This is a genomic window from Pseudomonas cedrina subsp. cedrina (genome assembly GCF_001983175.1).
Classification (GTDB): domain Bacteria; phylum Pseudomonadota; class Gammaproteobacteria; order Pseudomonadales; family Pseudomonadaceae; genus Aquipseudomonas; species Aquipseudomonas cedrina.
On record NZ_MNPW01000005.1, the window covers coordinates 115344 to 173014 of the forward strand.

52 protein-coding genes (2 of these 52 cut by a window edge) are annotated in these 57671 nt (G+C 60.3%); 15 read left to right on the top strand and 37 right to left on the bottom strand.

Going from position 1 to position 57671, the window contains the following annotated elements:
- The 11 genes from BLL36_RS11565 to BLL36_RS11615 form a co-directional block, all read right to left on the bottom strand.
- On the bottom strand, window positions 1-220 hold the beginning of the coding sequence (locus tag BLL36_RS11565) for a methionine ABC transporter permease (RefSeq protein ID WP_076951560.1). The gene continues 425 nt to the left of window position 1, outside the view; the window shows 220 of its 645 coding nt (coding positions 1-220); its start codon is at window positions 218-220; its stop codon lies beyond the left edge, outside the window.
- Window positions 210-1325, bottom strand: a complete 1116-nt coding sequence (locus tag BLL36_RS11570; protein WP_076951561.1) for a methionine ABC transporter ATP-binding protein — start codon at window positions 1323-1325, stop codon at window positions 210-212. Before BLL36_RS11570 ends, BLL36_RS11565 begins: the two co-directional genes overlap by 11 nt.
- Window positions 1322-2137: a MetQ/NlpA family ABC transporter substrate-binding protein gene (locus BLL36_RS11575; protein WP_076951562.1), complete on the bottom strand. Its 816-nt coding sequence runs from the start codon at window positions 2135-2137 to the stop codon at window positions 1322-1324. Before BLL36_RS11575 ends, BLL36_RS11570 begins: the two co-directional genes overlap by 4 nt.
- 140 nt (window positions 2138-2277) lie before the next feature.
- Window positions 2278-3630, bottom strand: coding sequence for an LLM class flavin-dependent oxidoreductase (locus BLL36_RS11580; RefSeq protein ID WP_076951563.1), 1353 nt, complete (start codon window positions 3628-3630; stop codon window positions 2278-2280).
- Entirely contained in the window at window positions 3630-4823 is a 1194-nt protein-coding gene (locus BLL36_RS11585) for an SfnB family sulfur acquisition oxidoreductase (protein ID WP_076951564.1), read from the bottom strand. Before BLL36_RS11585 ends, BLL36_RS11580 begins: the two co-directional genes overlap by 1 nt.
- Before the next feature lie 39 nt (window positions 4824-4862).
- Window positions 4863-6104 (bottom strand): SfnB family sulfur acquisition oxidoreductase, encoded by a 1242-nt coding sequence (locus BLL36_RS11590; protein ID WP_076951565.1) that lies wholly within the window; start codon window positions 6102-6104, stop codon window positions 4863-4865.
- 187 nt (window positions 6105-6291) lie between these two features.
- Window positions 6292-7056, bottom strand: coding sequence for a hypothetical protein (locus BLL36_RS11595; protein ID WP_076951566.1), 765 nt, complete (start codon window positions 7054-7056; stop codon window positions 6292-6294).
- 547 nt (window positions 7057-7603) lie between these two features.
- Window positions 7604-8350, bottom strand: coding sequence for an L-cystine ABC transporter ATP-binding protein TcyN (gene tcyN / locus BLL36_RS11600; protein ID WP_076951567.1), 747 nt, complete (start codon window positions 8348-8350; stop codon window positions 7604-7606).
- Between the two features lie 3 nt (window positions 8351-8353).
- On the bottom strand, window positions 8354-9019 hold the full coding sequence (tcyL, locus tag BLL36_RS11605) for a cystine ABC transporter permease (RefSeq protein ID WP_076951568.1): 666 nt from the start codon (window positions 9017-9019) through the stop codon (window positions 8354-8356).
- Window positions 9019-9813, bottom strand: coding sequence for a cystine ABC transporter substrate-binding protein (gene tcyJ / locus BLL36_RS11610; RefSeq protein ID WP_076951569.1), 795 nt, complete (start codon window positions 9811-9813; stop codon window positions 9019-9021). The genes tcyL and tcyJ overlap by 1 nt, the downstream gene beginning before the upstream one ends.
- 280 nt (window positions 9814-10093) lie before the next feature.
- Complete coding sequence (locus BLL36_RS11615; protein WP_076951570.1) at window positions 10094-11089, bottom strand: D-cysteine desulfhydrase; 996 nt, start codon at window positions 11087-11089, stop codon at window positions 10094-10096.
- Window positions 11090-11254: 165 nt separating this feature from the next.
- Between BLL36_RS11615 and epsC the strand changes: the two genes are divergently transcribed.
- Complete coding sequence (epsC, locus tag BLL36_RS11620; protein ID WP_076951571.1) at window positions 11255-12178, top strand: serine O-acetyltransferase EpsC; 924 nt, start codon at window positions 11255-11257, stop codon at window positions 12176-12178.
- 5 nt (window positions 12179-12183) lie between these two features.
- On the opposite strand, the gene BLL36_RS11625 is transcribed toward epsC, so the two are convergent.
- Complete coding sequence (locus BLL36_RS11625; protein WP_076951572.1) at window positions 12184-17292, bottom strand: dermonecrotic toxin domain-containing protein; 5109 nt, start codon at window positions 17290-17292, stop codon at window positions 12184-12186.
- 370 nt (window positions 17293-17662) lie between these two features.
- Between BLL36_RS11625 and betT the strand changes: the two genes are divergently transcribed.
- Entirely contained in the window at window positions 17663-19624 is a 1962-nt protein-coding gene (gene betT, locus BLL36_RS11630) for a choline transporter BetT (protein WP_165448091.1), read from the top strand.
- A gap of 67 nt (window positions 19625-19691) precedes the next feature.
- On the opposite strand, the gene BLL36_RS11635 is transcribed toward betT, so the two are convergent.
- From BLL36_RS11635 to BLL36_RS11645, 3 genes are read right to left on the bottom strand one after another with little or no spacing between them, the layout of a single operon-like run.
- Window positions 19692-20147, bottom strand: a complete 456-nt coding sequence (locus BLL36_RS11635) for a DoxX family protein (protein ID WP_076951574.1) — start codon at window positions 20145-20147, stop codon at window positions 19692-19694.
- A 54-nt stretch (window positions 20148-20201) separates the two neighbouring features.
- Complete coding sequence (locus BLL36_RS11640) at window positions 20202-20723, bottom strand: DUF1097 domain-containing protein (protein WP_076951575.1); 522 nt, start codon at window positions 20721-20723, stop codon at window positions 20202-20204.
- Between the two features lie 32 nt (window positions 20724-20755).
- Window positions 20756-21487, bottom strand: coding sequence for an SDR family oxidoreductase (locus BLL36_RS11645; RefSeq protein ID WP_076951576.1), 732 nt, complete (start codon window positions 21485-21487; stop codon window positions 20756-20758).
- A 119-nt stretch (window positions 21488-21606) separates the two neighbouring features.
- Between BLL36_RS11645 and BLL36_RS11650 the strand changes: the two genes are divergently transcribed.
- A complete protein-coding gene (locus BLL36_RS11650; RefSeq protein WP_076951577.1) occupies window positions 21607-22497 on the top strand; it encodes a LysR family transcriptional regulator in 891 nt (296 codons plus the stop codon).
- Window positions 22498-22621: 124 nt separating this feature from the next.
- Entirely contained in the window at window positions 22622-23659 is a 1038-nt protein-coding gene (gene mgrA / locus BLL36_RS11655) for an L-glyceraldehyde 3-phosphate reductase (RefSeq protein ID WP_076951578.1), read from the top strand.
- A 53-nt stretch (window positions 23660-23712) separates the two neighbouring features.
- Here the strand turns inward: mgrA and BLL36_RS11660 are convergent, their stop codons facing one another.
- The 9 genes from BLL36_RS11660 to BLL36_RS11700 form a co-directional block, all read right to left on the bottom strand.
- A complete protein-coding gene (locus BLL36_RS11660) occupies window positions 23713-25008 on the bottom strand; it encodes an ImmA/IrrE family metallo-endopeptidase (protein ID WP_083735282.1) in 1296 nt (431 codons plus the stop codon).
- Entirely contained in the window at window positions 24920-25585 is a 666-nt protein-coding gene (locus BLL36_RS30465) for a hypothetical protein (RefSeq protein WP_130925912.1), read from the bottom strand. The genes BLL36_RS11660 and BLL36_RS30465 overlap by 89 nt, the downstream gene beginning before the upstream one ends.
- Window positions 25586-25719: 134 nt before the next feature.
- Window positions 25720-26556, bottom strand: coding sequence for a taurine dioxygenase (tauD, locus tag BLL36_RS11670; RefSeq protein WP_076951580.1), 837 nt, complete (start codon window positions 26554-26556; stop codon window positions 25720-25722).
- Between the two features lie 11 nt (window positions 26557-26567).
- On the bottom strand, window positions 26568-27404 hold the full coding sequence (gene tauC / locus BLL36_RS11675) for a taurine ABC transporter permease TauC (RefSeq protein ID WP_076951581.1): 837 nt from the start codon (window positions 27402-27404) through the stop codon (window positions 26568-26570).
- Window positions 27401-28180 carry a taurine ABC transporter ATP-binding subunit gene (gene tauB / locus BLL36_RS11680; protein WP_076951582.1) on the bottom strand — a complete coding sequence of 260 codons (780 nt, stop codon included), beginning with the start codon at window positions 28178-28180 and terminating at the stop codon, window positions 27401-27403. Before tauB ends, tauC begins: the two co-directional genes overlap by 4 nt.
- 16 nt (window positions 28181-28196) lie before the next feature.
- The gene (tauA, locus tag BLL36_RS11685) at window positions 28197-29174 is read right to left on the bottom strand and encodes a taurine ABC transporter substrate-binding protein (RefSeq protein WP_076951583.1); all 978 of its coding nucleotides are present in this window, start codon (window positions 29172-29174) and stop codon (window positions 28197-28199) included.
- A 449-nt stretch (window positions 29175-29623) separates the two neighbouring features.
- Entirely contained in the window at window positions 29624-31207 is a 1584-nt protein-coding gene (gshA, locus tag BLL36_RS11690) for a glutamate--cysteine ligase (protein WP_076951584.1), read from the bottom strand.
- A gap of 214 nt (window positions 31208-31421) precedes the next feature.
- Entirely contained in the window at window positions 31422-31805 is a 384-nt protein-coding gene (locus tag BLL36_RS11695) for a PaaI family thioesterase (protein WP_076951585.1), read from the bottom strand.
- The gene (locus tag BLL36_RS11700; RefSeq protein ID WP_076951586.1) at window positions 31805-34141 is read right to left on the bottom strand and encodes a Tex family protein; all 2337 of its coding nucleotides are present in this window, start codon (window positions 34139-34141) and stop codon (window positions 31805-31807) included. The genes BLL36_RS11695 and BLL36_RS11700 overlap by 1 nt, the downstream gene beginning before the upstream one ends.
- A gap of 357 nt (window positions 34142-34498) precedes the next feature.
- Between BLL36_RS11700 and ompR the strand changes: the two genes are divergently transcribed.
- Together ompR and BLL36_RS11710 are read left to right on the top strand one after the other, a co-directional pair.
- On the top strand, window positions 34499-35239 hold the full coding sequence (ompR, locus tag BLL36_RS11705) for an osmolarity response regulator transcription factor OmpR (protein ID WP_010214095.1): 741 nt from the start codon (window positions 34499-34501) through the stop codon (window positions 35237-35239).
- Window positions 35240-35353: 114 nt separating this feature from the next.
- Window positions 35354-36667, top strand: coding sequence for an ATP-binding protein (locus tag BLL36_RS11710; protein WP_076951587.1), 1314 nt, complete (start codon window positions 35354-35356; stop codon window positions 36665-36667).
- Between the two features lie 123 nt (window positions 36668-36790).
- Here BLL36_RS11710 and rimK read toward each other — a convergent pair whose 3' ends face one another.
- Genes rimK through rimA form a run of 3 tightly spaced genes read right to left on the bottom strand, consistent with a single transcriptional unit; the run spans window position 36791 to window position 38968 of the window.
- The gene (gene rimK / locus BLL36_RS11715; protein WP_003171022.1) at window positions 36791-37696 is read right to left on the bottom strand and encodes a 30S ribosomal protein S6--L-glutamate ligase; all 906 of its coding nucleotides are present in this window, start codon (window positions 37694-37696) and stop codon (window positions 36791-36793) included.
- Window positions 37693-38175 (bottom strand): retropepsin-like aspartic endopeptidase RimB, encoded by a 483-nt coding sequence (rimB, locus tag BLL36_RS11720; protein ID WP_032884940.1) that lies wholly within the window; start codon window positions 38173-38175, stop codon window positions 37693-37695. The genes rimK and rimB overlap by 4 nt, the downstream gene beginning before the upstream one ends.
- A 13-nt stretch (window positions 38176-38188) precedes the next feature.
- Window positions 38189-38968, bottom strand: coding sequence for a S6 modification regulatory phosphodiesterase RimA (rimA, locus tag BLL36_RS11725; RefSeq protein ID WP_076951588.1), 780 nt, complete (start codon window positions 38966-38968; stop codon window positions 38189-38191).
- A gap of 117 nt (window positions 38969-39085) precedes the next feature.
- On the opposite strand from rimA, the gene BLL36_RS11730 reads away from it, so the two are divergent.
- The gene (locus tag BLL36_RS11730; RefSeq protein WP_076951589.1) at window positions 39086-39493 is read left to right on the top strand and encodes an RNA-binding S4 domain-containing protein; all 408 of its coding nucleotides are present in this window, start codon (window positions 39086-39088) and stop codon (window positions 39491-39493) included.
- Window positions 39494-39645: 152 nt separating this feature from the next.
- Here BLL36_RS11730 and BLL36_RS11735 read toward each other — a convergent pair whose 3' ends face one another.
- On the bottom strand, window positions 39646-40449 hold the full coding sequence (locus BLL36_RS11735) for a phosphatase PAP2 family protein (protein WP_076951590.1): 804 nt from the start codon (window positions 40447-40449) through the stop codon (window positions 39646-39648).
- A gap of 103 nt (window positions 40450-40552) precedes the next feature.
- On the opposite strand from BLL36_RS11735, the gene hslO reads away from it, so the two are divergent.
- Window positions 40553-41455 (top strand): Hsp33 family molecular chaperone HslO, encoded by a 903-nt coding sequence (hslO, locus tag BLL36_RS11740; RefSeq protein WP_076951591.1) that lies wholly within the window; start codon window positions 40553-40555, stop codon window positions 41453-41455.
- Window positions 41456-41635: 180 nt separating this feature from the next.
- Window positions 41636-43177 carry a phosphoenolpyruvate carboxykinase gene (locus BLL36_RS11745; protein WP_076951592.1) on the top strand — a complete coding sequence of 514 codons (1542 nt, stop codon included), beginning with the start codon at window positions 41636-41638 and terminating at the stop codon, window positions 43175-43177.
- A gap of 57 nt (window positions 43178-43234) precedes the next feature.
- On the opposite strand, the gene BLL36_RS11750 is transcribed toward BLL36_RS11745, so the two are convergent.
- The 3 genes from BLL36_RS11750 to BLL36_RS11760 form a co-directional block, all read right to left on the bottom strand.
- Window positions 43235-44098 carry a DMT family transporter gene (locus tag BLL36_RS11750; RefSeq protein ID WP_231998942.1) on the bottom strand — a complete coding sequence of 288 codons (864 nt, stop codon included), beginning with the start codon at window positions 44096-44098 and terminating at the stop codon, window positions 43235-43237.
- A gap of 173 nt (window positions 44099-44271) precedes the next feature.
- The gene (locus BLL36_RS11755) at window positions 44272-44628 is read right to left on the bottom strand and encodes a DUF1493 family protein (RefSeq protein ID WP_076951594.1); all 357 of its coding nucleotides are present in this window, start codon (window positions 44626-44628) and stop codon (window positions 44272-44274) included.
- Between the two features lie 312 nt (window positions 44629-44940).
- Window positions 44941-45261 carry a hypothetical protein gene (locus tag BLL36_RS11760; RefSeq protein ID WP_076951595.1) on the bottom strand — a complete coding sequence of 107 codons (321 nt, stop codon included), beginning with the start codon at window positions 45259-45261 and terminating at the stop codon, window positions 44941-44943.
- Window positions 45262-45677: 416 nt separating this feature from the next.
- On the opposite strand from BLL36_RS11760, the gene BLL36_RS11765 reads away from it, so the two are divergent.
- Entirely contained in the window at window positions 45678-46853 is a 1176-nt protein-coding gene (locus BLL36_RS11765) for a tetratricopeptide repeat protein (RefSeq protein WP_076951596.1), read from the top strand.
- 64 nt (window positions 46854-46917) lie between these two features.
- Here the strand turns inward: BLL36_RS11765 and BLL36_RS11770 are convergent, their stop codons facing one another.
- Entirely contained in the window at window positions 46918-47967 is a 1050-nt protein-coding gene (locus BLL36_RS11770) for a S8 family peptidase (protein ID WP_076951597.1), read from the bottom strand.
- Between the two features lie 163 nt (window positions 47968-48130).
- Here BLL36_RS11770 and BLL36_RS11775 point away from each other — a divergent pair, with 163 nt between their 5' ends.
- Both BLL36_RS11775 and BLL36_RS11780 read left to right on the top strand, forming a co-directional pair.
- Window positions 48131-50068 carry a RecQ family ATP-dependent DNA helicase gene (locus BLL36_RS11775; RefSeq protein WP_076951598.1) on the top strand — a complete coding sequence of 646 codons (1938 nt, stop codon included), beginning with the start codon at window positions 48131-48133 and terminating at the stop codon, window positions 50066-50068.
- A 23-nt stretch (window positions 50069-50091) separates the two neighbouring features.
- The gene (locus BLL36_RS11780; RefSeq protein WP_076951599.1) at window positions 50092-50523 is read left to right on the top strand and encodes an acyl-CoA thioesterase; all 432 of its coding nucleotides are present in this window, start codon (window positions 50092-50094) and stop codon (window positions 50521-50523) included.
- 142 nt (window positions 50524-50665) lie between these two features.
- Here BLL36_RS11780 and BLL36_RS11785 read toward each other — a convergent pair whose 3' ends face one another.
- The 4 genes from BLL36_RS11785 to BLL36_RS11800 all read right to left on the bottom strand — a co-directional run bounded on the left by BLL36_RS11785 (window position 50666) and on the right by BLL36_RS11800 (window position 55519).
- Window positions 50666-51145, bottom strand: a complete 480-nt coding sequence (locus BLL36_RS11785) for a glycine zipper domain-containing protein (RefSeq protein ID WP_076951600.1) — start codon at window positions 51143-51145, stop codon at window positions 50666-50668.
- 204 nt (window positions 51146-51349) lie between these two features.
- On the bottom strand, window positions 51350-53698 hold the full coding sequence (locus BLL36_RS11790) for an FdhF/YdeP family oxidoreductase (RefSeq protein WP_076951601.1): 2349 nt from the start codon (window positions 53696-53698) through the stop codon (window positions 51350-51352).
- Window positions 53695-54534 carry a formate dehydrogenase accessory sulfurtransferase FdhD gene (gene fdhD / locus BLL36_RS11795; RefSeq protein WP_076951602.1) on the bottom strand — a complete coding sequence of 280 codons (840 nt, stop codon included), beginning with the start codon at window positions 54532-54534 and terminating at the stop codon, window positions 53695-53697. Before fdhD ends, BLL36_RS11790 begins: the two co-directional genes overlap by 4 nt.
- Before the next feature lie 97 nt (window positions 54535-54631).
- Window positions 54632-55519 carry a LysR family transcriptional regulator gene (locus BLL36_RS11800; protein WP_076951603.1) on the bottom strand — a complete coding sequence of 296 codons (888 nt, stop codon included), beginning with the start codon at window positions 55517-55519 and terminating at the stop codon, window positions 54632-54634.
- Between the two features lie 132 nt (window positions 55520-55651).
- Between BLL36_RS11800 and lysM the strand changes: the two genes are divergently transcribed.
- On the top strand, window positions 55652-56092 hold the full coding sequence (gene lysM, locus BLL36_RS11805; protein WP_076951604.1) for a peptidoglycan-binding protein LysM: 441 nt from the start codon (window positions 55652-55654) through the stop codon (window positions 56090-56092).
- A gap of 139 nt (window positions 56093-56231) precedes the next feature.
- Here lysM and yrfG read toward each other — a convergent pair whose 3' ends face one another.
- Window positions 56232-56894: a GMP/IMP nucleotidase gene (gene yrfG, locus BLL36_RS11810; RefSeq protein WP_076951605.1), complete on the bottom strand. Its 663-nt coding sequence runs from the start codon at window positions 56892-56894 to the stop codon at window positions 56232-56234.
- 87 nt (window positions 56895-56981) lie between these two features.
- Here yrfG and nudE point away from each other — a divergent pair, with 87 nt between their 5' ends.
- Entirely contained in the window at window positions 56982-57548 is a 567-nt protein-coding gene (gene nudE, locus BLL36_RS11815; protein WP_076951606.1) for an ADP compounds hydrolase NudE, read from the top strand.
- A protein-coding gene (cysQ, locus tag BLL36_RS11820; RefSeq protein WP_076951607.1) for a 3'(2'),5'-bisphosphate nucleotidase CysQ crosses the window boundary here: on the top strand, window positions 57545-57671 show its 5' end (the start). Its footprint extends 710 nt past the window's final position; the window shows 127 of its 837 coding nt (coding positions 1-127); it begins with the start codon at window positions 57545-57547; the stop codon falls past the right edge of the window. The genes nudE and cysQ overlap by 4 nt, the downstream gene beginning before the upstream one ends.

Consider the following 57671-nt stretch of genomic DNA (forward strand, 5'->3'; position numbering starts at 1 on the left):
GGATCAGTGCCACCATCAGGATCAGGAACGGAATCGAGCGGAACAGATTGACGAACGCGCCCAGCACACGGTTCAACGCCGGTGCCTGGTAAATGCCGCCCTTGTCGCTGGTGACCAGGAACACTGCCAGCGGAATTCCCACCAGCAACGCGATCAGCGACGACACGCCGACCATCAACAACGTGTCGATGGCGCCCTGCACTAAACGATCAAACCACATAGCCCAGCACCTCCGCCTGTTGCGCCCAGTTGCCGGCACGGCTGCGCAGTTCTTCGGCGCCGTGGGGCGAGCCACTCACCGCCAGCAGCAGTTGTCCCAGGGCATGCCCCTGGATGCGTTCCACGCCGCCTTGGAGCAAGCGCACGCGGCCGCCGAGCGCACTGAACAGTGCCGCCAGGTCCGGCTCTTCGGTATCGCTGCCGGTAAATTGCAGGCGCAACACCACTGCCGCCTCGGGCGACAACGGTGTGGGCTGCAACCGGCTTTGCAGCTCATCGGGCAGCCCGTGTTGCAACGGTGCCAGCAGGGTTTTGCTGACCACGTGCCGGGGGTTGCCAAACACCTGCCACACCGGGCCTTGCTCGACGATGCACCCGTGTTCCAGCACTACCACGCGGTCGCAGATTTCGCGAATCACCGCCATCTCGTGGGTGATCAGCACGATGGTCAGGCCCAGGCGTTTGTTGATCTCGCGCAGCAGGCCGAGGATCGACTGCGTGGTCTCCGGGTCCAGCGCCGAAGTGGCCTCGTCGCACAGCAGAATCTGTGGGTCGTGCACCAGCGAACGCGCGATACCCACGCGTTGTTTCTGGCCGCCGGAAAGCTGCGCCGGGTAGGCCTTGTGCTTGTCTTGCAGCCCGACCAGTTCCAGCAGTTCACGCACCTTTTGCTCACGCTGCGGTTTGGGCACGCCGGCGACCTTGAGCGGCAACTCGACGTTCTGCCACACGGTCTTGGCCGACATCAGGTTGAAGTGCTGGAAGATCATGCCGATGCGCCGTCGCAGCGCCACCAGGTGGTCCTCGTCGTACTCGCCGATGTCCACCTGATCGATCAGCACCCGGCCGCTGCTGGGCTGTTCCAGGCGGTTGATGGTGCGGATCAGCGACGACTTGCCGGCGCCGCTGCGGCCAATGATGCCGAACACTTCGCCGCGCTGGATCGCCAGGTCGATACCTTGCAGGGCGTGCACGCGGCCGTCGTAGGTCTTGCCCAGGTTGATAAAGCGCACATGGGCGCGGTTCAAGTCAGGGTGCAGCTCAGTCTGGTCGGCGCCCCTGGGCGGTGAGCCCACGTCGCGCACTTGGGCATTGGTGGCGCTCATTGTTTAGCTTCCCAGCCGACTTGGTAGAGCTTGCCGAGGGATTTATCCAGTGCGGCGCGCACCACGGGCGAGTGCTGGTAGATATCGACGAACTTGATCACCCGTGGGTCGGTTTTACTTTTCGGCTGGATCACGAACTGAATCACGTATTCCGGGTGATCGAGGCCGTCGAACAGCAGCGCGGACTCGGCGTCGAAGGTCTTGGACAGGCGGATATACGCCGGGTAGCCCTGCACCAGGTCGGCATCGTCATAGGCGCGCACCAGCTGCACGGCCTCCACTTGCAGGATCTTGATCTTCTTCGGGTTGCTGACGATGTCTTCTTCGGTGGCCTTGTAGCCCACGCCCGGCTTGAGCGTGATCAGCCCGGCCTTGGCCAGCAACTGCAGGCCGCGACCGCTGTTGATCGGGTCATTGGCGATTGCTGCGCTGGCGCCCTGGGGCAGGTCATCGATGCGCTTGTACCGCTTGGAATACAAGCCCACGTTGTTGATGATGCCTGGCGCGTACGGCACCAGGTCAAAGCCGGCGGCGGCCTTGGCGTTTTCCAGGAACGGGATGTGCTGGAAGTAGTTCACGTCGATATCACCGGCGGCCAGGCTGACGTTGGGCGCGATCCAGTCGGAGAACTCCACCAGTTCGACCTTCAGGCCTTGTTTGCCGGCCTCTTCCACGGCGGCTTCCAAAGGGATGGCGAAGGCGGCGGTGGTGCCGATTTTTAGCGGCGCATCGGCGGCGAATACCGCCGAGCTGAACAACCCGAAGGCCAGGGCCAGTGCTTTGACTGGGTGAGTGAGCAGTGTTTTTTTCATAAGAGATTTCCAGTCATAAGGTGTCGGCATGAACAATGAGTTCAACTGTGGGAGCTGGCTTGCCTGCGATGGCGGTGGGTCAGCAATACAAATGTTTCTGGCAGACCGCTATCGCAGGCAAGCCAGCTCCCACATTTTGATCAGTGTCGGTAGGTAGAGCCTGTGTGCTGTTCGGGCAGGCGTGCGGAGCCATGAAAGACCTTTTCGCGCAACGTGCCCTGTGCATATTCAGTCTTGTAGGAACCACGCTTCTGCAGCTCCGGCACCACCAGCTCAATGAAATCCACATAACTCTCCGGCGTCACGATCCGCGTCAGATTGAAACCATCCAGCCTCGTTTCGCTGATCCACGCTTCCAGCTCATCGGCCACCTGCTCGGGCGAGCCGACCAGGGTGATGTAGCGCCCGCCCAAAGCGTGTTGCTCAAGCAATTTGCGCCGGGTCCAGTCGTTGTTCTGCAGGTTCCGGGTGGCCGACTGGATAGCGTTGCTTTTCACGTACTGGATCGGTTCGTCCAGTTCGTACTGGGCAAAATCGATCGCCGTGGACGCCGAAAAATGTGCCACGCCGGCTTCCGCGCTGGCGTAACTCAGGTACTCGGCATGCTTGGCCCAGGCCAGTGCTTCGGTGGCGCCAACGATCACGTTGAGGCCCATGAACACCTTGATGTCATCCGGATTGCGCCCGGCCTCGACCGCACTGGCGCGCACCTTGTCGACTTGCACCTTGGTCGCGGCCTTGTTCTGCCCGCTGATGAACACACATTCGGCGTGGCGTCCGGCGAACAGCAGGCCACGGTCCGAACTTCCGGCCTGGAACAGCACCGGCGTACGCTGCGGCGATGGCTCGCACAGGTGATAACCCTCCACCTGATAGAACTCGCCACGGTGCTCGACCTTGTGCACCTTGCCCGGCTGCGCGTAGACCCGCGCCTGCGGATCGTTGAGCACCGCGTCGTCTTCCCAGCTGCCTTCCCAGAGTTTGTAGAGCACCTCCAGGTATTCGTCGGCCTGGTCGTAGCGGCGGTCATGCTCGACCTGTTCGGTGAGGCCCATGGCTTTGGCGGCGCTGTCGAGGTAGCCGGTGACGATGTTCCAACCCACCCGGCCACGGCTCAGATGGTCCAGCGTGGACATGCGCCGGGCAAACAGATACGGCGGCTCATAGGTGAGGTTTGCGGTGAGGCCGAAGCCGAGGTGCCGGGTAACGGCGGCCATGGCCGAGACCAGCAGCAACGGGTCGTTGACCGGCAGTTGGATCGATTCTTTGAGCGGCACGTCGATGGAGTTTTGATAGACGTCATACACGCCGACGATGTCGGCGATGAATAGCCCATCGAACAGCCCGCGTTCAAGGGTTTGCGCCAAGTCGGTCCAGTACTCCAAAGTCTTGTACTGGGTGGAGGTGTCCCGTGGATGAGTCCACAGGCCATGGTTGATATGCCCAATGCAATTCATGTTGAAAGCGTTAAGCAGGATTTTCTTTTTGCCCATCAGATCGTCCCCCGCAGCGGCGGGTTTGCATCGTTGAGGTAGTAATTGCCCACCGCGTGATACTTCCAGCGCACCGGGTCGTGCAGCGTATGCACGCGGGCGTTGCGCCAGTGGCGGTCCAGCCCATGCTCGGCCAGGGTCGCCTGGCTGCCGGCGAGTTCAAACAGGGTGCTGCCGGCGGCCAGGGAAATCTCGGTGCTCAGGGCGCGCACTTCTGCCACGGCGATTGAGGCGGCGGCGACGCTTTCGGCGTTGCTGTCGGCCTGGGCACGGTCGAGGAAGACACCGGCGCGCTCAAGCAAGGCTTCGGCGGCGTGCAGGCGGATGCTCAGGTGGCCGAAGCTTTTCAGGGTGAGCGGGTCTTCGCTGGCCTTGTCGCTGCCGGCATCGATCCACGGGCGGGTCCTGGTGCGCACGAAATGCAGCGCATCTTCGAAGGCGGCGCGGGCGATACCGGTGTCGATGGCGGCGTGAAGGATCTGCGCCAGCGGGCCGACGGTGGTCGGGCGTTCGAAGGCGCTCTGGAACGGGATCACGTCCTGCGGCGCGACCCACACGTTGTCGAATACCACCGAGCCGCTGCCGGTAGTGCGCTGGCCGAAGCCGCTCCAATCGTCAATGACCGCCAGGCCTTGGCTGTCGCGCGGGACGAAGGCCAACTGCTGTACGCCGTGTTCATCCACCACTGAAGTGGGGATGCGCTGGGCATAGAGCGCGCCGGTCGAGTAGAACTTGCGGCCATTGATACGCAAGCCGTCACCGTCGCGGGTGAGGGACGTCACGCGGTCATGGGCGGTCTTGGTGCCCAGTTCAGCCAGGGCGTTGCCGAAGCGTTGGCCGGCCAGGACTTCGGCGTAGAGGCGCGCTTGCTGCGCCGGGTTGCCGTTCAGGCGCAGCACTTCAAGGGCGTAGAAATGGTTCTGCGGAATCTGTCCCAGGGACGCATCGGCCTGGGCGATCAGCGCGATGACCTTGGCCAGGGTGACATTGGACACGCCAGCGCCACCGTAGGCTTTCGGCACGCTGATGCCCCACAGGCCGGAGCGCGAGAACGCGTCCAGCTCGGGGAGGGGCAGGCGGCGCTCGCGGTCGCGCTGGGCGCTGTCGCGGCGAAAGTCTTCGGCCAGGTCGCTGGCGACAATCAGGGCCTGTTCGTCACTGGTGATAACCGCGACGGGGTGAGAAAGGGGCATGCGTGTTTCTCCATAAGCGCTTGGGCGTGTGCTGGTCGGTCAGATCCAGGAATGGCGAGCCGGCAACGTGCCGTTCAAGCGATAGGCGCCCACAGCGTGATATTTCCAGCGCACCGGGTCGTGCAGGGTGTGTACCCGCGCGTTGCGCCAATGCCGGTCGAGGTTGAACTCGGCAAGGGTCGCGCGGCTGCCGGCCAGTTCCAGCAGCTTTTCGCTGGCCAGCAGCGCCACTTCGGTGGTCAACACCTTGGCCTCGGCCACCGCGATCGATGCGCGGGCCGCGGACTGCGCAGTGATCGGCGCGGCGCTGACCTGGTCCAGCACGTGGCCGGCCTTGCGCAGCAGGGCTTCGGCGGCGTGCAGTTCGATCTTGAGTTTGCCGATGTCGGCGATCACATACAGGTCATCACTGGCCCGCTCGACCTTGGCGTCGATCCAAGGGCGCGAACGTTCACGCACAAAAGCGATGGTGTCATCGAGTGCCCCGCGCGCGATGCCGGCGTCGATAGCCGCCTGAATCAGTTGCGAGACAGCGCCCTGGAGGGTCGGGCTTTCGCCGATGCGCCAGTTGTCGACGACCAGCTCGGCGTCCACCGCCACCTGGTCCAGCAGCACCGTGCCGCTGGCAGTGGTGCGTTGGCCGAAGCCCGACCAATCATCCACGATGCGCAGCCCTTCGGTGCCACGGCGCACGAACGCCATGACTTGCTTGCCGTCGTCGTTCAGTGCCTTGATTGCCACCCAATGGGCAAACAGCGCGCCGGTGGAGTAGAACTTATGGCCGCTGATGACGTAACCGTCGCCCTGGGCGGTGATGCGCGCCTTGAGTTCCAGGGTGTTGCGCGTGCCGCGTTCCGGGCCGCCATTGCCGATGCGCCAGCCGTCGAGCACGCTCTGGAACAGCTGCTTTTTCTGACGCTCGGTGCCCGCGCCCTGCACCAAATGCAGGATGCCGAAGTGGTTCTGCGGGATCTGCCCGAGGGCCGGGTCTGCCGCGCTGATGATTGCGAACACGTCGGCCAGGGTCACGAAAGACACCTGCGGGCCGCCGTACTCGCGGGGAATGGAAATGCTGCCCAGTCCACTGCGGGTGAACTGCTCGATCTGCGCCCACGGCAACTCGCGATCCCTGTCGCGCCTGGCGGCTTGCAGGCGCGCGGCCTGGGCCAGCTCATGGGCAGCGTTAAGCGCCTGCGCATCGTTGCGCAGCACAGCGGCCGGCAACAGCAGGGGGGCTACGTCCCGTTCACGCTGGGGGGGTGTTAGAGCCAAGTTAGACATCAGCGCCGCTCCTTGGCTGCACGTAATGCCCTGGCGTTGTGCACCGGGGTAATCCTGACCATACCGACCTCGCATTCAATGAAATAAAAACAGAAGATTCAGAGATGTCCGGTGGTCCGGTGCATATACCCTAAGCGTGTTAAATATTTAAATAAACTAACTTTTGGGAATATGCATAGAAGGGCTGTCACCCTGGTTCGCACGGTGATCCCGATGGGCGCGGCTGGTAGATCAGTGCAGCCCCCGCTGCGCGGCACTGGGCTTGGGCGGCGATGCGCAAGGTACGGGTGGGCGCCCAGCGGGAATTGTTGCCGACGCGGTCGAGAATGCAGTAGGTCACCTCCAGTCGGCAGTCGTCGCCGGCTTCGATGATCACCGTCGAAGGCACCCACAGGTGCATCGCTCGGCCGACGTTCTGGGCCTGGACCTTCGGCAGATCCAGGCGCACATCGCCCCAGCGCAAGGTAATTGCATCGCCGCGGGTCATGTTCAGGTAGGGCTCGATGGTTAAGGGAATACCGCGCCGTACCTGGCGGGCGTTAACGCCGTAGCGGCGGATAGTCTCGGGCAGGCTCACGGGAGCAAGATTCTGGTTTTCGTCGCAGTACAGGGGCGAGGGCTCACCGCCCGGGTAGAGGGTTTTTACCTGTACTCGCGTCACAGCTGAGCGGGCAGGGGCGTGACCGACTTGCATGACCTGGTAATGCACCTGGGTCGAGCCATCCAGCACGAAACTTTCCGGCACGCGCAGGTGGGTAAACGCGCCGACCTTGCACGCGGTTACCCGTCGGGAAGCGGCAAAACAGTTGTTCCAGAACAGCTCGATCAGGTCGCCTTCATCCATGCCGGGATACGGCGCGATGTCGACCTGCAAATGGGTGGCGGCCAGGGCGTTGATGCCATTGCCAATGGCCTGGGGCAGCGTCGGGGCGGTGAGCAGGGGGCGCGTCATAAATAATCTCCTTGATGCAGCCAGCAGCAATCGTTCCGGACCTTTGGGCGCGGGTGCGCGGGGGGACCGAAATGAACGATTCAATGAGTAGCCGGGATAGGATCCAATCCTCTGGACGCTAGATAAGAGGGTTGGCCGAGGGGCGTCAATGGAGGCAAAGGGCTAAACGGCGGGTTTGGAGATATTCAGAAGGGTCTGACTGACATGGGGATTTTCAGGCGCATGCGCAGGGATGTTTTACAGAATGGAGCGAGGACTTCCTGTAGGAACGCGTTTGTGTGGGAGTTTGGTTGCTTGCGCCGCAGTGTTGCTAGCGCAGCATCCATGTCAACACAACTCCCGAAGGCTGACTAATCTCTCTGTAGTGAGCGGGCTTGTCCCGCGCTGGGCTGCGAAGCGGCCCCAAACCAGGCGAATTGGGTTTTCTGAAACTGCGCGGTGTCTTTATTGGGGCGGCTTCGCCACCCAGCGCGGGACAAGCCCGCTCACTACAAAGATGTGTGGATATCCAGGGCTATCGCCGGCAAGCTCGCTCCTACAGGGGGCCTCAGTGGGCGAGGAATTTGCTCAGGAACTGCCTTGTGCGTTCTTCCTTGGGGTTGGCGAACAGCGCCTTGGCTTCGCCTTGTTCGACGATCACGCCCTTGTCGAAGAAGATCACCCGGTTGGCAACATCGCGCGCAAAGCTCATCTCGTGAGTGACGATGACCATGGTGCGGTTTTCTTCAGCCAGGCTGCGGATGGTCGCCAGCACTTCGCCTACCAGTTCCGGATCGAGCGCCGAGGTGGGTTCGTCGAACAGGATCACCTCCGGCTCCATGGCCAACGCGCGCGCAATCGCCACGCGCTGTTGCTGGCCGCCGGACAGGCGCCGTGGGTAGGCGTCTTCCTTGCCTTCCAGGCCCACCCTGGCGAGCAACTTGCGCCCCAGGGCAACAGCGGCGTCGCGCGGCATCTTCTTGACCACGGTGGGGCCTTCGATGACGTTTTCCAGCGCGGTGCGGTGGGGGAACAGGTTGAAGCTCTGGAACACGAAACCCACGTGCTGTCGCAAGCGCCGTACCAGGTTTTGCTGCTGGTTGGCGGGCTTGCTGGTGTCGATCTCGATATCGCCTACCTTGATGCGGCCGCTGGTGGGCTGTTCGAGGAAATTCAGGCAGCGCAGAAAGGTGGTCTTGCCGGAACCGCTGGGACCGATGATGGCGATGACTTCGCCCGCCTTGACCTCAAGGTCGATGCCGTTGAGCACCACCTGATCCTTGAATTGCTTGGTCAGTTTTTCAACCACGATCATGCTTCAAGACTCCAGGTCATGCCGGTTGACCCGGTCTTCCAGACGATTTTGCAAATGCGCCAGGAGGCTCGCCAGGATCCAGTAGATCAGGGCGGCGGACAGGTACATGGTGAAGATTTCGAAGGTTCGCGCAGACACCAGTTGTGCCTGGCGGAACAGCTCGGGCACCTGGATGGTGGCGGCCAGCGCCGTGTCCTTGACCAGCGAGATAAAGCTGTTGCCCAGCGGCGGCAGGGCCGTGCGCATGGCCTGCGGCAGGATGGCCCGGCGCAGGGTTTGCGCACGGGTCATGCCGATGCTGGCTGCCGCTTCCCATTGGCCGCGCTCGATCGAAGCGATGGCGGCGCGCAGGATTTCACAGGCGTAGGCGGCCATGTTCAGCGAAAAGCCGATCATGGCCGCCGGAATCGGATCCAGCTCGACGCCCACCTGCGGCAAGCCGTAATAGATCAGAAACAGCTGTACCAGCAAGGGCGTGCCGCGAAAGAACGACACGTAGACCCTGGCGAGCCAACTCACCAGCTTGAAGCGCGACAAGCGCATCAAGGCCAGGCCGAAGCCCAGCAGCAAGCCGAAAAACATCCCGCCCAGGCTGAGGATCACCGTGTAGTACGCGCCCTTGAGCAGAAAGGGCGCGGAGTCCAGCGCGAGTTGGAAACCTGCTTCCATTATTGAGTGACGTCAGCGTTGAAGTACTTCTCGGACAGCTTCTTCAGGGTGCCGTCGGCGCGCAGTTTGTCCAGGGCCTTGTTCACCGCATCGAGCAGTTCAGGCTCACCTTTGCGCAGGGCGATACCGGATTCCTGGCGGGAGAACGCATCGCCCGCAGCGGCGGTGTCAGGCGCTTTCTTGGCGTATTCCAGCGCGGCCAGACGGTCGATCAGGATGGCGTCGATGCGGCCGATGCGCAGGTCCTGGAACTTGGTCGGGTCGTCGTTGTAAGTCTTGATGATGGCTTTAGGCTGGTTGTCCTTGAGCCACTGTTCGTAGTTGGTGCCAAGGCCCACCCCGACTTTCTTGCCGGCCAGGTCGTCGGCGGTCTTGATGTTGTCGACGTTCTTCTTCAGCACCAGCGCTTGAATACCGGAGACGGTGTAAGGCTTGGAGAAATCGTATTTCTTCTTGCGCTCGTCGGAGATGGTCACCTGGTTGACCACGGCGTCCAGGCGCTTGGATTCCAGGGCGGCGAGGATGCCGTCCCATGGCGTGGCTTGCAGCTTGACCTTGACCCCCAGCTCCTTGGCCAGGGCTTCGGACAGCTCCACTTCGAAGCCTGTGAGCTTGCCGCTTTCATCGACGAAACTGAACGGCGGGTAGGTGCCTTCCAGGCCGATCTTGATCTCGCCCGCTTTCTTGATGTTGCCCAGTTGCTCGCCGGCGATTGCCTGACCCACCAGGCCAGCCCCGAGTGCCAGGCCCAAAGTGCCAACCAGCAACGTACGACGCAATACGGAAATAGTCATGAAGAGCCCCTGTGTTTTTATGTTGAGCGAAGCAGGTGACGCGATAGTCGTATCCTGCCTTAAAGCGCGTAGCGCGTCTTCGCCTACGGCGCGACTATAAAGCCGGTTTCTAAGACTTGAAAATAATATAAATCCAAATTTATATTCTATTTTTGAATATGTATTCATTTTTATGTGGGAGCTGGCTTGCCTGCGATAGCGGCCGATCAGTCAACATCTGCTTAACTTCAGACCGCTATCGCAGGCAAGCCAGCTCCCACATTTTTTAATCCGTGTTCAGTTAGCTGAACATGGAGTCATAAGCAAACAACGCCGGGGCACCACCGGTATGCAGGAAAATGATCGGCCCGTCTTCAAACCGGTTACGCCCGATACCGTCCAGCAAGCCGGCCATGGCCTTGCCCGTGTAGACCGGGTCCAGCAGCAGGCCTTCCTGGCTCGCCAATAACTTGACCGCCGAAAGGGTGCCGGCGTTCGGTTCGCCGTACCTCGGGCCGAAATATTCGTCCCACAGGATCACCTTGAAAGCTTCGGGAACCCGCACACCCAGCAACTCGGCGGTGCGCTCGGCCAGGCCCTGTACTTTCGGGCGCTGGGCTTCGTCGGTGCGGGAGACGGTCACGCCGATCACGGGCAGGTCCGGCAGCGCTTCGCTCAAGGCCAGGGCGAGGCCACTGTGAGTCCCCGCGCTGCCGGACGCCAGCACCACGGCGGCAAACTTGAGGCCGCTGTCTTCGATCTGTCCCGCCAGTTCCAGCCCGGCGCGTACGTAGCCCAGGGCGCCAAGGGCGTTGGAGCCGCCGATAGGCACAAGGTAGGGCTTCTTGCCGTTGCTGCGCAGGCGATCGGCAAGGGCCTTGAGTTGGTCGTCGGCGTTGTCGAGGTTCTCGACCAATTCCACCTTGGCGTCAAACAGGTCCAGCAGCAGGCGGTTGCCGTTGCCCAGGTAGTTGGGGTCTTCGGTGCCGGTGGGGTTTTCCAGCAGGGCGACGCAGCCCAGGCCGAGCTTGGCGGCCAGTGCGGCGGTCTGGCGCACGTGATTGGACTGCAGGGCGCCGGCGGTCACCAGGGTGTCCGCGCCCTGGGCGATGGCGTCGGCGGCGAGGTATTCGAGTTTGCGCAGCTTGTTGCCGCCCATCGCCAGCGGCGTGGTGTCGTCGCGCTTGACGTAGACGTCCCTGCCCAACCAGGCCGACAGCCGCTCGAGTTTTTCCAGGGCAGTGGCGCCGCCCAGCAGATCCAGGCGGTTAAAACGTTCGAGCTGTTGTTTGATCATGGCTGCGCACGGTTGAGGAATACAGGGCGACTATAGGCAGGCACTTTTCATCGGGCAACCGTCAATCGCTTATTCCAGCGAGTTCTTGCGGTCACACCATTGGTTCTTAAGGGCGGCCGGGGTGCATGCCGTAAAGTGATGGGCATTTCGTCAGGAGTGAATACCGTGAGTGAACGTTCCAGCCATTGGCAATTGCAGACCATCGTCAGCCAGCTGCGCGGCGCCCGGGACCAGTGGCGAACACGCAATGGCCGCTTGAGTGGCGAGCATGGCGGCCGCGAGTTGCCGTCCCGCGAGGCCGTGGCGCAGATTCTCGAAGCGCTGTGCGGTGCGCTGTTCCCCATGCGCCTGGGGCCGGTTGACTTGCGTGAGGAAAGTGAAGATTTCTACGTGGGCCACACCCTCGACGTCGCCTTGAATGCCTTGCTGGCCCAGGCCCGCCTGGAGCTGCGTTACGCCGCGCGCCAGGGCGCCAAGGATGACAGCGAAGTCGACGCGCTGGCCATCCGGCTGATCCAGGATTTCGCCCTGGCCCTGCCGTCCCTGCGCACTGTGTTGGACACCGACGTACTCGCCGCCTATCACGGCGACCCGGCGGCGCGCAGCGTGGACGAAGTGCTGCTTTGCTACCCGGGCATCCTGGCGGTGATTCACCACCGCCTGGCCCATCACCTGTATCGCGCGGGCTTGCCGCTGCTGGCGCGGATCAGCGCCGAAATCGCTCACTCCGCCACCGGCATCGACATCCACCCCGGCGCGCAGATCGGCCCGAGCTTTTTCATCGACCACGGGACCGGCGTGGTGATCGGCGAAACCGCGATCATCGGCGAGCGCGTGCGCATCTACCAGGCGGTGACCCTGGGCGCCAAGCGGTTCCCGGCGGATGAAGACGGGCAACTGCAAAAGGGCCATCCACGCCATCCAATTGTCGAGGATGATGTGGTGATCTATGCCGGCGCCACGATTCTGGGGCGCATCACCATCGGCAAAGGTTCAACCATCGGCGGTAACGTCTGGCTGACCCGCAGCGTGCCGGCGGGGGCGAATATCACCCAGGCGAACGTGCAGCTTGAGGATGGGGCGCGGTGAGCGTTTCAGTCATCAAGCCTGCCCAGTGAAAGGCGGGTTTGTTCGCGCAACCATTCGTTGCGCCGGGCCGCCAGGTCGTTGTAGACCTGCTCGTACAGCGTGTTGGACATGACTTGGTCGGGGACGACCCGGTCTTCTATTTGCAGCTGCTCCACGATGCTGCTCAACGCTTGGCGCTTTTCGGCTTTTTGCTCTTCATTGAGATCCTGGGCTTGGGCAAACGCTTTTTGCTCGCTGTCCAGATCGCCGAAAAGCGTCAGCTGTTGCCCGATGTTTTCTTCATTCGCCGCGTAATCCTGCGCGTAGTGCTCCTTGAGGAAGGCCTCCCAGTAGGGTTCCTTCAGCATCCGGTCGACCAGCCCGTCGCCTTCACTCAGGGTCTGCACGGCCGTGAGCGCGTGAGTGATGCTGGATTGCGGCACATTGGCGGTGTGGCGGTACACCATGTTGTCGCTGATCCAGGGTAATTCGAGCTGTCGGGACAGGCGCGTCTGGTAGGCCAGGTAGACGCCGACTTCGTCGACAGTGCCGGGTTCGCCATCGACCACCTCACTGGTCAGTCGCAAACCTTGCCCGCCTTGGTGGAGAGGTTTGAGGCGGTCGGCGATGTCCGCGCGAATGACGTGGTTCAACAGCTTGAGCCTGGCGCTGCCCCTGGCCAGCCTGACGAGCCCTTCTTCGCGTTCGGCGGGGGTTTTGCTGTAGAGCTCAACCCCACGGGCTGCCACCTTGATCCCCATTTCGGTGAAAATCTGGCTGCCTGCATCCGCGCATAATCCTGGATAGCTGGACATTCGGAACAGCGTCTCGCGCAGCTCAGGGTCGTCGTGCATGCTCGACAGCATGTACCGCACATGGGCGGTCAAAGTGGGCGTGTTATGTGCGTAGCGCAGCTCATCTTCCGGGTCTTCAAAAAACTCGGGAGATTCCAGCTTCTTGATGACTTCGAAAAAGCCTTGTGAGCCGCGCTCCTCTTCCAGGTCGTTCCAGATAGATTCGAATTTGAGCTTGTTGTAATCGTCCAGCTCGTCCACCCAGAAGTCGACGTCACCTTGAGGTTCGTAGGTGCGATGAGGGTCATACCCGACAGAGCGTCTATGCTCCTCCCAGAGCGTTTTGGCTTCAGCGCTCAGGGTCGAATAGTCCAGCCGAGTTGTGGCGATGATAAAAGACTCGTCGCCAGCGGTGGCGACGTCCGGAATCGTGGTAATAGGGTTGCCCTGAAGCCGCAGCAGAAACAGCGCGTCTCGCTCCTGCGCGAACAAGCCGGTCGGCCATTCGCTGACGCCTGTGCGTCTGAGATCAAGCTCCATCAAGTCGGGCATTCTGCTGATATCCGGCACTTGGCCCAGCGGGTTATTGGAAAGGTACAAACCTCGTAGAGATGTGAGATCGCGCAACTGCGCGACGCTACCGGGGTCGAGGGTAAGCTGGTTTTTGCTCAGGTCGAGGGTGGTCAGCGAGCGCATCCGCGCAATGGCCGCGGGCAGCCGGTCCAGGCTGTTGTCTGACAGGTCCAGCACGAGCAGATCGGGAAAATGCCGCAAGAATTCGGCGTGGTTCGTAGAAAAATGACAGTCGTTGAGTATGAGGCGTTTGACCAGCCTGAAATCGTCCGGCAACAACGGGACATTATCGGGCCAGGGGGTTTCGCTGAGGTCCAGTGAAACCAGTTTGTCTCGTGGGAAGTTCGGGTCATGCAATTGCGTGTAGCCCTCGCGCCAGGCGTCTTTTAACTGCGAGGCAAACCGGGCTCTTGAGCGTCGGGTGACGGCTTCCAGTCGGCTGCCCGCCGGCCCTTGGGTGGGGGACTGGATGTAAGCGTCCAACGCAGCCTCAAGGGCTTTCCCCTCGTGCTCCATTTGCTCCAGTTTAGCGACGCCTTCAGCGCTTTCTGCGAGTTGGGCAAGCTGTTTTACCCCTTGTTCGGACATCTCCGGCAGCCACTGCTTGATACGTCCTTGCACGGTCACTGGCCTGGCCTGTACCTCTACGCCGCGCATCGTGCTGGAGTTGCCGCCCCCGAGCAATTTGAGCGTTTCGCGCTCCGCCCGTGCGCGGATCGGCGGCTGCGTCAGCGTTAAACGCCGCTCGACGGGGGAGGTGGTGGTCTTGACCAGCCATGACCGCAGGTGGTCACCGTCGACGAAGCGCGTGTCGGCGGGCATAGCCTGGAACACCGCGCTGTAAAAATCAGTGGCACCGTGGATCAATTTGTCTTGTGCATCGAACACCCGGTACTGGCCTTTTCGATTGCGCACCAGGATGCGAACGTGTCCTGCGTCCTCTGCGCCGACCTGGCTTCGCAGCTCGCCGGTGGTTGTTCTTTCACGGATTTGAATGCGCAGGTTCGCCAGCCCATCGGAGTGAATCCTGAGGGTATTGAGCACCAGGTTTTCGGTTTGCGCCGTCGGTGCATCGGCTTGCAGGATCTGCTCGAACATCCGTGAACTGCAGGTTTCGAAATCCAGTTCGCGCGCCTGGTTTTTAATGTCCAGCGGCACCCGGTTCTGTTCCTCCATCACACGCAGGTGGCGGCGACGGGCATGGCTGACCAGCCGTTGGGTAACGCTCAGCGGCAACTCGGGGTATTGGCTGCGAAGCAATTGGATATGCGGGTCGCTGCTGGTTTCCTGGCGGGCATAGAGCTCCTGGGCGAGCGTTTCGCTCATGGTGTCGACATAGGCAGCCAGTTGCTCGCGCAGGGCCTGTGCCCGTTCCTCCTCGGGGATTACCTCGCCAAGCACGGCAGCGAGTTGTTGTTCATCCAGGAGCGCAACCACTTTTTCCGCCAACTTGCCCGACATCACCTCGGTGATACTGACGGACAAGACATTTTCACCTTGCGCTGTCGCATCGCCATAGCGACGCGGTACGCCTGACATATCCGCGTGCGGGTAAACCAGCAGGGCTTTGTCCCGAGGCCAGCCTTCAAGCTCGGTGACCATTTGTTCGAACCAGTCGGCGGACGGGTCCAGCGCCCGTCCCTGGCGGATGTTGTCCACGCTCAGGCTGACCTGCCGCTCGTTGTTAAAGCGCTTGAGGGTGTCGGCCAGCAACGGCGGGGTGGGCTCATTGTGGACGTACATATGGCGTAGCGCGCCGAAGTCGACGCCGCTGATAAGGCGAATCTGCTCCAGTTCGCCGGCGCTCAGGCCGTGGGTCTGCGGCCCCAGGCGCCTGAGCAGGCGCGTGTTGCTCCAGGCCCGCGGCTGTTCACCCTCGAACACACAGGCGCCGCTGCCGTTAAGCGCTACGGGTGGCCGGTAAGCGCTGGCGCGCCTGGGGTTAGTGAGGTGGTAAGTTTCAGTGATGGGGTCCTGCAGGACTTCATAACGATGGTTTTCCACATGGACGATTTGTTTGCCCTGATGGTGATACAAGCCATTTTCGCCAGGTACCAGATCGCCCGGCAGGTGCATATTGCGATGCTGGTAAGGCGTCAGGTCAGGGTTCCATAAGCGTGTTTCGCCGGAGGGCATTTGCACGGGGCGCAGCCGCTCGACAAAGGCCGACACTTTCACCTTGGCGACTTCGCCGATCCTGGCACCCGCATGAAACAACGCCAGTTGCATCACGTTTTGCGCGACCGACAGCAGGTGTTCCCAGCCCTCGCGCTGGCGCCCCTCGGCCCAGTCGACGATCCCTTCGAACACGTCGTCGAGCATCTGGTAGGCGGTATAGGCCAGCATCAATTCGCCCAGGAACGGCACGAATGGGGTGATCACCAAAAGCGCGGCGTTGAAGAGGTCCGAGAGCATTTTTTCCAGGTTGTCCCACCATGCCCAGCGGGCCATGCGGTCGGCGTAGGCCGTTGAAATGGCGATTTCCCTGGCGTCGTTGACTATTTTGTTCAGCTTGGCCTGGTAGAGGTAGTGCCAGAGATCATTGTGCAGCGGGTCGCTGACACGGTTTTGTGTGTCATCGCGCAGGGGCAGGGTGCGAAACCGCAGGTTTGGCGCCTCCACCGGATCCGGCCGCCAGTTCGGGCGGCTGTCACCGCGCTCCCGCGCATGCCAGCGAACGGTCGACAGCAGATTATTGAGTTCGTGGAAAAAGCGGCCGCGTTGTTCGTGGGCCACGAACTGGCTGAAGAACTGTTGATAACTGATGCTGGAAGAACCAGCCGTGGAGGTGCGATCACGTAGCTGGCCGGTCAGCTCTTTGACGAAATCCCGAGATGAAGCGTATTCCTTGAGCGGGTGAGCGGGATCATCGGGAACGTGCACCACTATCCTGCCGATACCTGCATCTGTGCGTGTCGGCGCGACCACCAGGATGCCCGTCAAGCGTGTATCCAGCAGGTCCAAGGTGTACAGATCAACCTGTTGCCCGCCCAGGCTCAGGGGGCCGTCTCTTTGGAGCAGGTTCTGGATGAGTGTGTACGCGTCTTGCGAAATGTCTTTTCTGGCAAGCGCCATATGCGCTGCGCTGTTGAGGCCGGCCTTGAGGTTATCGATGATGCTGGCGCGCAATTGGCGGGCGAGCGCATCGTTATCAAACCCGAGTTGCGTTGTGATGTGGCGCAGGTATCTGGCGCCAATATCCAGCTCCCGACAGATCGCTTTAAAGGCGTTGGCAGTCAACGGCTGCCCGGTCGACCGGTGGGTAAAGCTGATTGAATCGCGCCGCCCCTGAGCGTCTTCCTGCGACAGGAACGCGAAATCGACAAAGGTTTCCGAGGCCGAGAAGTTATGCAGCGCCGCCTCCAGCAGCGTTGTCGTCCGGGTGGTGACGCCGGGCAGTTGATTGATTGCCCACCAAGGCAGTTTGGCCGGCGCATACAGACGGATCGACGTGTGCAGCACGTCAATCGGGCCGTAATCGCTCAGGGCTTGTTTGAGCAGCGGTTCAGCGAACGCTTTGATATCGCTCAGTTGCGCGAGCTTTTTATCCACGGCATTTTGCGCTGACCAATGGCTGCCCAGCGCCTTCTTGAAAGGCAGACGCTGTGCCGCAGCCGGTGCGTTGCGATGGATTGCGGCGATATCGGGTTGGTGTTGCATCAATGCAGTCCAGCGTTGCGGGGAGGTATCGAGCAGCCAGCCAGGCAGTTGCTGTTTTATGAGGTCAAAATGAAACGGTTTGGGTTCGGTGATCGGGGTTGCGGGCATAGAGGAATGACCTTCGAAGGTATCAGGATCATTCGAGTGTGTTGGGGTTGGCGCGCTCGGAGGCGGCGCATATTGCTTGGCTCGGTTTGATCTGTACGTAGTGTGGGCACTGAACGTTTTGTCATCCTCATCCGTCATACCAATCCTTGAGCTAGTGTAGGAATTGTCTACCACTCAGCCCTGCGATTAGTCCCCAAGCGCCTGTCCATGTTTAAATTGAATGCTCGTTCAAGTTAAACCCGGTGGTTCGCTGCCCGCTCACAACAGGAGGCTTACCTTTGCTGAGTCCGTTATTTACAGCCACATCCCATACTCCCGGGGTGCATCGTCCATGAGTGCATCGTCCACCCCATCCAGCGGCCTGGTGCGCATGAATGCGCCGGTGTTCTACTTTGCCGCCACCTTCATCCTGCTCTTCGGCATCACGGTCATCGCTATCCCGCAACAGGCGGGCGCCTGGCTGCTGGCCGCGCAAAACTGGGCGGCCAATACGGTCGGCTGGTACTACATGCTGGCGATGACGCTGTATCTGGTCTTCGTGGTGGTCACCGCGCTATCGGGCTACGGCAAGATAAAACTCGGTGCCGACCACGACGAGCCCGAATTCAGCTACCTGTCCTGGGCCGGCATGCTGTTCGCCGCGGGCATCAGCATTACGCTGTTCTTCTTCTGTGTGTCCGAGCCGCTGACGCATCTGGTGCAACCGCCCCAGGGCGCGCCGATGAACGCCGATGCCGCGCGCCAGGCCATGCAGATCCTGTTTCTGCACTGGGGCTTGCACGGCTGGGGGGTGTTTGCGTTCGTGGGCATGGCCCTGGCGTACTTCGCCTACCGGCACAACCTGCCGCTGGCGCTGCGTTCGGCGCTATACCCGCTGATCGGCAAGCGCATCAATGGCCCCATCGGTTACGCGGTGGATGGCTTCGGCATTATTGCCACGGTGTTCGGCCTCGGCGCCGACATGGGCTTTGGCGTACTGCACCTCAACGCCGGTCTCGACTACCTGTTTGGCATTGCCCATACCCAGTGGATCCAGGTCGGCTTGATCACCCTGATGATGGGCGCGGCGATCCTGGTCGCCGTGGCCGGCGTCGACAAAGGCGTGCGGGTGATGTCCGACATCAACATGCTGCTGGCCTGTGCGCTGCTGCTCTTCGTCTTGTTCGCCGGGCCCACCCAGCACTTGCTCAACACCTTGATCCAGAACATCGGCGACTACCTGGGCGCCTTGCCGACCAAGAGTTTCGACGTGTACGCCTACGACAAGCCCAGCGACTGGCTGGGCGGTTGGACAGTGTTCTACTGGGCCTGGTGGATTGCATGGTCGCCGTTCGTGGGCCTGTTCATCGCGCGTATTTCCCGTGGCCGTACCATCCGCGAATTCGTGTTCGGCGTGCTGCTGATCCCGTTGGGTTTCACCCTGGCGTGGATGTCGATCTTCGGCAACAGCGCCATCGACCAGGTGCTCAACCACGGCATGACCGCGCTCGGTCAGTCGGCGATCGATGATCCGTCGATGAGCCTCTACCTGCTGCTGGAAACCTACCCGTGGAGCAAAACCGTGATCGCGGTCACGGTATTTATCAGCTTTGTGTTCTTCGTCACCTCGGCTGACTCGGGCACGGTGGTGCTGTCGACGCTGTCGTCCAAGGGCGGCAACGCCGACGAAGACGGGCCGAAATGGCTGCGGGTGTTCTGGGGCGCGATGACGGCGCTGGTCACCAGTGCCTTGCTGTTCGCCGGCAGTATCGATTCGCTCAAATCGGCGGTGGTGCTGACGTCGTTGCCGTTCTCGATGATTTTGCTGCTGATGATGTGGGGGCTGCACAAGGCCTTCTACCTCGAGTCGCAGAAGCAGATCGCCCAACTGCACTCGCTGGCGCCGATCTCGGCATCACGCAAGGGGCGCGGCGGTTGGCGTCAGCGCTTGAGCCAGGCGGTGCATTTTCCGTCGCGCGATGAGGTGTATCGCTTCCTTGAGTCGACGGTGCGCCCGGCGATCGAAGAAGTGACGGCGGTGTTCGTCGAGAAGGGCCTGAGCGTGGTCACCCAGCCCGACCCGTCCAACGACAGCGTCAGCCTGGAAATCGGCCACGGCGAAGAGCATCCCTTCATCTACCAGGTGCAAATGCGCGGTTACTTCACGCCGTCGTTCGCACGGGGCGGCATGGGCTCCAAGGAAATCAACAACCGTCGCTACTATCGAGCGGAAGTGCACCTGAGCGAAGGCAGCCAGGACTACGACCTGGTGGGCTACACCAAGGAGCAGATCATCAACGACATCCTCGACCAGTACGAGCGGCATTTGCAGTTCCTGCATTTGGTTCGCTGAGTGCCGGGGACCATCGGGTGGGACACCAGAGGCTGCCTGGCAGCGGTCACTGGTGTGGTGTGCATGCTCAGAGTTCCTTGCTCAGAGCGTTGTCCAAGGAATAGCGGCCCGCGCCGTGAAACGCCAGGTACAACGATAGCAGTGCCATGAGCACCGGATACTCGATACCCCGGTCGATCCACGGCCAGGTAGGGCCCAGCAAATAGGCGATGGTCAGCATCTGCACCGTCATCATTGCCGCGACCAGCCGCGTGCCCAGGCCCAGGATCAGCAGCAACCCACCGACCGCTTCGAGCAAGGCCACCAGCAGGCCGATCAGGTCTGGCTGCGGCAGGTGCAGTCGGTTTTCGATCAGGTAGATCGACGCAGCCATCGGATCTGCCATCGAACCGTGGGCATCGCCCAGTAACTTGGGCAGGCCATGGGTCAGCATGATGACACCGAAGCCTGCGCGCAGCAGTGCGTAGGCCAAGGGCTCGGCGAAGCGGTAAAGTGGGGCGAGGGCTGGGATGAGCAACGTCATGTTGAGCCTCTGTGTTTCAAAGAGTGATGGGATTGAGCAATTCGCAGCCCTGCCTCAAGGGTGGGTTTGGGCGTTGCGTGTGAAGCGTTGCTGGACGGCGTGTGAGAACCAGCCCGCAAAAGCGCCGAGGCTGCTGGCGCCGCCTAGTTGCGCAAAGCTTTCCAGCGATGGCTCAAGGTGAGCGGCGAAGTAGGTGATCAGGCCGAGGAAATAGCTGACGAGGTTGTTCATCACCGGCACGGCGCGTAGCGAAACCACGACCATTGCCACAATGAATACCGTGGTCGGCAGCGCCCATACACCAAGGGCGGGGCTCAAGGCGGCAATGCTCTGGGCGGCCACCATGCCGAAGACAATACCCAACAGCACACAGCCGAGGTTGATCAGGCCGTCGCGCAGGGTCAGGCCACGGCTGAAGAACGCAACCCAGCCGACGAACATCGCCCACACCGGCAACATCAACAGACCGCTGGTGCCTGCTGCCATGGCCGCCGTAACGGCAGCGATGGCGGTGACCAGGGTAAACATCCACATGGATTGGCTGCGAGGGTGGGCAGCGCGGGATTGTGGGTTCATGAACGCAACTCCTTCGGATGATCAGGTATGAATTAAACGAGGCCGCCATTGGCCCGCAGTATTTGCCCATTCACCCAGCTACCGGCCGGGCTCACCAAAAACGACACCACACGGGCGATGTCTTCCGGCTGGCCAAGGCGTTCCAGCGGCGCCATCTTGGCCAAGCCCTGCACCTGCTCTTCGCTCTTGCCGTGCAGGAACAGCTCAGTGGCGACTGGCCCTGGCGCTACGGCGTTGACGGTGATGCGGCGGCCGCGCATTTCCTTGGCGAACACTTGGGTCAGAGATTCCACGGCGGCCTTGCTGGCGATATACACCGCGTAGCCTTGGAAGTTAAGGCCGACCGTACTGCTGGAAAAGTTGACGATGCGCCCGCCGTCATTCAGGCGGGTGGCGGCTTCGCGCAGGGCGTTGAAAGTGCCACGGGTATGGATGTCGAAGTTCTGGTTGTAGAGTTCATCGCTGTGCTGGGCCAGAGGCAGCACCTTGAGGATGCCGGCGTTGTTGATCAACACGTCGACCTTGCCCAATTGCGTTTCGGTTTGGTCAAACAGGCGCTTGATATCGTCAGCCTTGGACACGTCGCCTTGAATCGCTATGGCCTGGTGGCCCGCTTGACGCAACTCGACCACCAGCCTGGAGGCTTCGGTGGCGCTGCTGGCGTAATTAATGGCCACGGCGTAACCGTCGGCGGCCAATTGTTTGGCGACCACGGCGCCGATACCACGGGAGGCGCCGGTAATAATCGCGACCTGAGTTGTCATGTTCGGATTCCTGGAAGAGGGTGCGAAAGCACATTCACATGTTTACGCTGGCTGATAAATGCCTGAGAGTTGCCTTGACTGTTCAATAATCGCCAACAATCAGCATCAGGGAGTGACGTGTGGACCAAGTCAAAGCGATGAAGGTGTTTGTGCGTATCTACGAGCGCTCAAGCTTCACACTTGCAGCCGATGACTTGAATTTGCCGCGCGCGACCCTGACCCACACCCTCAACCAATTCGAAGCCTGGCTAGGCACGCGCCTGCTTGAACGCAGCACCCGCCGGGTGCGCCCAACGCTGGATGGCGAAGCCTATTACCAACGCTGCGTGCAATTGCTGGCTGAACTGGAAGAGGCGGAACTGGCCTTTCGGTCCGTAGCGCCTCAAGGCCGTCTACGCGTGGACCTGCACGGAACGCTGGCCAAGTACTTTGTGATCCCGGCGCTGCCGCAGTTCATGGAGCGTTACCCGCAGATCGAGCTGTCCATCAGCGAAGCCGATCGCTTTGTCGACCTGATCACCGAGGGCGTCGATTGCGTGTTGCGTGCTGGCACCCTGACGGACTCGGCGTTGATCGGTCGGCGCGTGGCGACCCTGCGCCAAGTCACCTGTGCGAGTCCTGCGTACCTGCGTAAATACGGTGAGCCGAAGGGCCTGGCCGAGTTGGGCGGGCACCGTGCGGTGAACTACGTTTCGCGCACCACGGCCAAGCTGTTTCCGTTCGAATTCATGGTCGACGGCCAGTTGCAGGAAGTGAGCATCGAGGGAGCGTTATCGGTGTTTGGCGCCGAGATTTATTCCGCCAGCGCGGTAGCCGGGTTGGGGATTATCCAGTGCCCGCACTACCGCATGGCTGAGCTGATCGAGCGGGGCGTGATGCGTGAAATTCTCACCGACACCCCGCCGCCGCCGATGCCTGTGTCGGTGCTTTACCCGCACAACCGGCATACGTCACCGAGGGTGCGGGTGTTCGTCGACTGGCTTGCTGAAATATTCGAAAATGCTCGTTAAGCCAATTAATGTGGCAGTAAATTGCTGTAAAACAGACAGGCAGACTTAAGCGATTCAGCTGGTTAAAAGGCCGCGGAATAACCTTATTCCTGCGCTTATTTGCCTACGTCCAAGAGAGGATTCGATGACTTACATTGCTGCCGAAAACCGCTATGAATCTATCCCGTATCGCCGCGTAGGCCGCAGTGGGCTGGTGCTGCCGGCACTGTCCCTGGGCCTGTGGCACAACTTTGGCGACAGCACCCCGATCGACACCCAGCGCGCGCTGTTGCGCACCGCGTTTGACCTTGGGATCAACCACTTCGACCTGGCCAACAACTACGGCCCGCCCTACGGCAGCGCCGAAATCAACTTTGGCCGTTTGCTGCGCGAAGACTTCAAGCAGTACCGCGACGAACTGATCATCTCCAGCAAGGCCGGTTGGGACATGTGGCCCGGTCCGTACGGCCAGGGCGGCGGCTCGCGCAAATATGTACTGGCGAGCCTCGACCAGAGCCTGCAACGCCTGGGCGTCGACTATGTGGATATCTTCTACTCCCACCGTTTTGACGCCGACACCCCACTGGAAGAAACCGCCAGCGCCCTGGCCACCGCCGTGCAACAGGGCAAGGCCTTGTACATCGGCATCTCGTCCTACTCCGGCGTGAAAACCCGTGAAATGGCGGCGCTGCTCAAAGAGTGGAAAGTGCCGTTGCTGATCCACCAGCCGGCCTACAACCTGCTCAACCGCTGGGTGGAAAAAGACCTGCTCGACACCACTGAAGAACTCGGCGCCGGGGTGATTGCTTTCACACCGCTGGCCCAAGGGCTGCTGACCGACAAATACCTCAATGGCGTGCCGGCTGATGCGCGCGTGAATCGCCCAGGTGGTGGTTCGTTGCAGGCCAAGCACCTGTCCGAGGCCAACATCGCCCACGTGCGTGCCCTGAATGAAATCGCCCAGCGCCGTGGCCAGAGCCTCGCGCAACTCGCCCTGGCGTGGACGCTGCGTGATCCCCGGGTGACCAGCGCGCTGATCGGCGCGAGCCGGCCGGAGCAGATTATCGAGAACGTCGGCGCGTTGAAGAACTTGAGCTTCAGCATGGAAGAACTGGCGGAGATCGATCGGTTTGCGCAGGAAGGCGGGATTAACCTGTGGGAAAAGCCCTCCACCGCCGAATAGCATAATGGCCAATCCCGTCTGGTAGGTGGGATTGGCTTGGCAGGCATCAGTAATTACTTTCTGGGGAAATCTAAAATTTTAGAGTTCGTTGAATGAATTCGTGACGTACGTGGGACGTTAGTGCGAAGTCTGATATCGACAACTTGAGCGTTACTCCCGTTAAAAAAATAGCCTTTCTCAACCCCACATAACTCTTCAAGTTTTTCTCTCGGTATACCAAGAATCCCTTGCAAAGAGCTTTTGGAGAGTATTGAATTTTCTACCAGCATACGCAAGCTTCGAGATAATATCTTTGGTCGCTCAAACTCGAATGTATCGTCCAATGGTTCTTTTTTTACCCATCCTCTAGCCGATCGACCTTTCCAGAGACGTGTGGCTGAATTGCTGTCAACAATCTCTAGGTCTTGGCAGCGTTTGATCATCGCAGCAATTGAGACTTTCCATCTGTTTTTTAAAGCCAGAAATCCATCAAGGGTTGGCCACTTTATTTCGAGGGGAAAAGATTCAGATGGCATGAGAAATGCACTTGCGAAACGATGGGCTTGTGCTTCCAGCAAGTGATAGTCGGTTTTCGCCTGATCTAGGTTCACATGTCGGTGTAAGACCAAGTGGCCCAGCTCATGGGCCGCGTCAAATCGATTTCTAATAGGACTAGCTTTGTCCTCGGCGATAAGAACATAGGGTCTGTCATCTACCCCCGACCACCGTGAGACTCCATCCATCTTCAGGTAGCCGAGATGACATTTGGCGGTCACTACGCCGGCATTTTCCAGCGTTTGTAACATATCTGTTATGGGGCCATAACCAATTCCCCACATTTTGCGGCATTCATCAGCCAGTTGCTCAATTTCCTCGTCGCTGAGAAGTCTTATGTCACCAGAATAGGCTGGAATGCGGACTGCGGGGAATTCTAGACTCTCCTGCAGTTTATAAGAGATTTCTTCAAGCCAATCCAGTCTTGCGTTAGCTACATCCCAGGATACTTTAGAGGTGGAAACCTGTGATCTGAAAAAACTAGGGGCGGAACCACTTGAGTTAATAGGCGCTTCCAGTAGCCAATGTTCAGATACATCAAAAAAAGTACATAGTTTTTGAAAGCTTGGTGCTGTTGGGAATGCACTACCTTTTTCCCACTTTGAAATATTTCCCGACGAGCAGCCGATAAGTTCTGCCAAGTGCTCTTGTGTGAGCCCAGATGCAGACCTTAGTTGTTTTAGACGTTCAGGCTGAAAGCCCAGTATTCCGGATCTCATTTTTATCTCACAACTCTTCGCCATAAAAGTCTTCAAGACCTTCATCGCGACGCATTTGTTTGCGAATGACTGGCCATGCCAAGTCGACACTCTCATCGAGTTCGCTTTCGTACCCGATCAGGAATTTATTTAGGCTACACCACACGTGATAGTCAACGCAGCTGTTGAAATAAGGTACTGCAAGGATGATGTCTAAAGGTGCATCTTGATTCATATGCCGAGGTGGAGAAAGGGGGATAATGATTGCATTGAGCGTATGGTCGGCTGAAATGTTGATTCGGCTGGCTTCGCCTAGCTGGAGCTGAGGCGACATTAAAAAGCTGTTCAGCTTTGAATTATTTAGACGATATTTAGCTGGGCGGAGTGTTTTTTTCCAGGGTTTGACAGCAGCGGTCAGCCTCACATCGGCTGTTGTCATCAAGGTGTAAAACTCACCTTCCGGATTTGTTGAAACAACCTGCGAAGACCACGCTTGCTGAAGCCCTGCAAGTCCATCTTGAATATAGGTATAGCGATCTTGTGCGCGTTTTCGGTCTTTGGGGATATGAACAATATCGTTCCCCGCTTCGAAAGCTTTTCGAAACGCAACAGGAACGATATTTTTGATTTCTTCGAAATGGCTGCGTGGAACCCTTCGACGCAGATAGTTGAGAATTTCTTCTTGTGTGTTCATGATGCCTTCCGAGGTTTTTCCTAAAGCAGACTTTAGACTGTTTTTCCTTCTTTTTGAATGTGTGAATGACCAGTGGGCCGGTTTTTTACATTTCGAGTCCGGCTAGGCGTATGGGTACATGACTAAGCGGCTCTCTAGAAGGGCACATCCCCCAAAATCGTCGCCCGATGCATCACCCGCCGCTGCGGCCGGTAGTCATCAACTGCGTAATGCTGGGTCACGCGGTTGTCCCAGAACGCCACATCATTTTCCTGCCAGCGCCAACGAATGGTGAACTCCGGGCGCGTCGCGTGGGCGAACAGCAGTTTGAGAATCGCCTCGCTTTCCGCCGGTTCCAGTTCGTTGATCCGAGTGGTGAAGCCGTCACTGACAAACAGCGATTTACGCCCGCTTACAGGATGTGTGCGCACCACCGGGTGTGACAGCGGTGGGTTCTTCTTGCGCGCCTCTTCCCAGCGCGCCAGGTCTTCGGTGCTGGTGCCGAAGCGCTCAAGCGGGAAGGATTTGGTGAAGTCATGGGTAGCGGTCAGTCCGTCGAGCAACCGCTTCAACGGCTCGGACAACGCTTCATACGCCGCAATCCCGCTGGCCCACAGCGTATCGCCACCAAACGCCGGCAGCAGCTTGGCACTGAGTACCGCACCGAGCGCCGGGGTGGGCAGGAAGGTCACGTCGGTGTGCCACACGGCGTTGTCACGCACGTCGGTGACGGCCGTATCGAGGATCAGCACTTCGGGCTGTTCCGGCACGTTGGGGTAGATCGGGTGAATGTGCAGGTCGCCGAAGTTCGCCGCAAACCGCGCCTGTTGCCGCGGGTTGATCGGCTGGTCGCGGAAGAACAGCACCGAGTGCCTGAGCAATGCCTGTTCGATGGCGTCGCGCTGTTCGGGGGCCAGCGGCTGGGTGATGTCGACGCCGCTGATCTGGGCGCCCAAGGCAATGCTTAATGGCGTAACGGTCAGGCTGTTCATGCGGTTCTCACTTAATGTGCCTGGCCATGCCATGGCACCAGTTTGCGCTGCAGGGCACGCAGGCCCATTTCCATGGCGAAGGCGATCAGGGCGATGACCAGGATCCCCAGCACCACCACATCGGTGACCAGGAACTGAGCCGCCGACTGCACCATGAAACCCAGGCCACTGGTGGCCGCAATCAATTCAGCGGCGACCAGGGTGGACCAACCCACGCCTAGCCCGATGCGCACACCGGTAAGGATGTCGGGCAAGGCGCTTGGCAGGATCACATGGCGAATCAGCTGCGCGCGGGTGGCGCCCAAAGACTGCGCCGCGCGCACTTTGGCCGGGTCGACCGTGCGCACGCCGGTCGCGGTGGCGATGGCGATGGGGGCGAAGATCGCCAGGTAAATCAGCAACACCTTGGACAGTTCACCAATGCCGCACCAGATCACGATCAACGGCAGATAGGCCAGCGGTGGGATCGGCCGATAGAACTCGATCAGCGGGTCGAGAATGCCGCGCGCGATACGGTTGGAGCCGATGGCAATGCCCACCGGCACGGCGCTCAATACCGCGAAGCCCAGGCCCAGACCGATACGGCTGAGGCTCGCGCCCAAGTGCTGCCACAGGGTTGAGTCCATGTAGCCGGTGGTTGCCAGCAGCCAGCCCTTTTGCAGCACGGCCGCGGGCGGCGGCAGGAACAAGGGTTCGATCAGGCCGGTAGCGGTCACGACCCACCATATCGCCAGCAGTACGACCAGCGTCAACAGGCTGATCCAGCGTGTGCTCAGGTTGCGACGTAGCGGGATGACCGCATGCGCCACCGGCTGGGTGGCGGTGGCGGGGAGTTCGTAGCTGCTCATGCGGACACCTGACGTTGGGAGAACACTTTGCCCAGTACGTGTTCGCGGGTTTCGATAAAGCGCGGGTCGGACTTGATCGCCCGCGCCGATTCACCGGCGGCGTAGCGTTGGCCAAAGTCCAGGCTCAGGCGCTCGACGATCTGGCCGGGGTTGGGTGCCAGCAGGATCAAGTCGGTGGCGAGGAACACGGCTTCTTCAATGTCGTGGGTAATCAGGAACACCGGTTTGGCCGTGCGCCGCCAGACTTGCAGCAGCAGTTCCTGCATCTGCTCGCGAGTGAAAGCGTCGAGGGCGCCGAAGGGTTCATCCATCAGCAATACGCGAGGGTCGGCAGCCAGGGCGCGGGCCAGGCCGACGCGTTGCTTCTGGCCTCCGGAGAGCTGCCAGACGCGGCGGCTGTCGAAACCGGCCAGGTCCACCAGAGCGAGCATTTCACGGGCGCGCGCTTCACGTTGCGCCTTGGGCACGCCGGCCAACGCCAGGCCGAAGCCGACGTTGGCCAGCACATCCTGCCAGGGCAGCAGGGCATCGTCCTGGAACACCACGCCGCGCTCGGCGCTCGGGCCCCTCACCGGCACGCCGTCGAGGGTGATACGCCCGCCGGAGGGTTCGACAAACCCGGCAATCAAGTTCAGCAGCGACGTCTTGCCACTGCCGGACGGGCCGAGGGCCACCAGCAATTGCCGAGGGCCCAGCTCCAGTGAAATGTCCGACAGTACCGGTGCTGTGGCGCCTGGGTACTGTGCGCTGATGCGCTCCAGCTGTAGCAAGGCCATCGCCATGAACTCCTGATCAGTGGGTAATGAATTGGGCGCTGACGTAAGGGGCGTAGTCCGGCAGCACGGCGTCGACCTTGCCTTGCTCCTTGAGGAACGCAGCGGTGTCGGTCACGGCCTTGGTGGTGGGCGCGCCCAGCAGGGTTATCTGGTCAGCGGCCAGCGGGTAGACGTTGCCTTGCAGCAGCAAGGGGATGTCGCTGGCCTTGGCGCCGGAGAGTTTCACCAGCTTGTCGACGTTGGTTTTGTCGGCAAGCCAGGCTTGTGGGTCTTTGCGGTAGGCGGCGTAGGCATCCAGGGTGACTTTGGCGAAAGCCGTGACGATTTCCGGGTGCTTCTGGGCAAAATCCTTACGCACAATCCACGCATCGAAGGTTGGCGCGCCGAACTTGGCCAGCTCGCCGGAGGTGATCAGCACCTTGCCGTTTTCCTTGGCCACGCCCAGGGCAGGGTCCCACACGTAAGTGGCATCGATATCACCGCGCTTCCAGGCGGCGATGATCGCCGGCGGCGCGAGGTTGAGGATGGTCACTTTGGACGGGTCGATGTTCCAGTGCTTCAGCGCGGCGAGCAGGCTGTAATGCCCCGTGGACACGAACGGCACCGCGATCTTTTTACCGATCAGGTCCTGGGGACCGTTGATCCCGGACCCATCGCGCGCTACCAGGGCTTCGGCGCCGCCGATCTGGGTGGCGACGAGGAACGTTTCCACCGGCACTTTGCGCGTGATCGCAGCGGTCAGCGGGCTGGAACCGAGGTAGCCGATCTGCACGTCGCCGGAAGCGATGGCGGCGATGATGTCGGCGCCATTGTCGAACTTGCGCCAGTCGATTTTGGCGTTGGTGGCTTTTTCATATGCGCCGTCGGCTTGGGCGACTTTGGCCGGGTCCACGGTGGTCTGGTAAGCGATGGTCACATCCGCCGCCTGGGCAAACAGGCTGGCACCGGCCAGGGACAATGCGGCCAAAAGGCGCAGAGGGGTCAGCAGTTTCAAGGGGAAGCTCCTCAATCAGGCGGCCGAGGGTCGGCGTGTGAGGAGACTAAATGATCTAAGAATACGAAAATAAATAACTTTTTCGAATTAGCTTATGGAGATATGACTGCAACACACATCAAATGTGGGAGCTGGCTTGCCTGCGATGGCCAATAGATATCTACACATTTCTGTAGTGAGCGGGCTTGTCCCGCGCTGGGCTGCGAAGCGGCCCCAATAAAGACACCGCGCAGTTTCAGATAAACGCAAGTCGCCTGGTTTGGGGCGGCTTCGCCACCCAGCGCGGGACAAGCCCGCTCACTACAGGGAGATTTTTCAGCCTTTGAAAGTTGTGTAGATACCTATGCTGCGATGGCATCACCGGGGTATCACCGATACACCGAGTCGTCTGCATCGCAGGCAAGCCAGCTCCCACACAAGCCAGCTCCCCCAAAAGGCGGCGTACGGCTTTAGTTGCTGATGGCGAGAATACTGGCTTGGTACGACCCGACAAACACATCGAAATCGCCCACTTCGTTCTGCTCCAGCTCCGCCTGCTGCGCCAGCGACGAACGCGCCAGTTCTTCAAAGCGTGCCTGTTCCTCGGCCGGCAGCGCTTCCCGGCGGAAGTACTCGGCGTGAACCTCACTCTGGTGCAGAGAGAACTGCGCAAAACTCTCTTTGCGCTCGGCCATTGCCGCCAGCACCTGGGCCGACGGCGTCAGGGACGGGTCCTGGACCTTGGCCAGTTGAGCGTCCAGCGCCTGGCTGTGCTCGGTGATGCCATGGCTCTCATCGAGCAAAGCGGCCAGCGGTGCGATTTTCTCCAACAGCTCGGCAGCCCATTCCTTCATGTCCACGGCTTGGCCGTTGCGCTGCAATTGCAGGCCCGGACGGCGACCTTCCTTGACCACGCTGAGGAAGTTGGAAGTGGCGTTGCCACATTCGTTATTGGCGAACAATGGGCTGTCGTTCAGCGCGCAATACAGCAGGAACGCATCGAGAAAGCGCGATTCCTGAAGGTCGATACCCAGCGGCAGGAACGGATTGATGTCCAGGCAGCGCACTTCGATGTACTGGATGCCACGGGCCATCAGCGCCTGGATCGGCCGCTCGCCGGTGTAGGTCACGCGCTTGGGACGAATGTTGGAGTAGTACTCGTTTTCGATCTGCAGGATGTTGGTGTTGAGCTGAACCCACTCACCGTCCTTGTGCGTGCCGATTTCGACGTACGGCGCGTAGGGCGTTGCGACCGCTTCGCGCAGGCTGTCGGTGTAGCTGACCAGGTCGTTGTAGCACGGCGTGAGGCCGGCCTGGGCGTTGCTCTGGTAACCCAGGTCGCTCATGCGCAGGCTCGTGGCATACGGCAGGTACAGGGTATCGGCGTCGAGCACTTGCAACTGGTGCGAACGACCGCGCAGGAAGCCGGCGTCCAGGGCCGGGGACGCACCGAACAGGTACATCAACAGCCAGCTGTAGCGACGGAAATTGCGGATCAGCGCGATATAGGCGTTGGACTGGTAGTCTCGGTCAGTGCCGACGAACCCTTCAGTCTCCTTGAGCAGCGGCCACAACTGTTCCGGCAGCGAAAAGTTGTAGTGGATACCGGCGATGCACTGCATGGTCTTGCCGTAACGCAGGGCCAGGCCCTTGCGGTACACGTACTTGAGCTGGCCGATATTGGAGGTGCCGTAGTAGGCAATCGGAATATCTTCCTCGGCCGGCAACGGGCACGGCATCGAGGGGCTCCACAGGTATTCGCTGCCGAGCTTGGTGTAGGCAAAGCGGTGGATCTTGTCCAGGCTGCTCAGGGTATCGGCCGGGTTGGGCAGGGCTGGGGTGATGAACTCCAGCAGCGATTCCGAGTAGTCGGTGGTAATCAATTCGTTGGTCAACGCGGCGCCCAGGGCTTCGGGGTGCGGCGTTTGCGCCAGGCGACCCTCGCTGGTGACGCGCAGGCATTCACGCTCGATGCCGTGCAAGCACTGCTCTAGCAGGGAGAGGTGTTCGCGCTTGCCGAGCAGGGCCAGGCGGCGGTTGAGAAGTTCGCTCAAGTTGGATTCCTTCACGCGTCAGTCGCCCCAATATGGGGGTGGGCAGGACGGTCTACAAGGGTGAAGTTAAAACTGGCGTGATCGCCTGGTTTAGAGTCGATGGGACCCGTTCTGAAAATGCCGGCTTCACTCCATGAATTTGGCTACAGCGCAGCGAGAAAATTCCGACGCTACTATCGCAGCGCCGAAATTACCTCAAATCGGGGGTGGGGAGCTATAGGACAGCGAAGGTGCCCTGTGCTTTTGCGACAAGTCTTTCGCCCTGATACACATCCGCCTCGACCACCAATGTGCGTCGACCGGCATGGACCACCCGGCTGGTGCACAGCACGTCGCCGTCTTCCACCGCGCGGATATAGTTGATCTTGCATTCGATGGTCGCGCTCTGCTGGTCGAAACCGTGGGTGCTGGAACACGCCAGCCCCATCGTAATGTCCACCAGGCTGAAGATCGCCCCGCCATGGAGCTTGCCCGCGCGGTTGCGCAGGTGCGGCTCCAGGGTCAGGGCCACCTCGGCAACGCCTTCCTCAAGGCGTTGCAGGCGGCAGCCGAGCAGTTCGCTGAACGCGCTCTGGGTCAAGCCGGCCGGGATTTGCATCAACGCTTCTTCAACTGTTTGGCGTTGGCGAACAGCGAAGCCATGGCGTTATTGCTCGGCGCTGCCGTGGCGGTCTCCTTGCGCGGTGCAGCGTTTTCGGAGCGGTTCTGCGACGAACGAGGTGCGGAGCCAGGACGCGCGCCACGGGCACCGTCGATTTTCTCGCCGGGCGTGTCGCTCATGCGCATCGACAAACCGACGCGTTTGCGCGGGATATCGACTTCCATGACCTTGACCTTGACCACGTCACCGGCTTTCACCGCTTCGCGCGGATCCTTGATGAACTTCTCCGACAGCGCGGAGATATGCACCAAGCCGTCCTGATGCACGCCGATGTCCACGAAGGCACCGAAATTGGTCACGTTGGTCACCACACCTTCCAGGATCATGCCCAGTTGCAGGTCCTTGAGGTCTTCGACGCCGTCCTGGAACTCGGCGGTCTTGAACTCCGGGCGCGGGTCGCGGCCAGGTTTTTCCAGCTCTTGCAGGATGTCGGTGATGGTTGGCACACCGAAGGTTTCATCGGTGTACTTCTTTGGGTCCAGGCGCTTGAGGAACGCGGCGTCACCGATCAGCGAGCGGATATCGCGGTCGGTTTCGGCGGCGATGCGTTGCACCAGCGGGTAGGCTTCCGGGTGCACCGCAGAGGAATCCAGCGGGTTGTCGCCATTCATTACGCGTAGGAAACCAGCAGCCTGTTCAAAGGTTTTTTCACCCAGGCGCGCGACTTTTTTCAGCGCGGCGCGGGTTTTGAACGCGCCGTTTTCGTCACGGTGAGTCACGATATTCTGCGCCAGGGTAGCGTTGAGGCCCGAAATACGCGCCAGCAGCGCCACGGAAGCGGTGTTCACATCCACGCCCACGGCGTTTACGCAGTCTTCCACCACCGCATCCAGGCCGCGCGCCAGTTTCAACTGCGACACGTCGTGCTGGTACTGGCCGACACCGATGGATTTAGGGTCGATCTTCACCAGCTCGGCCAGCGGGTCCTGCAGGCGGCGGGCGATGGACACCGCGCCACGGATCGACACGTCGAGGTCCGGGAATTCCTTGGAGGCCAGTTCCGATGCCGAGTACACCGACGCGCCGGCCTCGGAAACCATGACCTTGGTCATCTTCATGGCAGGGTATTTCTTGATCAGCTCGGCAGCCAGCTTGTCGGTCTCGCGGCTGGCGGTGCCGTTGCCGATGGCGATCAGGTCCACCGCGTGCTTGGCGCACAGAGCCGCCAGGATCGCGAGGGTCTGGTCCCATTTGTTGTGTGGCACGTGCGGATACACCGTGGCGTGGTCGAGCAGCTTGCCGGTGGCGTCGACCACGGCGACCTTGCAGCCGGTGCGCAAGCCCGGGTCGAGGCCCAGGGTTGCGCGCGGCCCGGCCGGCGCGGCCAGCAGCAGGTCGTGCAGGTTGTGGGCGAAGACGTTGATCGCCTCGGTTTCGGCGCTGTCGCGCAACTCGCCGAGCAGGTCGGTTTCGAGGTGGGTGTAGAGCTTGACCTTCCAGGTCCAGCGCACGACTTCACCGAGCCACTTGTCTGCGGGACGGTTCTGATTCTGGATGCCGAATTGTTGACCGATCATGCCTTCGCACGGATGCATGGTGCCGGGCAACTCATCGCCAACCTTCAGCGCAGAACTGAGGATGCCTTCGTTGCGGCCCCGGAAAATGGCGAGTGCACGGTGGGACGGCATGCTCTTGAGCGGTTCGTCGTGTTCGAAGTAATCGCGGAACTTGGCGCCTTCTTCCTCTTTACCGGCGATGACGCGGGCACTCAGGATGGCTTCCTGCTTGAGGTAAGTGCGCAGTTTTTCCAGCAGGCTGGCGTCTTCGGCGAAGCGCTCCATGAGGATGTACTTGGCACCTTCGAGGGCGGCCTTGACGTCGGCGACACCTTTTTCGCTGTCGACGAAACGTGCGGCTTCGGCCTCCGGGTTCAGCGTCGGGTCGTTGAACAGGCCGTCCGCCAGCTCGCCCAGGCCGGCTTCCAGGGCGATCTGGCCCTTGGTGCGACGCTTCTGCTTGTACGGCAGGTAGAGGTCTTCGAGGCGGGTCTTGGTGTCGGCGAGCTTGATGTCGCGCTCCAGCTGTGGGGTCAACTTGCCCTGTTCCCCGATGCTGGCAAGGATGCTGATACGCCGTTCGTCGAGTTCTCGCAGATAGCGCAGCCGCTCTTCCAGGTGACGCAGTTGGATATCGTCGAGGCTGCCGGTCACTTCTTTACGGTAACGGGCGATGAAGGGCACCGTGGAGCCTTCATCCAGTAGAGCGACGGCCGCTTCGACCTGTTGTGGGCGTACGCCGAGTTCCTCGGCGATGCGGCTGTTGATGCTGTCCATAAAACCACCTGAAATTCTGAAAAGCAGCTCGCAGGCCCGGAAAACAAGGCCTTGGAAGACTGGTTGAGCGGCCCGACCGGCGCCGCTGCCTGGGTCAAGAGGAAGCCTATTGACCCTCGAAATTGAAAAAATCACGACACTCGGGTGAAAAAAGCCGAGGCATTAAACGGTAACGATCTGACGTTGCCCAACACGACGGCGCCGCATTATAACCAGCGTTCCGCGCTTGGGGGTGATTGCGCCAACGGTTGTGGGGCGCGGGTTCGCTCGCAGTAGAGGAAAAATCTGCTAACAATGCACACGGTGCGTATAACGGCAGCTAGGCCATAATGCGCGCCGAGATAAGAGGAGCATCCAATGAGCAGCACTGCACAAACTGCTGAAGGCGAAAAAATTCTCATCGTTGACGACGATCCAGGGCTGAGCAGCCTGCTGGAGCGTTTCTTCAACTCCAAGGGCTACCGTGCCCGTGCGGTGCCGAACACCGAGCAGATGGACCGTCTGCTGGGGCGTGAAGTCTTCAACCTGGTCGTCCTCGACCTGATGCTGCCCGGCGAAGACGGCCTCACCGCCTGCAAGCGCCTGCGTGGCGCAAATAACCAGATCCCAATCATCATGCTGACCGCCAAGGGCGATGAGCTGAGCCGCATCAAAGGCCTTGAACTGGGCGCTGACGACTACCTGGCCAAGCCATTCAACCCTGACGAGCTGATGGCGCGGGTCAAGGCGGTGTTGCGACGCCAGGCCGCACCGGTGCCGGGCGCACCGGGCAGCGAAGACGAAAGCGTCACCTTTGGCGACTACGAACTGTCGCTGGCGACCCGTGAGCTCAAGCGTGGCGATGAAGTGCACATGTTGACCACCGGCGAATTCGCCGTGCTCAAGGCCCTGGTGATGAACGCGCGCCAGCCGCTGACGCGCGACAAGCTGATGAACCTGGCCCGTGGCCGGGAGTGGGACGCCCTGGAGCGCTCCATCGACGTGCAGATCTCCCGTCTGCGCCGGATGATCGAGCCTGATCCGTCCAAGCCACGGTACATCCAGACGGTATGGGGTGTGGGTTATGTGTTCGTGCCGGATGGCAATAAAACCAGTTGACCGGTGATTTGCACGGCGGGCATCCCGGCGTCTGACTCCATAAGGGTCGACGGGATGCCCGGCGTCTGCAATTCTGCGAGCGCCGCTCGTTTCTCAAGGTATCTAGCTGTCCTCATGAAAACCCCGCTGTGGTTCCCGCAAAGTTTCTTCTCCCGCACCCTTTGGCTGGTGCTGATCGTCGTTCTGTTTTCCAAGGCACTCACGCTGGTTTATCTGTTAATGAACGAAGATGTGCTGGTGGATCGGCAGTACAGCCACGGTGTTGCCCTGACACTGCGTGCCTACTGGGCCGTTGACGAGGAAAATCGCGAGAAAGTGGCGAAAGCCTCCACCCTGATTCGGGTCGATGGCGCCGGAGTGCCCGAGGGCGAGCAGCACTGGCCCTACAGCGAGATCTACCAGCGCCAGATGCAGGCAGAGCTCGGGGAGGACACCGAAGTCCGCTTGCGCATGCATGTTTCGCCTGCGTTGTGGGTGAGGGCGCCGAGCCTGGGCGATGCCTGGATCAAGGTGCCGCTGTATCCCCATCCGTTGCGTGGGCAGAAGATCTGGAACGTGCTGGGCTGGTTCCTGGCCATCGGCTTGCTTTCCACCGCTTCCGCCTGGATTTTCGTGCGTCAACTCAACCAGCCGCTTAAACGTCTGGTCTTTGCCGCCCGCCAGCTAGGCCAGGGCCGTAGTGTGCGCCTGCCGGTCAGCGATACACCCAGCGAGATGACCGAGGTGTACGGTGCGTTCAACCAGATGGCGGAGGATGTCGAACAGGCCGGTCGCGAACGCGAGCTGATGCTGGCGGGGGTCTCCCACGACTTGCGCACACCCTTGACGCGACTGCGTCTGTCACTGGAGTTGATGGGCAACCATACCGACCTCACCGATGACATGGTCCGCGACATCGAGGACATGGACGCTATCCTCGACCAGTTCCTGGCGTTCATCCGCGATGGCCGTGATGAAGTGGTGGAAGAGGTCGACCTGACGGACCTGGTACGTGAGGTGGTGGCGCCCTACAACCAGAACGGTGAGCAGGTGCGCATGCGCCTGGAGCCGATCCAACCGTTTGCGTTGCGTCGGGTGTCGATGAAGCGCCTGTTGAACAACCTGATTGGTAACGCCTTGCATCACGCGGGGTCCGATGTGGAAGTGGCGGCGTATGTGTCCGGCGACAGTGCCGCGCCCTATGTGGTGCTGAGCGTGATGGACCGTGGCGCGGGTATCGACCCGGACGAGCTGGAAGGCATCTTCAACCCCTTCACCCGTGGCGACCGTGCCCGGGGAGGCAAGGGCACTGGCCTGGGCCTGGCCATCGTGCGGCGGATTGCTTCGATGCATGGCGGCAATGTCGAGCTGCGCAACCGCGAGGAAGGTGGCCTGGAGGCGCGGGTGAGGTTGCCGCTGGGCTTGATGTTGCCTAGAGACGCGGTCTAACAACCCCCAATGATGCAACTGTGGGAGCTGGCTTGCCTGCGATAGCGGTGGCACATTCAACATCACTGTTGACTGAACCACCGCTATCGCAGGCAAGCCAGCTCCCACGAGTGTTTTGCGGTGTTAACCCTTGCCCTTGGTCCGCGTCATATTCGGTCCGCCATTCTTTTCCAGATGCTGAATGATGATCCCCGCGACATCCTTGCCGGTGGTGGTCTCGATCCCTTCCAGGCCCGGCGACGAATTCACTTCCATCACCAGCGGCCCGTGATTGGAGCGCAGGATATCCACACCCGCCACGGCCAGGCCCATCACCTTGGCCGCCCGCAGTGCGGTCATGCGTTCTTCCGGGGTAATCTTGATCAGGCTGGCGCTGCCGCCGCGGTGCAGGTTGGAGCGGAACTCCCCTGGCTTGGCCTGGCGCTTCATTGCTGCGATTACCTTGTCCCCCACCACGAAGCAGCGAATATCCGCACCGCCGGCTTCCTTGATGTATTCCTGCACCATGATGTTCTGCTTGAGGCCCATGAACGCCTCGATCACGGATTCCGCGGCCGTCGCGGTTTCACACAGCACCACGCCGATGCCCTGGGTGCCTTCCAGCACCTTGATCACCAGCGGCGCGCCGTTGACCATCTCGATCAGGTCGGGGATGTCGTCGGGGGAGTGGGCGAAGCCGGTCACTGGCAGGCCGATACCCCGACGCGACAGCAACTGCAGCGAGCGCAGCTTGTCCCGTGAGCGGGCAATCGCCACCGACTCATTGAGGGGGAATACCCCCATCATTTCAAACTGGCGCAACACCGCGCAGCCATAAAATGTCACCGAAGCGCCGATGCGCGGGATTACGGCATCAAACCCCTCCAGCGGCTTGCCCCGGTAGTGAATCTGCGGCTTGTGGCTGGCAATGTTCATATAGGCACGCAACGTGTCGATCACCACCATTTCGTGGCCACGTTCAGTGCCGGCCTCAACCAGGCGGCGGGTGGAATACAGACGCGGGTTTCGCGACAGCACAGCAATCTTCATGCAGCACCTGGGGCAGAAATAGTAGAGACCGGGAACACCGGCTTGTCTTGAACGTACTTGATACCGGGATTGACCACCAATTGGCCGTCAATCAACGCCTTGGAACCCAGCAACAGGCGGTAGCGCATGGCCTTGCGGCAGGCCAGGGTGAACTCCACCCGCCATACCCGGTCGCCCAAGGCCAGCGTGGTGCTGATGACATAGCGCACCTGCGCATGGCCGTTGGAGCTCTTGATGGTTTTCATGGTCACCAGGGGCGCTTCGCAGCGGCGGTGGCGCAACTGCACGACGCTGCCCAGGTGCGCGGTGAAGCGCACCCACTTTTCGCCATCGCGCTCAAAGGGCTCGATGTCGGTGGCGTGCAGGCTTGAGGTGCTGGCACCCGTGTCGATCTTTGCGCGCAGGCCTGCGACTCCCAAGTCGGGAAGTGCCACCCACTCACGCAGACCCACGACGGTCAAATGGTCAAATGTCTTCAATATGGATAACCGGTCAGTTCGCCCAAGCTGTTGGTGTCACGTCGGCCAGGGCTTTGAATGCAGGCTTGGCGAACCAGTAGCCCTGCATCAGAAATATTCCGCAGTCGGAGAGGAAGTCGCGCTCGCCGGCACTTTCGATGCCTTCGGCGATGACAGTAACCCCCAACTGCTCACAGATTGTGACAATCCCTCGAACGATGACCTGGCGGACGCGATCCTGATCGACATCGCGTATCAGCGCCATGTCGAGCTTGATCAAGTCAGGCTGGAAATCGGCCAGCAGGTTCAGCCCCGAATAGCCCGCGCCGAAATCGTCGATGGCGGTCTTGAAGCCGAATTCGCGGTATTCACGCAGAATATTCGTCAAATGGCGATAGTTATCTACATGCTCGGTTTCGAGCGTCTCGAAAATCAGCCGGTCCAGCGGAAAGTTATGCGCACGCGCCGCCTCCAGGGTGCTGCGGATACACAGCTCCGGGCGGTACACCGCATTGGGCATGAAGTTGATGGACAGATGGGTTTGCATCCCAAGGGCCGCGGCGCCGGCAATCGCCTGGGTGCGACAGCGCTGGTCGAAGCGGTAGCGATTGCTTGAAGTCACCTGCTGCAGCACCGACATTGCGCCTTCGCCGCCGACGCCGCGCACCAAGGCTTCATTGGCAAAGATCGACCGGTCCCGAAGGTCTACGATAGGCTGGTACGCGAAGGCAAAATCGAACCCCAGGGGCTCGCTTTGCTGGCAACCCACGCAACGCTGTTCAGGCGAGGTGAGTGAAACGGGAAAGTCGGTCACAGCGTATCCTCGCGAAAAACAGGGTGCTACCTGGCGTATCTTAGGTGAGCCTTGGGGTTTATGCGTCGAAGGGGTTCAACGGTAAAGTTGCGACATTTTTCAGAGCGAGGAATTCAAGTGGCTCAAAAGCAGCAAGAGGAAGAAAAGGTCCGTCTGGACAAGTGGCTATGGGCGGCGCGTTTCTATAAAACCCGTGCCCTGGCGAAGGCCGCGATCGAGAGTGGCAAGGTGCATCATCGTGGCGAGCGCTGCAAGCCGGGCAAAGAGCCGCGTATCGGCGATGAGTTTCAGATTCGTACAGGTTTTGACGAAAAGACCATTGTGGTCCAGGCACTTTCCATTGTTCGTCGCGGCGCGCCCGAAGCGCAGGCGCTCTATACAGAGACCGAGGCCAGTATCGCCAAGCGCGAAAACGCGGCCGCCATGCGCAAGGCGGGCGCCACGGGCATGACCACCGATGGCAAGCCGAGCAAGAAGCAACGCCGCGATTTGTTCAAGTTTCGCGGCAGTGGCAATGATGAATGAGTGCCACCAATCTCCAGCCAAAAGCAGATCAAATGTGGGAGCGGGCTTGCTCGCGAAGGCGGTGTATCAGTCAACACATGTGCTGACTGACACACCGCCTTCGCGAGCAAGTCGAATCGTCGCACCGCCGCTCCCACATTGAACCTTCGGCGTTAGGTGCTAATGCGCACGACACTCAAACGCCCAACCAACGGCAACTTCCCCAGCAACCCAAACACCGGCGCCGTCACCCGCAATAACCCCTGCGACACCCTCGCCGCAAACGGCGTGTAATACCCCCACCCCAGCGCCAACAGCGCCAGCAGCACACCGCCGATATAATCGTCCTGCCCCCAGTGAGCCCCAGCCACCAGGCGCGGCATCATGAACAACAGTGCCAGCCCCCAGATCACCAGCACCTGGCCGATGCGCGTGGCGAACACCGACATGAACATACCCCAGATCAGCAATACCGAAGCGTGATCGCCAGGAAAGCTCTGACTCGAACGGTCCTTCAATTCCCAGGTTTTCTCCAGCCCGGGGAAGTAGTCGCTCATCTGGACCGCGCCACTGATCATCATCGACGGGCTACTGTGTTGCCAGCCCATGTGCGCCGCGAATTTGGAAAACAGCATGCGGATGAATAGCAGCAGCAACAGAATGCCGACAAAACCTAACAGCGCCGGGCGCACTTGAACGGCCTTGAATACCCAGTCGCCGCGGATCAACAGCGTCAGCAAAATCACACCGACCACCGCGTCAAACGGCCGCAAACTGGCCACAGCCCACACATGTAGCCATGTGGAGTTGCTCGCCAGCGGGTCATTGAGCAGATGAAACAGCCACTCGTCGAAAATCACACAAAGCATCTGGCCCGTGGGCCACAGCCAAAAACACAGCAGCCCGATAGCGAGTAGATTGCAAAAGGCCCATCCCCCGAGGTTCCACTTGGCTTGGAACAAACCCGGATTGTTCATAAACTGTCTCCACTGCTTTAGAAAACCGCACCAAAAAGGTGCTAAAGCGTTTAATTCTATAAACCTTGTAATCATTTTGTCATCAATTCAGATACCCAGACCTATGACTGATCTACCGGACACCGACTTCACCCAACGCTTCATCTTCGACGAGAACGACGCCCGCGGCGAACTCGTCTCCCTGGAGCGCAGCTACGCCGAAGTCCTCGCCAAGCACGCCTATCCGGAACCGGTCGCGCAACTGCTCGGTGAGTTGATGGCGGCGGCTGCGTTGCTGGTAGGCACGATGAAATTCGACGGTTTGCTGATCCTGCAGGCACGGTCCGAAGGCCCGGTGCCGATGCTGATGATCGAGTGCTCCAGCGAGCGTGAAATCCGTGGCCTGGCCCGTTACGACGCCGAGCGGATCGCGCCTGACGCTACCCTGGCCGACCTGATGGCCGACGGTGTGCTGGCAATCACCGTCGACCCGACGGAAGGCCAGCGCTACCAGGGCATCGTCGATCTCGACGGCGAGACCCTGTCGGACTGCTTCACCAACTATTTCGTGATGTCCCAGCAAGTCGGCACCAAGTTCTGGCTCAACGCCGACGGCAAGCGCGCCCGCGGCCTGCTGTTGCAGCAATTGCCGGCCGACCGCATCAAGGACGACGATGAGCGCACCGACAGTTGGCGCAAGCTGACGGCCCTGGCCGGTACCCTGACCGCCGAAGAACTGCTGGGCCTGGACAACGAAACCATCCTGCATCGCCTGTACCACGAAGAGGCCGTGCGTCTGTTTGACGAACAGGGCCTGCGCTTCAATTGCAGTTGCTCGCGCGAGCGTTCCGCCAATGCCCTGGTCAGCCTGGGCCTGGAAGATGCGCAGGAATTGGTCGTGGAACATGGTGGGCATATCGAGATTGACTGCCAGTTCTGCAACCAGCGTTACCTGTTCGATGCGGCCGATGTAGCCCAATTATTCGCCGGCGCAGGCATCGACACCCCTTCCGACACCCGCCACTAAAACGTTTAAGCACAGGTAAATCACCTGCCAAATGCCGGATTAGAGGCGTTCTGACGGGAGGGCCCTACTCTTTTTGGGCTTTTCTGGCATAATCCGGCCCACTTTTTTCGCGGTAGTAGTGCGCAACTTTCTACTACAAAACGTTTGGAGCAACTCGGCCACAGGCCGACGGGGAACCTCATGACGCAAGCCAATAACGCCGTATACACCGATCTGAGTGTTGACGATCTGGTCAAAGAAGCCCTGCAGCGCGGTGAAGGCGTGCTTGCCGATACTGGCGCGCTGGTCGTAGAAACCGGTCACCGCACCGGCCGTTCGCCGGTCGACCGCTTCATCGTCGAAGAGCCGACTACCCAGGATGCAATCGCCTGGGGCCCGATCAACCGCAAGTTCCCGGCCGACAAGTTCGATGCCCTGTGGAACCGCGTAGAAGCCTTCAACAACGCGCAAGAGCACTTCGTTTCCCACGTTCACGTAGGGGCTTCCGAAGACCACTACCTGGCCGTGAAAATGACCACCCAGACCGCCTGGCAGAACCTGTTCGGTCGCTGCCTGTTCATCAACCCGGCCCAGTACAACCCGGCCGGTCGTGAAGAGTGGCAAGTGCTGAACGTGGCCAACTTCGAATGCGTGCCAGAGCGTGACGGCACCAATTCCGACGGTTGCGTGATCCTCAACTTCGCACAGAAAAAAGTGCTGATCGCCGGCATGCGTTACGCCGGTGAGATGAAGAAAGCCATGTTCTCGGTGCAGAATTTCCTGTTGCCGGCCTCCGACGTACTGCCGATGCACTGCGCCGCCAACATCGGCGAAGCCGGCGACGTGACCCTGTTCTTCGGCCTGTCGGGCACCGGTAAAACCACCCTGTCCGCTGACGAAAGCCGCTACCTGATCGGTGACGACGAACACGGCTGGGGCGAAGGCGTGGTGTTCAACATCGAAGGCGGTTGCTATGCCAAGTGCATCGACCTGTCCGAGAAGAACGAACCGGTCATCTGGAAGGCCATCAAGCACGGCGCCGTGCTGGAGAACGTCGTCATCGACGAGGCCGGGCACGCCGACTACACCAATGTCAGCCTGACCCAGAACAGCCGCGCCGCCTACCCGCTGGAACACGTTGCCAAGCGTTCCGAGAAGAACCTGGGCGGCGAGCCAAACGCGGTGATCTTCCTGACCTGCGACCTGACTGGCGTACTGCCGCCCGTGTCGATCCTCAGCGAAGAACAAGCGGCCTACCACTTCCTGTCCGGCTACACCGCACTGGTGGGCTCGACCGAAATGGGTTCCGGCGGCGGCATCAAGTCGACCTTCTCCACCTGCTTCGGCGCACCGTTCTTCCCACGCCCGGCTGGTGAATACGCTGAGCTGCTGATCAAGCGCATTCGCGGCTTCGGCTCCAAGGTCTACCTGGTCAACACCGGCTGGACCGGCGGCGGCTACGGCGTCGGCAAACGCTTCAACATCCCGACTACTCGCGGCGTGATCGCAGCGATCCAGAGCGGCGCGTTGATCGGTGCTGAAACCGAACACCTCGACACCATCAACCTCGACGTGCCATTGGCTGTGCCGGGTGTTGAGACGGGCCTGTTGAACCCACGTAACACCTGGGCCGACAAGGCTGCCTACGATGAAGCGGCGAAGGCGCTGGCCGGGTTGTTCGTTGAGAACTTCAAGAAGTTTGAAGTGAGTGAGGCGATCAAGGCAGCTGGGCCTAAGTTGTAAGGTTCGAGCGTTGTAAAAAAGCCGCCTCTTGCAGGCGGCTTTTTTGTGCGCGACGGCTTAATGGGCGACGTGTAAGACCACGGCGCCGACCAGTACCAGCACAACCCCCAGCACTTGCACCGCCGACAAGCGCTCCTTGAAAAACACAAACCCCAGGATCGCTGCAATCCCGCCCGACAGCGTACTGATCACCGTCACCACCGCCACCGACCCTGTCATGGCCCCCCAAGAAAACGCCGAAAACCCGCCCAGGTTCATCAAGCTGGCGCTCGTCAGTGTTGCGCAGTTTTTCAGCGGCGGGATTTTCAGGCCGTCCTTGATCTTCAACACCATCACCACCAGCACGCACAGGCCCACCAGGTAACCCAACCACAGCATGGTAATCGGCCCCAGCGCCGGCAGGGTGTAGCGCCCTTGCAGCCAGAAGCTGGTGCCATAAAGCAGCGAGGCGAGCATGGCGTAGGCGATGGACAGGCGTGGGTTGTTGTGACGTACGCCGTTGTCCTTGTGGAGGCTGGATAGGATCACGCCAATCACGCACAGGGCGATGCAGCCCAGTTGGGTCAAACTGATGTGTTCTCCGCTGGCCCAGGACAGCAATGTGGTGACTACGCCGTAGGACGTCACCAGCGGCGCAACAATAGCGGCTTTGCCGAGGGCGAAGGCCTTGGACAGGGCGAGGGCGCCGGAGACGGTGAGCAGGGCGGCAGCGATGCCCAGCAGCCATACGCTCAGCGGCGCGTCGAGGGATTTGAACAGGAAACTGGGGAGGATGACCAGCAGCAGGGTCATGATCAGGAAGCCGAGCGCCTGGCCGAAGTAAACGGCGCGTTTAACGCCCACGGCGCGGGCGTTGAGGCCCACTAGAAAGTCCGTGCCGCCCCAGAGCAGCGCGGCCAGCAAGCCCATTGTTACGTCCATGTCAGTCCTTATTGTGTACGCGACTGGCCAGGTTAGCGCAGCTTCAAAATGTGGGAGCGGGCTTGCTCGCGAAGGCGGAGTGTCAGTCGCCGAAAAGGTTGGCTGATGCACCGCTTTCGCGAGCAAGCCCGCTCCCACATTTGGCCTTCAGTGAGTTCGAAAACTGTATTCGCTCAGCTCAGGTTTTCCAGCGTCTGCGTATCCCAGCTGTGCGTCTTGATTGCCAGGTAGAGCATTCCAATGGTCAGCGGCACTTTTTCGCCGCGCCCCTTTGCCCTGCGTTTGAGAAACACATCAAACACCGGCGGGTTGAAGTAACGATAAGTGTCGAAGTCGCCCAGGTCGAGTGCAAATTCCTGTTCCAGCGCTTCCATCAGCTGCTTGGCTTCAGCGCCATCGCACCCGAGGTCGAAGTTCAGCGAGGTTTGCAGGCGAATGGTCTTGTGTTTCGGCAGGCCGATTTCTTCGTGCAGCAGTTGCAGGAGTTGCTGCATGACGGGGTCTTCGGGGAAGTTGGGGGCGAGGTTCATGGTGGGGGCACGCAGGAGTGGGCGAATGGGGGCGTCACGGTATTTCTGCCGAGACGGTTGAGAGAGCGCTATTTTCATTCAGCTACGCGTTACTACTGTAGAGGGTTGAGCGTGTATTTGAAGCAATTTGGGAAGAGGATGTCGCAGCGTTTGGAGATTTCTTACAGTGATCTCCGGCATTTATGGATTGGCAGCGACTCAACAGTAATATTGGTCAAATGTGGGAGCCGGGCTTGCCCGCGATGACGGTGGATCAGGTATGAAGATGTCGCCTGACGCTCCGCTATCGCAGGCAAGCCAGCTCCCACAGGGTTAGCTGTGTATCTGGTTAGTTTGTGTTGGATGGTCGGCCGTCGGTTGCAGCTGAACCTGTTGCGCGGCTTCCAGCAAATCACAGCCGTCCTGAACGTGCAGGTACAGGGCATTGATGATGTGGGAAATGTCTTTGAGGTCGGCGTGTTCAAAGGTCAGGCAGGAGAAAGTTTCGAGCAAGTCCGTGGCTGCGCGGATGCGTTGATGGGCGGCGGACTGGATGTCTTCGGCTTTGGCTTCAGTGTCGATGACAAGTGGTTGGGTGTCGGTGAAGTGGGTGCGCAGTAGGCGGTAGCGGTCCATCGTTTCAGGTATTTGCATGTGAAGGTACTCGGTTTGCTGTTAGGTAACCGACATCACCGTGGCCAAACGGTGGGTGGCGGACTGTGCGCGGGTTGGCCAGCCGGAAACAGCACTCCGACACGTCCGAAGACGTCCCCCACACAGCCGCCATAGCACTGCGACACGAGACGATAGACGTTCGCGGAACAAATAATGGCACTTATGTGTGCTGTTTTTCGGGTGACCAAACCCGGTCGCTGATTTGGCAGCGACGGAACGAACCTTAGAAGTGAGTTTCTTCTCGGACAATAAACAGATGGTTTAACTGCGATCAGTGCTACCTAATAACCACGTCACATTCCTTATAAAAAATCCGCCAGCGCGCTGAATTCAAGGTATGTTTCACCGCAAAATCTTATAGGGCGATTCCGCCCAATACTTAAAGGGAGTTGAGCATGGGTTTGCTGCGTGTTGCTTCGGCGATGTCATTGTGTGCGGTGGCTTTTTCGGTCCAGGCCGAGCAATTGCCGATCGAAGTGCTCAGTGCTGTGGTCAAGGACCAGAAAATCGCCGACGCCGAAGTGCTGTTGCAACGTAACGGCGCACAGAACGTAGTGGGCCGCACCAATGCCCAGGGCCAGGTGACCCTCACCAGCGAAGCCGCGGATGATGCCAGCAGCCTGCTGATCATCAAGAAGCCCGGCTACTCCAACCTGGTGGTGAAGTGCCCGTGCAAAGGCATGACCTACGCCATCAGCCCGGTGATGGAAAACCTCGACGGCCTGCGCGTGGTGCTGAGCTGGGGCAAAAACCCGGCAGACCTCGACTCCCATATGATTTTCCCCGGTAACAACATCTACTTCGATAGTCAAAAGGGCGACGACGCCGAGCTGGACGTGGATGACACCGACAGCTACGGCCCGGAAACCATCACCCTGCAGAAGAAGCACTACGGCGAAAGCTACGTCTACGCCGTGCATGACTACAGCAACAGTGATAATCCAGGTTCGCGTCAACTGTCCAACAGCGAAGCCAAGGTGTTCGTGTACATGGGCCAGTCCCTGGTGCGTACCTACTACGTGCCGAAAAACCGCAGCGGTAACCTGTGGACCGTGTTCCGCATGACCGGCAGCGGCGACTTCCAGGACATCAACACCTTCAACGGCGTGACGGTGGATGCCGCGAATGTGCTCAATGAAGTCAAACCGTTACTGGATGACAGTGTTGCGGTGACGGCTGTCGCGGTCAGTTCTTCGGCCCAAACCGATGCCAAGCGTCTGAACGTTCAAGGCGAAGCGGCCTATCAGGCGGGGAACCTTGACCAGGCCATCGACCTGTTCCGCCAGGCCATCGAGCTGGACAATGGCTTCGGCAAGGCCTACGGCAACCTGGGCCTGGCGTATCAGAAGGCAGGCAATACCGCCGAGTCGATCTGGGCCAACCGCAAGGCCATCGCCTTGGCGACCGGCGCGAATGCCGCGACCGTACGGGCCGGCGCCTACTACAACATCGCGCGCATCTACGAAGCGGCCGGGCAGTTCGCCGATGCGTTGCGTCACTACCAGTTGGCCAAGGAGCAGAAGGCCAATCCGGTGTATGACACGGCAATTGAGCGGGTACGGAACCGCTGATAGACAGTGGCAAACGTCCTACCGACAACGCGCCCCAGTGGCGCGTTGTCTGTTTGGTGGATGGCTACCGGCGCGAAGCCGCGTCCAGGTCCATCAAGCCTCGCCCATAGGCTTCGCTGTTAGCATAGATCCCCGTTCGATTAGCCGTGCTGAGCAGGCGTTCACGCACTTGTTGCGGCGTCATTTCGGGAAAGCGACTCTGTAACGCAGCCAGGGCACCACTGACCAACGCGGCGGCTGGCGAGGTGCCGGCTGTGGGCCCGTAGCTGCCGTCCTTGTTGGTCGTCAACAACCCCGCCCCACCGTCGCCGCCGGGTACCGCGATGCACCAGCGTGCCGCGAGGCCGCAATAATTGGATTTGAGATTGATGGCGGTACCGTCGTTCTTGAGCGCCATGACGGCTATCCAGCCTTTCTCCAGTTCGGGCACCAACGCGGGAAGGCCAGGTTCGGCAAGGGGTTCACGCTTGACTTCATTGCCAGTGGAAAAGACGAATACGGAACCTTCGGCCACCAGTTTTTTGGCCACCTCCAATGAGTCGCCCATCAAGCGTTCATAAATGGAAACTTCGTTGGTATTGGCTTCAATGGGGTTGGCCCATGAATTGCTGAAGATGCGTGCACCTTTGGCGTATGCAAGGTTCCATGCCTGGGCGATTTCACTGTCGAAGTAAAAGGGCTCCTTATCGTCTCCGAAACGCATGGGAATGAGTTGGGCATTGAAGGCAATGCCGTGGATGCCCTGATCGTTTTTGTTCGCGGCGAGGATACCGGCCATCTGGGTGCCATGACCTTTGATATCAACGGTGCCCTGCATTTGTCTCACGAAGTCGTAGCCCGGATCGGCCACACGCCCGTAGAACTCCGGCAGGCTGTGGTTGAGACCCGAGTCGATGAGCGCCACGCTCACGCCCTGGCCCGTGCCTCCCCGTGCGTATACAGAGGAAGCTTTGACGATGGGCAGGGCTTTTTGCGCGAGGTATTCAGGGGTTTCAAACCGGCGTGTGTCTGGTTCGGTAGAGGTAGGGACCGGGGCGGTGGCACAGCCCAGTAATAACCACGGCAATAAGAAAACCATGAGGCGTTGCAGTGAAAACAGCGGGCATCGAGGCATGCACGACTCCTTGTCGGGGTAAGTGATCAAGCGTGCTACTGTCTCCGTTTTTGCGCGGGCATGCTGGTTTTCTCTGTATCAGTTTGTAGCGTTTATCCACGACCTTTTCTCGATCGCTGATCTATGGTTTTCATTCCTTCAGCGGTCAACGGAGTGACAGCCTATGCACGACACCCTCCAGCAGGTCTTTGGTTATCCACAGTTTCGTTTGGGCCAGGAACAAACGGTCAGCGCCGTGCTGGCCGGTCGTTCGGCGGCGGCCATTTTTCCGACCGGGTCGGGTAAGTCCCTGTGTTATCAACTTTCCGCCGTGCTGTTGCCGCACCTGACGCTGGTGGTGTCGCCGCTGTTGGCGTTGATGCAGGACCAGCTTGGCTTTTTGCAGCGTCATGGTATTTGCGCAGGCAGTATCGATTCGGCCCAGAGCCGCGAGGACGCCAATGACGTGATGGCGCGCGCGCGTTCCGGTGAGCTGAAAATCCTGATGATTTCGGTGGAGCGCTTGAAGAACGAGCGCTTTCGAAACTTCCTGCAAAGCGTGCAGATCTCGTTGCTGGTGGTGGACGAGGCGCACTGTATTTCCGAGTGGGGCCACAACTTCCGCCCGGACTACCTGAAGCTGCCGGACTACCAACGCCAGTTCAATATCCCGCAGGCGTTGCTGTTGACGGCTACGGCGACACCGAAGGTAATTGCCGACATGCAGGCGAAGTTCGCCATTGCGCCGGACGATGTGGTCACCACGGGCTTTTACCGGCCCAACCTGAACCTGTTGGTCGAGCCGGTCAGCGGTGTGGACAAGCGCCGACGTCTGGTCCAGTGGATGAACGAGCGAGCCAACCAGCCCAGCATCGTCTATGTCACCCTGCAGAAAACCGCCGAGCAGATTGCCGAACACCTGAACCGCAATGGCATCCAGGCCGAGGCCTATCACGCCGGGCTGCCCCACGATAAACGCGAGGGTATCCAGCAGCGCTTCATGAGTGGGCGCTCCAATTGCATCGTGGCCACCATCGCGTTTGGCATGGGCATCGATAAAAGTGACATCCGCAATGTGGTGCACTTCGACCTGCCCAAATCCATCGAAAACTATAGCCAGGAAATCGGCCGTGCGGGACGGGATGGGCAGCCGTCTGACTGTCTGGTGCTGGCCAATCGCGACAGCCTCAATGTGCTGGAAAACTTCGTCTACGGCGATACGCCGGAGCAGGAGGGCATCCGGCGGGTGCTGGAAGAGTTGCAAGCTGCGCGGAGCGAGGGCCAGTGGGAGTTTTTGCTCAGGTCTTTGTCGGACCACAGCAATATTCGCGAACTGCCGTTGAAAACGCTGCTGGTGCAGTTGGAGCTCAAGGGCGTGATCGCGCCGCGCTATGCGTTTTACGCTGAGTACCGCTTCAAGTATCTGGTCGAACCCGAGGCCTTGCTCGCCCGTTTCTCCGGCGAGCGGCAGCAATTTGTCGCGGCGATCATCCAGGTGTGCAAGCGTGCAAAAACCTGGGCAACGGTGGATTTCGACGCGCTGTATCAGCAGCACAATGCCGAGCGCAACCGAGTGGTAAAAGCGCTGGATTACTTCCAGGAACAGGGCCTGATCGAACTGGAAAGCAAGCAAATGACCGAGGTCTACAGCCTGCTGAATACCGACTTCGATGCGCAGGTGCTGAGCACCGAGTTATACACAGGCTTCAAGCAACATGAGGTGACCGAGGTGGCGCGCATTCACGCCATGCTCGATCTGTTCGCCACCGAGCATTGCCTGGGGCAACGCCTTGCGCAGTATTTTGGCGATGAAAACGCCCCCCAGCGTTGCGGACATTGCTCGGTGTGCCATGGGCAAGTGGCGCGCTTGCCGGCGCCGCCGAGCTTGCCGCCGCTTGTGGATAAAAACTTCATGGGGCTGTGCGGTGATTTTATCCACAGGCATCATGAGCATAACGGCGAGCTGCCCGGCGCCGAACGCTTGACGCGGTTTCTGGGCGGTATCAGCGTGCCTTTGTTCACCAAGTTGAAGGCGCGGAGCATTCCCGGTTTCGCTGCGCTGGAAGACTACCCCTACGCCGAGGTGCGCGAGTGGGCCGAGGCCCATTTGAATGATCTGTAAACCCACTTTCACCCGAGGTGCCCATGCCTGATTCAGTGCCACAACGTGCCGATTACCCTCACTTCCAGCCGATCATCACGCGCTGGCACGATAACGACGTGTATGGCCACGTGAACAACGTAACCTACTACAGCTTCTTTGATACGGCGGTGAATACCTACCTGATCGAACAAGGCGGGTTGGATATTCATGACGGTGAAGTGGTGGGGTTTGTGGTGAGTTCGGCGTGCGATTATTTTGCGTCGATCGCTTTCCCCGAGCGCATCGAAATCGGCCTGCGGGTGGGCAAGTTGGGCAACAGTTCAGTGCAGTATGAATTGGCGGTGTTCAAGGCCGGCGAGGAAGAGGCCTGCGCGGCGGGGCGTTTTGTGCATGTGTTTGTGGACAGGGCAACGAACCAGCCGGTGACGATTCCGGGGATGTTGCGCGAGGCGTTGCAGCGGTTGGCGGTGTGACCCGTAATTTGCAAGCAATGCAAATCAATGTGGGAGCTGGCTTGCCTGCGATAGCGGTAGATCAGGTTGGAAAAGTATCGCCTGACAGTATGCTATCGCGGGCAAGCCCGCTCCCACATGAGGGGTGAGGGGGCTTTAGAGCTTACCGGTGACGGTAGTGGTGCTTGTTCTTGCGATGCCCATAGGCATGCCCGCGGCCTGGGTGATCATCGCGGTAGTAGCGGCGGTCGTCGCGGCCACGATAACGGCGATCATCGTCATCGCTCTTGTTGCCCATGTAGTTGCCCAGCGCGCCACCCGCACCGCCGCCGGCGGCTGCGCCGATCAGGCTGCCGGTGTTGCCGCCCATGCTGCGGCCTACCACGTTGCCGCCCGCCGCGCCCAATGCGCCGCCAATGGCGGCTTCGCCGCGGCTGCGTTTGTCCGCACCCACCGCGCTGCCGCCCGCGCCGCCCAGGGCTGCGCCGATGGCCGAGCCGGTGTTGCCGCCGATCTGCTGGCCGACAACCGAGCCCAGAACCCCGCCCAATGCGCCGCCTACACCGGCTTCGGTGGTGCCACCGGCCATGGCTGCGCCACTGACCAGGCCAAGGGACAACAAGAGAATCGAGGAGAACTTCATTAAGGGAAACCTCAAGGGATGACGGCGCGATCCTGAGGCTGTGTCGAGATTGTGACAATAGAAATCCGACCAGTAGCACGACTTGTACACAATTCGCTAACTTACTGTTTTAGCTAAGGAACTTAAGTCGATTTCGCCAGTCTTTAGCTACTTCGGAACGGCCGCTTTTATGCAAAAGCGGCCTTTTTTGTGCCCGGACTTCCGTCAGGCTGAACGGGCCATGATCAAGCCATTGTCGCTCGCCGCTTCCAGGCGAATCGCCACGAACTTCGACGTCGGCGTATGGCTGCCATCTCCGGTGCTTTCCAGCGGCACCAGCGGGTTCACTTCCGGGTAATAAGCCGCAGCCTGCCCTGCCGGAATATCAAACGCCAGCAAGGTAAAGCCTTTCACCCGGCGCTCACGCCCGTCTTCCCACAGCGACACGATGTCGGCCTTCTGCCCCGGCTTGAAGCCCAGGCGGATAATGTCTGCTTCATTGACGAACAGCACGTCACGCTGGCCCTTGACCCCGCGGTAGCGGTCGTCCAAGCCATAAATGGTGGTGTTGTACTGATCGTGGGAGCGCATCGATTGCATGATCAGGTCCGGAACGCGGCCTGTGGCGTGGGTGCGTTCGTGGATCAAGTCCTTGGGCAGGATATTGGGGCGGAAGTTGGCGCGGCCCGACGGCGTATTCCAACGGCGCGCACCTGCGGAGTTGCCCAGGTAGAAGCCGCCTGGATTTTTGATTTTTTCGTTGAAGTCCTTGAAGCCCGGGATGGTATCGGCGATCAGGTCGCGAATGCGCCCGTAGTCGGCCACCAGCCAGTGCCAATCCACCGGTTTGCTGCCCAGGGTCGCGGCGGCGATGCCGGCCAGGATCGCAGGCTCGGATTTCATCAGCTTCGACAGCGGCTGCAGTTGGCCGTTGGAACCGTGGACCATGCTGAACGAGTCTTCCACCGTCACCGCTTGCGGGCCGTCGGCCTGGATATCGATGTCGGTACGGCCCAGGCACGGCAGGATCAGCGCGTCTTTGCCGTGCATCAAGTGGCTGCGGTTGAGCTTGGTGCTGATCTGCACGGTCAGGTCGCAGTTGCGCAGTGCTTCGAAGGTGCGCGTGCTGTCCGGCGTGGCTTGGGCGAAGTTGCCGCCCAGGCCGATAAACACCTTGGAGCGGCCCTCGAGCATGGCGTGAATCGCTTCGACCACGTTGTGGCCGTTGGTGCGCGGCACCTGGAACTGGAAGCGACGCTCCAGGGAGTCGAGGAAGGCCACCGGTGGGCGTTCGTTGATGCCCATGGTGCGGTCGCCCTGCACGTTACTGTGGCCACGCACCGGGCACAGGCCGGCGCCCGGGCGGCCGATGTTGCCGCGCAGCAGCATCAGGTTGGCGATTTCCTGGATGGTCGGCACCGAGTGACGATGCTGGGTGATGCCCATCGCCCAGCACATGATTACGTTCTTGCCTTTGGCGTACATGCGCGCCGCTTGCTCGATCTCGACCAGGGTCAGGCCGGACTGCGCGACGATTTCATCCCACGAGGTGTCGTCGATCTGGCCCAGGTAGTCGAGGACGTTGACGGTGTGTTCATTGAGGAAGTCGTGGTCGAACACGGCCTCTTTGCCTTCGGCCTGGGCCTGGCGTTCCCACAGCAGCAGGAACTTGGCCATACCGCGCAGGATGGCCATGTCGCCACCCAGTGCCGGGCGGAAGTACGCGGTGTTGGTCGGCTTGTCACCGTTGGTGAGCATTTCCAGCGGATGCTGCGGATGCTGGAAACGTTCCAGGCCGCGCTCCTTCAGCGGGTTGATGCATACCACCTGGGCGCCACGCTTGACGGCTTCGCGCAGCGGTTCGAGCATGCGCGGGTGGTTGGTGCCGGGGTTCTGGCCCCAGACGAAAATCGCGTCGGCATGTTCGAAGTCATCAAAGGTCACGGTGCCTTTGCCGACGCCTACGCTTTGCGCCAGGGCGACGCCGCTGGCCTCGTGGCACATGTTCGAGCAGTCCGGGAAATTGTTGGTGCCGTAGGCGCGCACGAACAGCTGATACAGGTACGCCGCTTCGTTGCTGGCGCGGCCAGAGGTGTAGAACTCGGCCATGTCCGGGCTGGGCAGGGCGTTGAGGTGCTTGCCGATCAGGTCGAACGCCGCATCCCAGCTGATGGGCGTGTAGTGGTCGGTTTCGGCGTCGTAGCGCATTGGCTGGGTCAGGCGACCCTGGTATTCCAGCCAATAGTCGCTCTGTGCAATCAGGGCGGTGACGCTGTGTTTGGCGAAGAACGCCGCATCCACGCGGCGCTTGGTGGCTTCCCAGTTCACCGCCTTCGCGCCGTTTTCGCAGAACTTGACCATGCCGCTTTCCGGCGAGTCGCCCCAGGCGCAGCCCGGGCAGTCGAAGCCACCGTTCTGGTTGGTCTTGAGCATCATGCGCAGGTTCTTCAGCGCGTTGTCACTGGTCAGCCAGGCTTGCGCCACGCTGATCAGCGCGCCCCAGCCGCCAGCCGGGCCTTTGTAGGGCTTGTAGCGCGGGGTCGGGGTTTGGTCGGCTTGATGATGATTGCTCACGGCTGGTTCTCCATCGCAGGGCTGTAGACCCGCGGCGCACTTTTCTGCGGCAGGTGGATGAGATTGAGGTTATGCCGGCGCGCCCATTGCAGGGCCAGGCCGGTGGGCGACGACAGGCTGACCAGGGTCTGGATGCCTGCGCGCAGGACTTTCTGGATCAATTCGAGGCTGCAACGGCTGGTGACAATCGCCAGGCCGCCTTTGGTCGGAATCTGTTGGCGGATCAATGCGCCGATCAATTTATCCAAGGCGTTGTGCCGACCGATGTCTTCGCGGCCCAGTAATAATTCCCCCTGACCGTTCATAAAGACGGCCGCATGCACGGCGCCGCTGTGCTGGCCCAGGGGTTGGAACGCGCTGATGCGCTGGCGCAGACCGTCCAGCCATTGCGCCGGAGGCAACGGAGCACCGGGCAATACCTCGAGGTCTGGCAACGCTTGCTCCACCGCTTCCACGCCGCACAGGCCGCAACCACTGGTGCCGGCCAGTTGGCGGCGTTGCTGCTTGAGGTTCCAGAATGCACGGCTGGAAATCTGCACGTGGGCGTACTGGGCAGAGCCCGCGCCACTGAGTTGGAGATCATAGATGTCGCTGACGTCGGCAATAATCCCGCTGCCGAGGCTGAAACCGACAATAAAATCTTCAAGGTCCGTCGGCGTCACCAACATCACCGCCTGGCTGATGTCGTTATAGGCAATCGCCAACGCCACTTCTTCCGCCAGGGCTGTGCTGGCGGATTCTGAATGATCGAGACTGCAATATTGGTAGCTCTGGCTGGCGGCGGGCGCAGGCGTTTCAACAGCGGGCGCCGCGCAGGTTGGGCGCTTGGCGTTCATGGGGCAATACCACCGACGGATTGATCAGTGTTTAGACTAGGCGCGACAAAGCGTCGCGTCTAATTGCCAGTACTGATCTACCGATAGATGACGTCGATCAAGGTGCGCTTTGCAATTTCTGGTACAGCGCAAAACAGGCTTCCGCCAGCGCCGATCGCGGAGCGCTGCGACGCATGATCAGCCCCAGGCGGGCAAGGGTCTGGGCGTTTTCAATCGGCTGCAGGCGCAAGTGCTCGGTGAGCGCATCCAGGCCTCCATCCAGCGGCATCACCGCGCAGCAAAGCCCGCCATGCACGGCTTGTAATAACTGATGGACGGCATCGGTCTGCAGCAGCGGCTGCGGGTTGAGCCCGCGGCTGTGGAAGTTATGGTCGATGGATTGGCGAAAGTGCATGCCGCTGGTAAGCATGCCCAGGGGCAATTCGATCAACGCTTCCCAGCTCAGCGGCTTGTCACCGAAGCTGAAGAAACGCTGGTCGTAGAGCAGGCCCATGCGCGTTTCGCCCAGGGCCAGCGAGTCGAAGCGCTCGCTGTCCAGGCGTTCCAGATAGGACACGCCCAGGTCCAGGCGATTGCTCGCCAGCTGCTCCAGAATCTGCTCGGAACTGAGGGCCGACAGTTCGAAACGCAGGCTGGGGTGCTCTTTATGCAGCTGCTGCATCAGCGCCAAAGGATCGAAACTCGACAGCGGCACCACGCCCAGGCGCAACGTACCTACCAGATTGCCACGACACGCCGCCGCCTCGGCCTGCAGGCCGTCATAGGCCGCCAGCACCGTACGTGCCCACGCCAGTACCCGTTCGCCGGGCGCGGTAAAGCCTTCAAAGCGCTGGCCGCGATTGACCAAGGGAAGATCAAGTTCTTCTTCAAGGCTGCGCAGGCGCATGGATAGCGTGGGCTGGGTGATATGGCAACGCGCCGCCGCCTGGCCGAAGTGACGGGTTTCGTCGAGGGCGATGAGGAATTTCAGCTGTTTGATGTCCATCTTCGCTCCAGGGCTTATTCCAATGGCGGGGGGATTCTAGCGCGTTTGGGTCTTTGGCCGGGCTGGAACCCAAGTTGACAAGACTGGTCTAGTCTTGGGCAACTGGAAATCAACTACTAAGGAGAGCGCACCATGAGTCTTTTAAGCTTTGTTAAGGAAGCCGGCGAGAAATTGATCGACCTGCTGACGCCGGGCAATGCGAACGCCAGTGAGCAGTTGAAGGAACACGTGGCCAAAGTGGGTCTGGGTAATCCGAATGTGCAGACCACGGTGGAGGGCGACAAGGTGACCGTGACCGGTGAAGTCGCCACCCAGGAAGAGAAAGAGAAGATCCTGCTGGCGTTGGGCAATATTGCCGGTGTGGCCAGTGTGGATGACCAGATCACCGTATCCGGCCCTGCCATTGCCGCTGCCCGTTTCGTCGTAGTGAAAAAGGGCGATACCTTGAGCGCGATTTCTTTGGCGGTGTATGGCAACGCCAACCAGTACAACAAGATCTTCGAGGCCAACAAGCCGATGTTGTCGCATCCGGACAAGATCTACCCAGGGCAGACTTTGCGTATTCCTGAATAAACCCGAAGCAAAAAAATGTGGGAGCTTTTTGTGGGAGCCGGGCTTGCCCGCGATGCAGGCACTGCGGTGTTTCAGTTACACCGCAGTGATGCTATCGCAGGCAAGCCAGCTCCCACAAAAGCCCGCTCCCACATGGGGTTCAGAGCCCGGCAATGAGATCGCGGTAGTCCTCGACCGCGGCAAACTCGGCCGTGTCCTTCGGCCCTTTGCGACTATCCGGCTCTTTCACCGCCAGCAAATGCCCCACGCCAAAATCCCGCGCACTGCGCAGGATCGGCAAGGTGTCGTCGATAAACAGACTGCGCACCGGGTCGAAGCCGATGTCGGCTTGCAGGGCATCCCAGAACTGCGGGCTTTCCTTGGCAAAACCGTAATCGTGGGAGCTGATCAATCGTTCGAAATACGGCGCCAGTTCAATGCGTTCCAGCTTCAATGACAGCGAGTCACGATGAGCGTTGGTGATCAGGATCACGCGCTTGCCGGCGCGTTTGATCGCCGCCAGAAACGTATCGGCGTCCGGGCGCAGGGCGATCAGGTGGGCGGTCTCCAGCTTGAGTTCGCGCACCGGGATGTTCAGTTCCGTGCTCCAGAAATCCAGGCAATACCATTGCAACTGTCCGGCGTTACGCTCGAACAGCGGTTGCAACTCCAGCTCCGCCATGGCGCGGCTGACCCCGTGCAACTCGGCGTAACGCTGGGGCAGGTGTTCCATCCAGAAATGGTTGTCGTAATGCAGGTCGAGCAGGGTGCCGTCCATGTCCAGCAGGACGGTATCGATGGCGTGCCAGGGCAAAGAGGGCATGGGGTGTTCTCATGTAAGTAAAGATATCCGACACAGACAATCGGAAAAGCCACGGTATAGTAACCCGATCACGCCAAGGAGCCGCTTATGCGCCAGAAACCCACCGTCCTCGCCCGCGAAATAGTCGCCAGTAGCCGTTTGTTCCGCGTGGAGCAAGTGCAACTGCGCTTTTCCAATGGCGTTGAACGGACCTACGAGCGCCTGGTGGGCCGCGGTGCCGGCTACGGCGCGGTGATGATCGTGGCGATGATCGATGCGGACCATGCGTTGCTGGTGGAAGAGTACTGCGGCGGTACCGACGAATATGAAGTGTCCTTGCCCAAGGGCCTGATCGAACCTGGCGAGGACGTGCTGGCGGCGGCAAACCGCGAACTCAAGGAAGAAGCCGGCTACGGCGCGCGGCAGTTGGAACACCTCACTGAGCTTTCGCTGTCGCCTGGCTACATGAGCCAGAAAATCCAGGTGGTACTGGCCACCGACCTCTACGAAGAGCGCCTTGAAGGCGATGAGCCTGAGCCGATGCGTGTGGAGCGGGTGAACCTGCGCGAGCTGTCGATGCTCGCGCAAAACGCGCAATTCAGCGAAGGCCGCGCCCTGGCCGCGCTGTACCTGGTACGAGACCTGTTGATCCAGCGAGGAGCGTTTAGCGCATGAGCGAACTGTTTCTGGGCCACCCGTTTATAGCCCCCGTGATCGAACTGGCACGCCAGGCCGGCGAAGCAATATTGCCGTACTGGCGCGCCGACGTGGGCGTGACCTCCAAGGCGGACGATTCGC

Coding starts and splice junctions, on each gene's coding strand:
- BLL36_RS11570 (WP_076951561.1), bottom strand. CDS start 1,325: ATGAGCGCCACCAATGCCCAAGTGCGCGACGTGGGCTCACCGCCCAGG.
- BLL36_RS11635 (WP_076951574.1), bottom strand. CDS start 20,147: ATGACGTTGCTCATCCCAGCCCTCGCCCCACTTTACCGCTTCGCCGAG.
- BLL36_RS11625 (WP_076951572.1), bottom strand. CDS start 17,292: ATGCCCGCAACCCCGATCACCGAACCCAAACCGTTTCATTTTGACCTC.
- BLL36_RS11755 (WP_076951594.1), bottom strand. CDS start 44,628: ATGAACCTCGCCCCCAACTTCCCCGAAGACCCCGTCATGCAGCAACTC.
- BLL36_RS11745 (WP_076951592.1), top strand. CDS start 41,636: ATGACGCAAGCCAATAACGCCGTATACACCGATCTGAGTGTTGACGAT.
- BLL36_RS11585 (WP_076951564.1), bottom strand. CDS start 4,823: ATGCCCCTTTCTCACCCCGTCGCGGTTATCACCAGTGACGAACAGGCC.
- BLL36_RS11695 (WP_076951585.1), bottom strand. CDS start 31,805: ATGCAAATCCCGGCCGGCTTGACCCAGAGCGCGTTCAGCGAACTGCTC.
- BLL36_RS11780 (WP_076951599.1), top strand. CDS start 50,092: ATGCCTGATTCAGTGCCACAACGTGCCGATTACCCTCACTTCCAGCCG.
- BLL36_RS11595 (WP_076951566.1), bottom strand. CDS start 7,056: ATGACGCGCCCCCTGCTCACCGCCCCGACGCTGCCCCAGGCCATTGGC.
- fdhD (WP_076951602.1), bottom strand. CDS start 54,534: ATGAACGCCAAGCGCCCAACCTGCGCGGCGCCCGCTGTTGAAACGCCT.
- tcyJ (WP_076951569.1), bottom strand. CDS start 9,813: ATGACTATTTCCGTATTGCGTCGTACGTTGCTGGTTGGCACTTTGGGC.
- nudE (WP_076951606.1), top strand. CDS start 56,982: ATGCGCCAGAAACCCACCGTCCTCGCCCGCGAAATAGTCGCCAGTAGC.
- tauB (WP_076951582.1), bottom strand. CDS start 28,180: ATGGCCTTGCTACAGCTGGAGCGCATCAGCGCACAGTACCCAGGCGCC.
- yrfG (WP_076951605.1), bottom strand. CDS start 56,894: ATGCCCTCTTTGCCCTGGCACGCCATCGATACCGTCCTGCTGGACATG.
- BLL36_RS11760 (WP_076951595.1), bottom strand. CDS start 45,261: ATGCAAATACCTGAAACGATGGACCGCTACCGCCTACTGCGCACCCAC.
- BLL36_RS11590 (WP_076951565.1), bottom strand. CDS start 6,104: ATGTCTAACTTGGCTCTAACACCCCCCCAGCGTGAACGGGACGTAGCC.
- BLL36_RS11615 (WP_076951570.1), bottom strand. CDS start 11,089: ATGATCAAACAACAGCTCGAACGTTTTAACCGCCTGGATCTGCTGGGC.
- BLL36_RS11645 (WP_076951576.1), bottom strand. CDS start 21,487: ATGACAACTCAGGTCGCGATTATTACCGGCGCCTCCCGTGGTATCGGC.
- BLL36_RS30465 (WP_130925912.1), bottom strand. CDS start 25,585: ATGAACACACAAGAAGAAATTCTCAACTATCTGCGTCGAAGGGTTCCA.
- mgrA (WP_076951578.1), top strand. CDS start 22,622: ATGACTTACATTGCTGCCGAAAACCGCTATGAATCTATCCCGTATCGC.
- BLL36_RS11775 (WP_076951598.1), top strand. CDS start 48,131: ATGCACGACACCCTCCAGCAGGTCTTTGGTTATCCACAGTTTCGTTTG.
- lysM (WP_076951604.1), top strand. CDS start 55,652: ATGAGTCTTTTAAGCTTTGTTAAGGAAGCCGGCGAGAAATTGATCGAC.
- betT (WP_165448091.1), top strand. CDS start 17,663: ATGAATGCGCCGGTGTTCTACTTTGCCGCCACCTTCATCCTGCTCTTC.
- rimK (WP_003171022.1), bottom strand. CDS start 37,696: ATGAAGATTGCTGTGCTGTCGCGAAACCCGCGTCTGTATTCCACCCGC.
- BLL36_RS11800 (WP_076951603.1), bottom strand. CDS start 55,519: ATGGACATCAAACAGCTGAAATTCCTCATCGCCCTCGACGAAACCCGT.
- BLL36_RS11765 (WP_076951596.1), top strand. CDS start 45,678: ATGGGTTTGCTGCGTGTTGCTTCGGCGATGTCATTGTGTGCGGTGGCT.
- BLL36_RS11750 (WP_231998942.1), bottom strand. CDS start 44,098: ATGGACGTAACAATGGGCTTGCTGGCCGCGCTGCTCTGGGGCGGCACG.
- ompR (WP_010214095.1), top strand. CDS start 34,499: ATGAGCAGCACTGCACAAACTGCTGAAGGCGAAAAAATTCTCATCGTT.
- BLL36_RS11575 (WP_076951562.1), bottom strand. CDS start 2,137: ATGAAAAAAACACTGCTCACTCACCCAGTCAAAGCACTGGCCCTGGCC.
- tauC (WP_076951581.1), bottom strand. CDS start 27,404: ATGAGCAGCTACGAACTCCCCGCCACCGCCACCCAGCCGGTGGCGCAT.
- tcyN (WP_076951567.1), bottom strand. CDS start 8,350: ATGATCGTGGTTGAAAAACTGACCAAGCAATTCAAGGATCAGGTGGTG.
- tcyL (WP_076951568.1), bottom strand. CDS start 9,019: ATGGAAGCAGGTTTCCAACTCGCGCTGGACTCCGCGCCCTTTCTGCTC.
- BLL36_RS11785 (WP_076951600.1), bottom strand. CDS start 51,145: ATGAAGTTCTCCTCGATTCTCTTGTTGTCCCTTGGCCTGGTCAGTGGC.
- BLL36_RS11700 (WP_076951586.1), bottom strand. CDS start 34,141: ATGGACAGCATCAACAGCCGCATCGCCGAGGAACTCGGCGTACGCCCA.
- BLL36_RS11735 (WP_076951590.1), bottom strand. CDS start 40,449: ATGAACAATCCGGGTTTGTTCCAAGCCAAGTGGAACCTCGGGGGATGG.
- BLL36_RS11580 (WP_076951563.1), bottom strand. CDS start 3,630: ATGGGCAAAAAGAAAATCCTGCTTAACGCTTTCAACATGAATTGCATT.
- tauD (WP_076951580.1), bottom strand. CDS start 26,556: ATGAACAGCCTGACCGTTACGCCATTAAGCATTGCCTTGGGCGCCCAG.
- BLL36_RS11660 (WP_083735282.1), bottom strand. CDS start 25,008: ATGAGAGTGTCGACTTGGCATGGCCAGTCATTCGCAAACAAATGCGTC.
- BLL36_RS11710 (WP_076951587.1), top strand. CDS start 35,354: ATGAAAACCCCGCTGTGGTTCCCGCAAAGTTTCTTCTCCCGCACCCTT.
- BLL36_RS11640 (WP_076951575.1), bottom strand. CDS start 20,723: ATGAACCCACAATCCCGCGCTGCCCACCCTCGCAGCCAATCCATGTGG.
- BLL36_RS11770 (WP_076951597.1), bottom strand. CDS start 47,967: ATGCCTCGATGCCCGCTGTTTTCACTGCAACGCCTCATGGTTTTCTTA.
- hslO (WP_076951591.1), top strand. CDS start 40,553: ATGACTGATCTACCGGACACCGACTTCACCCAACGCTTCATCTTCGAC.